Source organism: Candidatus Cloacimonadaceae bacterium (genome assembly GCA_030693415.1).
Lineage (GTDB): Bacteria > Cloacimonadota > Cloacimonadia > Cloacimonadales > Cloacimonadaceae > JAUYAR01.
On the sequence record JAUYAR010000037.1, the window covers coordinates 1 to 55,681 of the forward strand.

Genomic DNA, 55,681 nt, shown 5'->3' on the forward strand with positions numbered 1-55,681 from the left:
CTTTAACAGTGGCATCAACTACCAAAGGTAATCTCTTTCTTCTCGGGTCCATGTGTATCTCCTCTTGATAAGTATTCTCAAGAGATAAGATAATCCGAAACCAAGACTATGCAACATTAAATATGGGACGCTCTACTAGATTACAAATATTTGAAATCCAGCCCCAAAGCAATGTTCAGTCTGTGAGTCGAATAATGCTTAAAATAGTACGAAAATCACTGTTATATAAAACAGGCGTTGAATACGGAGACTTCACAATAAACCATGTTTTAGGCTGCTCTCATGGTTGTTTGTACCCTTGTTATGCTTTTATGATGGCAAGAAGATTCGGAAGAGTGAAGGATTATGAAGAGTGGATTCACCCCAGGTTGGTAGAAAATGCTATTGATTTGTTAAAGAAGGAGTTACCTAAGTACAGAAATAAGATCAAATCAGTCCATCTCTGCTTCACAACTGATCCATTTATGGTCGGGTATCATGAAGTTCAAGAAATGAGCTTGGAGATTATTAAACTGCTAGATTTTCATGGTGTAAAATGTATCGCTCTTACAAAAGGTACCTTGCCTATCGAATTAGCTGGTTTTCAAAGAATACATGAATGGGGGATTTCATTAGTTTCTCATGATGAAAACTTCAGAGCATCGTTCGAACCATTTTCATCTTCCTATGAAGATAGAATCCTCAGTATGAACTGTTTGCATGATCAAGGATGTAAAACTTGGGTTAGTATTGAACCTTATCCAACTCCTAACATATTAGAACAAGACATTATTAAACTTCTTGAAAGTGTAGAATTTGTAGATAGGGTAATATTCGGCAGACTCCATTACAACTATTTAGTCGGTCAGTATAAGCATTATCAGGATTTTTATAATAATTCTGTTATCCAAGTTGTTGACTATTGTGTTTATCATCAGATGTTTTATCATATTAAAGCAAAGACCATAACCGAAAACAATAAGGAGAATGCATGCCTTACGAAAACTCGGCAATCAATCTTGAAACTCGTTTAGCTATAACCATTCAGGAAGAGGCAGTATAATGAATCCGATTAACGCGTTAGTGGATGATTTTTATAAATTTCTACGTCAGAAGACCACGGTCAATTTGGATAATGTTACCAACTGGACACAGATAACGACACCTTTTTTGGGCTTATTCAACGATTCCATTGAGATTTATGTGAAAAAGGAAAAGGAAAAGCTAATCCTATCTGATGATGGCGAGACCATTCACAATCTGGAGTTAAGCGGGGTATCCCTTTCTCGTTCCGCCAAGCGTAAAGATATTCTGGAGAGTATTTTGCTAAACTATGGCGTCACGCTAAACAAGGATTCCGAATTGACGATTGAAGCAAATGAAAAGAGTTTTCCACAAAAGAAATTGAATCTGTTAGCTGCAATTTCGGAAGCCAATGACCTTTACGTCTTGTCCAAGCAAACCGTGGAATCGGTGTTTAAAGAGGAAGTTCAGTCTTATCTGGAAGAACAGAGAATTATCTACACTCCTCATTTCATCTCGAAGGGAAGCACCGGACTGGAATTCACCTTTGATTTTCAAATTGCTTATTATCATACTGAGATTGTAATCAAAGCATTTAATACAGTAAATAAAATGAATTTGCCTCATTTCTTATTTACCTGGAGTGATATCCAACAAGTTCGTGAACGCCAATCAGGGAAAAGAGTAATTGGTTTGGCAATCATCAACGATACTGACCGGGAAGTAAAGTCCGAATACTTGGAAGCTTTAACCAGCAAGGAAGCAGATTATATTCTGTGGGAAAACCGTCATGCTCCAGGAAGTATTTGCAAATTAAAAGCCGTGAATGAATAACTTGTATTAAATTGGAATATGCTAATTTAAGTATCAAAAGCAGTTGTCGTCCTACAGTTCCAATGAAAGGGCGGGAATGGAGTATGTGTTCCAGAGAGTCCTATAGGATTCAGGTCTGAGTCGTATTCGATCTGATCATCTTTGATCCAAGAGGCAAGGGCTTTGATGTAACCTTGCAGCCTTCCAAACTCCCTGATTCTTTTGTGCAGTATATTCTGCAAGTCCCTGCCGGTAACTGTGCTTTTCACAACAAAAAAGAGCCGCCGGCAGGGGGCGCCGACGGCGAATCGGACAAGGATGTCCGTTGTGAGACCTAAGCAGGGAAGCTTAAATTATTTTAGTCCAAGGCTTTCAGGAAGGAGGGCAGATCAGTGCGCGGGGTCAACGGCATTGGGATTACCTCATCCTGATTCCTTTGATCTTTATCATCCTTTTTGGCTGGCTGGTTGATATTGAGACGGGTGAAGATATCTTCGATCTCTTCATCGTCGGATTTTGTTTTCGTGATTTGCGGCCCGGTGCCCGGCTGGCTGATTGGGAGCTTGGGAAAATCCAGCACTCGCTGTCCTTCGTTGCGGTTCAGACCGGTGGCGATGATGGTGACGGATACCTTGCCGACCATGTTGGGATCGATGATGATGCCCATGATGATGTTTGCGGCAGAGCCGGTCTCGTTGACGATAACGGAGGAGACTTCCTCAAATTCATTCATGATGATGTCTGGTCCGGCGGTGACGTTGATGAGCAGGGATTGGCAACCGTGGAGGTTGATATCGCTCAAAAGAGGATTATTGATAGCTGCCTTGGCTGCCATGACGGCACGGTTGTCTCCTTCTGCGGTGCCTGTTCCCATCAAGGCGTGTCCCATGTTTTGCATGATAGTTTTCACGTCCGCGAAGTCCACATTGACCAAGCCGCTCACGTTGATGATGTCCGAGACTGCCTTCGCGGCTTCAAAGAGGATGCCGTCTGCTTTGTGGAAAGCGTTGATCAGGGTCTGGTCGGCATAGATATCGCAGAGCTTGGAATTGGGGATGATGATCAAAGTATCCACATACTCGCTGAGGTTGCGGATGCCTTCCTCCGCGTTGCTGTGGCGTTTTTTGCCTTCAAAAGTGAATGGAGTGGTGACGATTCCGAGAGTGAGGATGCCCAGCTCGCGAGCGATCTTGGCGATCACGGGAGCCGCGCCGGTTCCTGTTCCGCCACCCATACCGGCGGCGATAAACACCATGTCCGCGCCCTCGAGATGAGATTTGATGTCGTCCTTGGATTCATCCGCGCTGCGGGAGCCGGTATCCGGATTGGCACCGGTGCCGAGTCCGCGAGTTAGTTTTCTGCCGATCTGGAGTTTCATCTTGGCTTTGGATTTGTGCAGATCGGTGATGTCCGTGTTGGCAGCGATGAATTCCACGCCGAAAAGATCGTTGGCAATCATGGTGTTGATGGCGTTTCCGCCGGCTCCGCCGACTCCGACGATCTTGATGTTGGTACCGATCTGTGTGGGTTTTTCGTCAAATTCGATCATTATTTCCCCCTTTATGGTTGTGTGAAGTCTTTTAGAACTTTCTTTATTTTATCGAATATCTTTAGTTTTGAGAGTCCGCTCAGCATTGAAGAGCCGCTTTTGAAATCCCTGCCCAAGCTTTCAGCATAATAGAGCATGCCCAGCGCCGTGGCGAAAGCGGGATCGTCCAGCCTGCTGATCATACCGTTGGTGCGGGAAATATCGGGAACGGAGATCTTGACGTGGAGGTTGAAGGCGTTTTCCACCACCTGGGCGATTTCCTGCAGCTTGGCGCTTCCGCCGGTGATCACGATTCCGGCGGTGATCAGTTCCGGAGTGTAGAGGTTTTTGAGCTTGTTGTAGCAAAGCGCGAGCATCTCTTCAACGCGGTGCTGGATCACATGGCTGACCAGTTGTTGAGATTTGCGTTGATTTGCGCGTCCGCTGATGCCTTCCACCTCGATCTCGCTTTTGGGATCTACTCCGGAAGCGAGCGCGATGCCAAACTGGGTCTTGATGTATTCGGCATTGGCGATCGTGGTCTTGAGCCCGATGGCGAGATCTTCGGTGACCGCTTTTCCCGCCATGGGAACGACGATGACCTTTTCCAGGGTGCCGCGGTTAAATAGCGAGATATCGCAAGTGCCGCCGCCGATGTCAATCAGGATCGTGCCGAGGCGTCTTTCATCGTCGGAGAGCACCGATTGACCGATGGCGATGTGGTTGAGGACAAAATTATCCGGATCGACCTCATATCCTGCAAGCTCGATGCATTTGCTTAGGTTTCGCATCGGAGTGACGTCCGCGAAGATCGTATAGACGCGGGCAATGAGATGAAAGCCGTTCATGTTGATCGGATTGTGGATGTCATCCTGACCGTCGATGATAAAGCATTGCGGGATGCCGTGCAGGATTTTTGAGCGTTCGAAGCCTTTTTGGATCTTGACGCTGTTTTTGGCATCGTTGATCACCTGTTCCACGTGCTCGATGCTGATCTCTCCGGGTTCGTTGGGACTCATGGTCGGAATCGAGATGCGTCCGTCACCCACATGCGTTTTGATGTGTTCACCGGTGATGTTGACGTAGATATTATCGGCTTTGATGCCGGCGATCTTTTCCGCTTCCTCAAGGGCTTTGCGGATGGTGTTTGCCACAGCTTGAATATCTTTAACGACGCCTTTTTCGATTCCTTCGGACGGAACTTCGCTGATACCAAGGATTTCCAGACGCGAATCCTTGCCCGGACGGGCTATTATCGTCCTTATAAAGGAGGAGCCAACATCCAGAGCAGTTATCGTATTGTTTTTCATTTACTTACCTTCCTTTACCACCACTTGGTTATCGAAACGCAGATCGACCAACGAATTGCGGTCGATATTGCCGTTGTCTTGAACGAACAGATAGCGTTGTAGTTGTTTGGCAATGTTATTTTCACAGGGAATTATCCGCGTTCCATATTTGGCATCGACAAGATAGATCGTGTCGTCGATAAAATAATACTCGGAGATCAGGGGGGAAAAATCAGGAGACTGGGCGCAGATATCCTGATGGATTTTGATGATGCGTTTCAGATATGGCTTTTGGAGCTTCGTGCCGCTTGTCAGTTGTTTGTTGCTCAGATAGGTAGCCACAATCGGCAGATCCTCGCGATAGATGTTGTCCGGTTTCTCCAGCACGACAGCGTCTTTGTCGATGGGAAAGAGATCACCTTCCACGCTGCGCAGATAGAGCAAGCCGCTGCGTTCTTCGATCTCACAAACGAGCGTGTGCAGCAGGCTCTTTTTGATCTTCACGTCCTTGACCCTCGCAAAGCGGAGAATCTTTTTCTCGATCTCCGAGGAGGGGATGGACAAGAGATTCGTATCCATGTAGGGATTGATGATAGCGATGATGGTGCTGTCCGATATGCTGCTATTGCCGCTGATCTTGATTTCCTGAAGATCGATCCACGGAAGGTTCACGCCAACTAAGTACGCTGCGGCGCCCACGCTGGTGACAATCACGAGCGAAAGCACGAAAAACAGGTAGTACCTGCTGTTGCCACGGCGTTTGCGGGTTTCAGTTTTCAATTCAGCACCTTATTGTTATTTATATAGTTTAGAACGATATTGGCGTAATATGAATAATCCATGCTATGTCTCTAAGTTACTAAGATTTTTATACTTACTGTTTGTGTCAACTGATTTTTGCAGCGAAGCCAATATTTCTTCACCATATTGCCAGACATTGCCAGCGCCCATGGTAACTAAGATGTCATTTGGCATCAAGATAGCCAATGTTTTTGCCACGATATCGGCGTTAGATTCAATGAGATGAACGTTGTGATGTCCGGATTGGATTGCGACATCGGCGATGAGTTTGGAATTGATGCCGGGGATCGGTTCTTCGCGAGCGGGATAGATCGGTGCCAGGACAAGGCAGTCGCAGGAAAAGAAGGCTTTGCCGAATTCCTCGAAGAGATCTCTGGTTCTGGAATAAAGGTGCGGTTGAAAGAGCGCCACGATTCGCCGGTCGGTGCTGTCCTTGAAACCTTCGAGGGTTGCGAGAATCTCGGTGGGGTGATGCGCATAATCGTCATAAATGGTGATATCCGCTTCCGTTCCCTTGAGCTCAAATCTGCGATAGACCCCGCTGTATTTGGCAAGACCGGCTTGGATAAACTCAAAGGGAACATCCAGTTCCAAGCCAATACCCGCAGCTAACAGCGAGTTTTGCACATTGTGTTTTCCGGTGACGTGCATGGAAATCCTCCCCAGTTTTTTGCCCATGTAGCTGAGGTCATATTCCGTAACAAAGTTTTGCATCACAATATTATGCGCCTGGATATCCGCTTGTCTGGAAAGCCCGTAGGTCACGATCTTTTTATTGATCATGGGCAGGATTGCCTGCACTCCGGAATCGTCCAGACAGCAGATGACGCTGCCGAAGAAGGGAACTTTGTTGGCATATTCGATGAAAGCGCCCTTGATGTCGTCCAAATTGTGATAGCAATCCAGGTGATCGGTATCGACGTTGGTGATTCCCGCGATGCAGGGAGTCAAAGAAAGGAATGAATGATCATATTCATCGGCTTCCACGACGATGTATTTGCCGGAGCCCATGACGTTGTTGGAGCCAAAGTTTTTGACCTTGCCGCCCACGATGATGGTGGGATCGAGTCCTGCGGTTTCCAGCACCAAGCCCGCCATCGAGGTTGCGGTGGTCTTGCCATGCGTGCCGGAAATGCCGATGCTAAAGCTCATACGGGTGATTTCCGCCAACATTTCAGCGCGGCGAATGACGGGAATCTTGATCGCTTTGGCGGCAACTATCTCAGGATTGTCGTCTCTGACGGCGGAGGATTTGACTACGACATCGACCTGGCTGATATTGGCGGGATCGTGCCCTTCCACGATTTTGATGCCGATTTCTTCAAGATGTTTGGTCAAATCGGTCTTTTTCAAATCCGACCCGCTGATCTCGAGTCCCTGGTTGTGGAGGAATTCGGCGATGCCGCTCATACCGATGCCGCCGATGCCGATAAAGTGGATCTTTTTAGTTCTGCCTAACATGATCTTTCTCCTTGTCGGACAAATGATTGATGAGATATTGCGCGATGTCCGCGGCATGGGTGTTTGGTTTCAATTGTTTGAAACGGGCATGGAAATCCGCCTGATGGGTGTCTATGTAAGCTATATTTTCGCAGAGGGTTTCGGTGTTCAGATGCTTTTGTTCGAGCAATATTGCCAAACCGCGTTTTTCCTGTTCTTGCGCGTTAAAAAACTGATGATTTTCAGCCGAACTGGGAAGTGGGATCAGGATCGCGGGCAAAGCTTGGTGTTCAAGCTCAGCCAAAGTCAGCGCACCAGCCCGGCAAATCGCTATTTTGGCTTTTGGGAAGAGGGAGGTAAGCTTGGTGGAGAAATCAAACATCAGTAGCCCGGTTTTGGATGAGTGTTTCGCTTTGAAGGTCGCGTAGCCGGTTTTCCCAGTCTGCCAGATGAGCTCAAAACCCATGGACTGGATTCTGTCCAGAGCTTTATCGATGGCGTTGTTGATCGCCAGGGATCCCTGAGAGCCGCCGGTGACGAGGATGATAGGTTTCGTTCCGCTTAGTCCGTATTTAGAAAAGTCAAAATCGCCCTCATCGTTTTCACGCTCCATGATCGGCACTCCGGAATCGATCAGATTTCCCTTTTTAAGGTGTTTTCTGGCTCCGGGGAAGGAAATGAAGGTCGCTTTCAGATACGGCGCAAAAAGCTTGGTCGTGATGCCCGGCAGGCTGTTGCTTTCATGGAAATAGCAGGGTATCCGGCAAAGCAAAGCAGCGAGAGCAACGGGACCGGATACGAAGCCCCCGGTGCAGAGAACGGTTTCCGCCGAGAACATTTTCAAGATCGTAATGCTCCGCAAAGTGCTGCTGAGCAGATAGAATGGAAAAAGCAGATGAGAAAGGCTGAGCTTGCGATAGAGCTTTTGCACATGGATGCCTGCAAAGGAAAATCCCGCTTCGGGTACGAGACGTGATTCCATCGAATCACGATTGCCGATGAAGAGACATTCGTGTCCGAGTTTTTGAATCCGCTTCGCGATCGCGATCGCGGGAACGATGTGTCCGCCGGTGCCGCCGCAGCCAAAGACGAATTTCATACTTGTCTCCGTTTGGCACTGATATTCAGGATCACGCCCACCGAGGCGGAATCAATGATCAAAGCGGTGCCTCCGTAGCTGATGAAAGGAAGCGTATTCCCGGTGGCCGGCAGGATGGACATCGCCACTCCAGTATTGACCAAAGCGTTGTAAAATATATTCATTGCCAACCCGGCACAGAGAAATTTCAGATATCGGCTCTCTTGGGTATTCGCGATACGGAACGCCCTGAAAAACAGCAGGCAATGCAAACCAAAGACGATCATCGCTCCGATGAAACCAAATTCTTCTCCGATAATGGTATAGACATAGTCCGTGCGCGCTTCGGGGAGATAATAGTGCTTGGCGCGTCCGCGTCCAATTCCGGTGCCGAAAATGCCTCCGCTGGTAAGCGCGGTGAGGCTTTCCTTCACCTGATATTCCTCGGCAGCGTTGGTGGGTTCGGGGCGGTTTCTCAAAAACTGGGTATAGATCATGTAGGTGCGGATGCGGTTTCCGCGATATTCTGCACCCATAGTGATGACCACGACACCCAGCAGCATTGCCGCTAAAACAAGAATTCCGACGATGCGTTTTTTTGCTCCTGCATAGGTGAGCAACGTGAGCAACGTCAAGCCTCCGATCACGAGAGTACTGAGGTGGCGTTCCAGGATGATGAGGGTGAAAGTGGCAACAGCGACGGTAAGCATCGGATAGAAGTGTTTCAAAAAGTCAAGCGGATTGGATTCAAGGAGTTGATTATGTTTTTTATCCAGATATCCGGCAAAGAAAAAGACCAAAGCCATTCTGGCAATAAAGCTCGGCTGCAAACCGATGAACCCGAGATCAAGCTGCCGTGTGGCGCCCTTAACGGTATTTCCCTGGATCAGCACGATCACCAAGAGTAGAATGGCGAAACCGACAAATGGATAGTTCAGAACCCTAAGCTTCTCAATATTGAGGTAATGCAAAACCAGGATCGCGGTCAGGACTCCGAGGGCTACGAATACAACGTGGCGGTAGAAAAAGTTCATGGAGCTCTGCATGGAAGTGATATCCAGCATCACCAAAATGCCGATCAGGCACAGCGTCAGATAGGTGAAAAAAATCACCTTATCATAACTGATGATATAGTTTTGAGCTTTATTTCTTTTCATTTTCCATGGCTATTTTGTGCACTATATCCGTGAATGTCTCGCCGCGATGCTCGAAATTGCGGAATTTGTCGAAGCTGGCGCAGGCAGGTGACAAAACGATGATATCTCCGGCGAGGGATTCCTCAAAAGCCGTCTTGATGCACTTTTCAAAATCGTTGATGCAGACCAGCGGAATCTTGCCCAACCAAGCCTGACGCATCTTTGCCTCCGTCTCACCGGTGATATAGACTTTCAGTGCCCAGGTTTTGAGCATCTCCGTGAGCACGCTGAAATCCTCGCCTTTGTCGCTGCCGCCCATCACCACACGGATGGGACGTCCGAAAGACATCAGCGCGGATTTGACCGAATCCGAATTGGTGGCTTTGGAATCGTTGTAAAAGCTTACCCCTGCGATGGTAGCCACATATTCCAGGCGATGCGTGAGCGGTGCGAATCCCACAACGCTGTCCAGGACAAGAGGAACGTTGTCGGTCAGCGCAGTCACACTCAAAAGCGATGCCATTGTATTGGCATGATTGTGGGGACCCTTGATGCTCAGATCATGGATGGAAAGACGCTGTTTTTTATTTAAATAGATAAAGACGCCGTCGATCCAAGCATCGGTATCCGGGGCTTTCTTGTCCATTGAGAAACGGAGAATTTGGGAATTGATCGCATGGATATTGTTCATGATCGGCGGAGAATCGATGTTGATCACCGCAAAATCGTCCTCAGTCTGGTTTTCGAAAATGCGGAATTTGGATTTACGATAGTGTTCAAAAGTCTCATATCGGTTCATGTGGTCTGGCGTAATATTCAGCAGCACAGCCACATCCGGCTTGAAAGTATCGATCAGGTCAAGCTGGAAACTGCTCACTTCGAGGACGATGAAATCATAGCCGGGTTGGTGGATGGGGAATCCGCAAAAGGCGTCTCCGATATTGCCGGCAAGTAGCGTTTTGTATCCCATGCCCTTCAGAATATGGTAGATAAGCGAAGCGGTGGTGCTTTTTCCATTGGAGCCGGTGACCGCGATGATCTTGCTACCCGGATCTTTGATCTGATAGCCGAATTCGAGCTCGCTGATCATGTGTATTCCGCGTTCGCAGCCTTGTTTGATGATCGGTATATTCAGCGGGATTCCAGGGCTCACGATCCATTCGTCGCATTCAAAGAGGCGTTCGCTATGACCACCGAATTCACATTCGAAATCTCCGCACAGTTCTTCCGTTCCCTCGATCTTATCCCTTGGATGCAACTCGCTGAGAAAAGCGTGTCCGCCAAACTCCTTGATCTTATAGGCAGCTGCGATCCCGCTGCGAGCCAAGCCCAAAATACCATAGCGTCGGTTTACGTCAAACATAATGTATCCTTGTCATCTTAATTTTATCGTGCTTAAGCCGAACGCCACCAAAAGGATCGCGATGATCCAAAAGCGGATGACGATCTTGGTTTCGTGCAGACCCTTGAGCTCAAAGTGGTGATGGATCGGTGCGCAGAGAAAGACCCTTCTGCCCGTGCCATATTTCTTTTTTGTGTATTTGAACCAACTGCGTTGCGTGATCACGGAAAGGGTTTCGATCACAAAGATCATGCCGATGATCATGAAAAATATCTGTTCCTGCAAGAGAACGGATATTACCGCCAGGATGCCTCCCAGCGTGAGCGAACCCGTATCTCCCATAAAGACTTGCGCAGGATAGGAATTGAACCACAGGAAACCGATCAAAGTGCCCACCAGAGCGGAGATAAAAACCGTCAACTCGCCGGCGCTGGGCAAAAACTCCAGATTGAGATACCCCGCGGCGATGAAGTTTCCCTTCAGATAAGACATCACGCCCAAACCGACTGCGGAAAAAACCAGAGTGCCGGCTGCCAGACCGTCCAGCCCGTCGGTAAGATTTACTGCATTGGAAGTGCCGACGATCAAAAACACGACGAAGGGGATAAACATCATCCCCAGTTCGATATAGGTGTTTTTGAGAAATGGAATCTGCAGGGCAGAAACGCTATCCGAATTGCCGCTGCCGTAATAGATCGCCAGCGTGAGCAATAACGCCACACTGATCTGTCCCCATAACTTGTATTTGGGCACCAAGCCCTTTTTGGATTTGACGAAATTCTTCAGATAATCGTCCAAAAATCCGAATACCCCCAGCCACACCGTGGTGAGATACATCAACAGGATGGAGCTGTTGCTGAGGTTGTTCCATAAGAGCGAGGACACCATCAAGCTCGTCAGAATGATCAGACCTCCCATCGTCGGAGTGCCGGCTTTGACGAAGTGTTTTTCCGGAACGTTATCGTCGATGATTTCCACAGCGGCATGGCTTTTAAGCATACGGATGAACCAAGGTCCCACCAAAAGAGTAAGCACCAGCGAAGTGATAAATGCCGCGATCGAGCGGAACGTCACATAGCGGAGGACGTTAAACGCGATGCTGTATCTTGCCAGAGGGAACAACAGATGGTATAGCATTTAGCCCAATCCTCTCTTCAGATGGGGGAGGCATTGCTCCAAATGGACTCCGTGCGACCCTTTGACAAGGATCACGCAGCCGGATTTGATCTCATTTATAATTTCGCTCTCGAGCATTTGGGCGACGTCCGAAAAGTGCGCACCGCCTCCCAGTTCCGCGTCAAAGTGGTAGGCACGGGATAGATTCCCGACGGTGATCAAGCGGTCAAATTTGTGCTCTGTCAGCATCGCGCCGATCATGGCATGATAGCTTTCCGAGCCGTTTCCGAGCTCAAGCATGTCCCCCAAGATAGCGAGATGCGGTTTTTCCGGATGCAGAAAGCGCCAAAACTCGATTGCTTTTTGCATGGAAAGCGGATTGGCATTATAGCAATCTGCGATCAGAATGCTCTCCCCGATGTGCTCCACTGCCATGCGTAATCCGAGATTCAGAGGTTGCCCAAGCGCTTTCCTCATCTTCTCTACCGGGATGTGGTGGTGCATGCCCAGAGCGATTGCATAGGCTGCATTTCCGATGAAATGAGGGAAGGGATAGGAAAGGGAAAAATCGCTTCCGTTCAGTTTGAAAGAGATCGATTCCTCAGCGCGCTCGATATCGGTGATCCGAAAATCCGCGTCTTCACAGTATCCAACCCCCTTGCCCTTTGCCTTGTATTCCGCGAATCTGGGATCGTCGGCGTCAAAAAGCCGCAGATCGAGTGGACGCTCAAAGAGAGCGGTTTTTTCACGATAGACCCCGTCTTCATCGATCAAAGTTTCCAGGTGCGAGGGACCGATATTGACGATGATTCCGCAATCAGGCAATATGATGTCTGCCATGACTTTGATTTCGCCGAAGTGATTGGTGCCAATCTCAAATACTGCATAGTTATGCTCGGGTTTGATCCTCCTGATGGTGTTGCAGAGCCCCATCAGGTTGTTTTCGTTTGCCAGATTTTTCAAAGTGGGCTTGTGGCTGCCAAGTATCTGCCCGACAAATTCTTTGCAGCTCGTCTTGCCGGTGCTGCCGGTGATGGCGATCTTGTAGGGATCGAACATCAACAGGTATTTCTGGCAGAGGGCGGCAAGGCAATTCATCGTAGAGTCTGTCCATTTAATTGAGAATTGAGAATCGAGAATTGAGGATTGAGAATTGAGCATTGAGAATTGATGATTCTCCATTCTTTGTTCTCGCACCACGAGGTTTGCCGGGTCTTTGAGCACATTGCCGATATAGTGATGTCCGTCAAAGCGTTCGCCCTTGACAGCGAAGAATACGGATCCGGATCTGATTGTGCGGCTGTCTGTGGATAGATAATGATATAGTTTCGGCTCTTTGTAGCCGCGTGGGTTTTCGATTGACATATTGCCGCATAGGATATCGAGCATCAGTCCGTCGATGGGGATCACGAGCTTGTCGTCATCTTCCATCAGAGTTTCATCGCTTTGAGAAAGGATCGCTCTCACTACCTCGTGGTCATCAAACACTTGCTTGACGCCCTCGATCTCCTGATAGGTCTCGTGTCCTTTTCCGCAGATTAGAACTATGTCCCCCGGTTTTGATAGCCGCAAGATGCTCCTGATCGCTTCCCGCCGGTCTCTCACGATCCACCAGGGCAGGCAGGCATGGGCTCCGCTGGTGATGTCCAGGATAATGGCATCCGGGTTTTCGCCTCTGGGGTTATCGTCACTGATGATCACGGCATCGCTGTTTTTGAGAGCCGTTTGAAGCATCAGCGGGCGTTTGCCTTTGTCTCGATCTCCGCCTGCGCCGATCAAAGTGAGGATTCTACGGTTAGCAAGGTCCCTGCAGGTTTTGAGCACGTTTTCGATCGCGTCCGGAGTGTGGGCATAATCTATGAAGATGCCGATGCCGCGGTCATTTGGTATAAGCTCAAATCTGCCGCGCACGGGCTCGATATCTTTGATGCTTGCGGAAATCTGCTTTGTTTCAAATCCCATGAGACTCAAGGTCGCAGCCGCCAATGCGAGGTTGTTTACATTGAAGTTTCCCAGCAAGCGGGATTCGATATTGATCTCGCCTTCTCGGGTTTGCAGGCTGAAACTACTGCGCTCGAAGCCGGTTTCCACATCCTTTACCACGAAATTGGCGTCGGCATGACCCAGCGAGAACGAATAAGCGCCCGCTTGGATGAGCCGAGTGTGGATGGTTTTACCAAAGGGATCGTCGATATTGATGAGCGAAACAGCTTGTTTCCGCTTCGAAGTATCGAAGAGCTTGAACTTCGCCGCGCCATATTCTTCCATGTTGGCATGAAAATCCAGATGGTCACGGCTAAGATTGCTAAACAAGCAATAATCAAATTCCACGCCGTAAACGCGATCCAGCGCCAGGGCGTGTGAGGAAACCTCCATAATCACATAACTGAGCTCGGCTTTTGCCATGCGGGCAAAAATTGAATTCAACTCGATGCTGTCGGGAGTGGTGTGATCGGTTTTATATATTTCGTCGTTGATCTGATAACCGAGGGTGCCGATCAGTCCGGCTTTAATCCCCATGCTTCTGAGGGCTTTGAAAAGGATGATCGAAGTCGTCGTCTTACCGTTGGTTCCGGTGATTCCCACGAGGCGGAAATTGCTTACCGGATTTCTGTAATATAGCTTTGCGGCAAGCGCGGCGGCTTTGCGGGAGTCACTCACTCGGATGGATGGAAGCTCGTCGTTGGATTCGGTTTCGCGGATGATCAGAGACGCGCCTTTGGCACTGGCGGCTTCGATAAAGTCATGCCCGTCATGGCTGAAACCCTTGATGCAGATAAAGATATCACCCTTTGATAACAGACGGTTGTCCGTAATCGGAGCGCCTTCGATCCGGGTGAGGTCATCAATGCCCTTGCTTTCTATAAAAAGCCCATGTTCTTGCAGGATCTTGATCAAATCCCCGATCTTCATAACGTTGCCTCTACTAAGCAGGTGGCGCGGGGAAGTATTCTTGATCCCGGTTGGATGGATTGTCTGCGCACGATCCCACTGCCTTGGATACTAAGCGCAACATTTTGGCTGCTTGCAAGCTGCAGCGCTTTTCGGAGAGTGAGTCCGCTCAGATCCGGCATGATGTCTTTGTCGATTACCGGATGGGATTTGTTTGCGCTTTTTCCGATCCGGATGGTGATTGGGTGGTTGCGATCGACCGAGACGTTTGCCTTGGGAAATTGATCGACCACGATGGATGAGGAATCCGCTCCCTCGATTTTGTATAGAAATCCATAGCGGTTCAATATCGCCTCTGCCTGGATGAGCGGCTTGCCCTTCAGATCCGGCATTTTAAGGGTCGATTGCATCAATCTTTCATTGAAGGCGAGGATCTTGCAATTTGGCATAAAGAGGATATCCTCCACAATTTTCTTGAAGGTCGGTGCCGCGCTGGTGCTTCCATAGTGAAAACCGATGGCGGGTTCGTCATAGAAGACCACAATCACCATCTGTGGGTTCTCGGCGGGAAACATGCCCACCCACACTGAATTGTATTTGCCACTGGAATAGCCGCGTGTGCCTTCGACGTTTTTCTGCGCCGTGCCGGTCTTGCCGGCGAGGCTGATATAGTCCATCTTGATATGCTTGCCCGTGCCGCGGTCCACCACTGCCTGCATATAGGTCACGATCGTGTCCGCGACCGCTTTTCCGCTAATCTGGCGCAAAACAGTTGGTTCAAACTGTTCCACGACCCTGCCGTTTTCATCCAGATAGGCATCCACGATCATCGGTTTCATAAATTTACCGCCGTTGGAGACGGCGCTGAAGGCTGCTGCGTGTTGCATCGCGGTGACGGACATCCCCTGTCCAAAGCTAACCGAGTGCAAAGTGTAGGAATCCCAATTGTCCAGCTTGCTAAACATCCCGCTGGATTCTCCGTAGAAATTGAGCCCGCTCTTTTGGCCATAGCCCAGGGAAATAAACTTTTCATAGAGCTTGACAGATCCGACGCGTTCCGCCAATCTCGCCACGCCCACGTTGCTGGATTTGGCGATGATGTCCATGCCGTTCAGCGGACCATAATAATGGGTGTCGCTAATGGTTCTGCGCCCCACTTGATAGGTGCCGCAGGGGATCAATTCGGTGGGAGTGATGGCTTTGTTTTCGATCACGGAGAGCATGGTCAGCGGTTTCTGCGTCGAGCCTGGTTCAAACATGAAAGATAGCGGGATGTTTGGTCTCACCCTCACCATGCCGGGATCGATTGTTCTGTCATCTGCCGCGACGCCTGCCAGAGCGAGGATTCTTCCGGTGTGAGGCTCCATCACGACTGCGCCTGCGTTTTTGGCGTTGTATTTGATAACGCCATCATACAGCGCGTTTTCCACGATCTCCTGGATGCTGGAATCGATCGTGAGGCGCACGCTGAGACCGTTCACCGGCTTTTTTTGATGCAGATTGGGGTAGGGAACTCTTTTCTGATTGGCGTCCACGACATATTCGCGCCAGCCGTATTCACCGGCAAGCATTTTGTCATAGGTTGCCTCCACACCGCAGATCCCTTTGAGTTTATAGAGGGATTTGCTCATCGTGGCGGGGTCGAATCCGTCCGATTCCGCTTTGACGGAACCGAGCAACCGAGCTGCCAAAATATCTTTGGAATAGATCCTGCGCATTGAAGAAAAGCTGTGAATCAAGCCCGGGAGTTGGCCTGTTTCGAAACAGCGGATGATCTTTTCCAGCTCCGATTCGCGGATGCGGTTCGTGATTTGAATGGAATTGAGGCGGTTGCCCATCCTGAGGCGTTGCAATACCTCGTCTTTTCCGATCGAAGAATTACCGCCAATTGCAGCTGCGATCTTTTGAAAGCCTTCTTCGAGGGATATACTTCGCCGCCTTGCCCAAAGGTCCACTGCAGTGCGATCGATATCTATCTGATAATGGCTGATCGAACTGACCAGGAGGCTGCCGTTGGCGTCATAAACCGCTCCGCGGGTGGGGATCAGGATTTCTTTGTGCGGAGTGTAGCGGACGCGCCGGTCGCGGGATAGATTGAAGGGATCAAAGACTTGCAGGCTGAACAGATAGACCGTCCAGAGAACCGCCACTGAGGCAAACATGAAAACCAAGAATACATATCTGGATTTCATCTTGTCAGTCCAATATCACTTGCACTTCTTTGGCGATCGCTTTGGAAGCGATCAGATCGACGATGCAATAGTTTCCTACTTCCTGTTGAGCGCCGGGTTCGTGGATATAGATGATTTTTCCCTGTTGCTGCCGGGGCACGAAATTGCCTAACTCGATACGGACGAGGCTGGCGATGTGCTTGCCGCTGCGCAGATCATCATGTTCGACCCACATTTCCGTGTTGATGTTTTTTTCCGCGGCTTGTGTTTTTTCCAGAGTGGAAAGCAGGCGGGTATAGCCTAATACTTTGTTCGCGTTCCAGAAATTGAAAAACACGGCAAATACCAAAACAATAATCAGGATGATCGATCTTCCTCTCATGATTCCCCCATGATCTTTTCCGCTGCCCTCAACTTGGCGCTGCGGGAGCGTTTGTTGGTTAAAACTTCGTTTTCGTCCGCGCAGAGCGGGTTCTTGGTCAATATTTTTAGGCTGCGTTTGTGTCCGCAGATGCATTTGAGTGCCTGCGGAGGGCATTTACAATCCAGCGCGGCATCGCGAAAAATGTTCTTTACGATTCTGTCCTCAAGGGAGTGATAGCTCATGACCACGATCCTGCCTCCGGGCGAGAGCAGATGGATCGCGTCCGTCAATGCGGGGCTGAGGACTTCCAATTCACGGTTCACATGGATGCGTAGGCTTTGAAAGATGCGCGCCTTGGTCTTGAGCGATTCCTTGCTCCCTATTCCAGCGACGGATTCGATCACGCGGGCAAGCTCTGTGGTGCTTTTGATCTCTTTTGCGGAGCGATAGGTCTCTATCGCTCTGGCGATTCTGCCGGAGTGCTTTTCTTCACTATAGTTCCAGAAAATGTGGGTCAATTCGCGCACCGGAAGTTTGTTCACTGCGTCGAAGGCGCTGGTCTCCTGTTCGCGGTTCATGCGCATATCCAATTCCGCGTCGGTGTCAAAGCTGAAACCCCGTCTGCCATTGTCCAATTGATGGGAGGAAACTCCCAGGTCAAAGAGTATTCCGTCGATGGAGGGGATCTTTCTCAGTGCCAGTTCGCTGCGTAGGTTTTGGAAATTGGCATGGATAAATTCCACCCTAGCCCGATGGGCTTGTAGTGTGGTATGGGCATGCTCGATGGCTTCGATATCCTGATCAAAAGCAAAGAGCCGGATCGAAGGCTCGTGATCAAACATCGCCGAGCTGTGTCCACCACCGCCCAGAGTGGCATCAACATAGATCCCGGCAGGCACGAGCCTGAGATACTCCACGCACTTGTCTGCCATCACGGGTTGGTGGTATTTGCTCATAATTACTGATAGTGTTTGGTGCTAAATTTCTTGCGGTGAATGTCTTTCTTGTCTCTGAGGACTTCCTGGAATTCCTCAGGATTCCACAAGGTGATATAGTGCAGCTCGCCTTTGATGATCACTTTGTCCGTGATATTGGCATCGATAAGGAGTTGCTCGTAGATGCGAATCCTACCTGGTCCCTCAAGTTCCTGCTCTGTCATCGCAAAATCTATCATCTGGGTGCGCAATTCCTGGTCTTCCTCACCTCCAGTGGCGAGACGCTCCAACCTACTGTACCAGCAATCCAGCGGATAGATCGCGATAGTGTTATTTGGTCCCAAAGTCACCACCACGGTCCGGTTTGCTTCCGCGGCAAATTTCTTCTTGAAAGCCGCGGGAATGATCACGCGCTGTTTGTGGACGGAGTTTTCAAAGTATCCGGTAAACTGACCTGACATACTGACGACCTTTAATTTTCATTTAGTCCCTTTTTTCTATAACTTCAATACTATCGATAACATAATCAACGCTATAACTGAGTTTTTTTGACTTTTTTTGACATATTCTGAGATACTGTGGTGCTTATATGACATACCATGTTTTATGTCAAGCACAAAATGATTTTTTTTCATTTTTTTTGAGATTTCTTGAATTTTCTCGGTTCTGAATCGCCGGTATCCCCGTCTACGAAGGCTTTTTCGCCAACGCCAAGTTTGACAAATAATGATGACATATCTGGTAAAATCCCAGATTCCACACCCTCATTCATACACAATAGTTTTGCAAAGTGCAAAATCACATGAAACGCTACCTCATGGAACGCCGACGTCCCCGTCGGCGACAGCAGCAATGAACCTGACACATCCACCAATTTCGTAAACCGATCCACAAATCTGTTGCTGATCCACAATCTGTAACTGATCCTGCGGACCCGAACCGACGGGGACGTCGGTAGTTCCATAATCATGGAGCGCCGACGTCCCCGTCGGCGACAGCAGCGATGAACCTGCCAGATATGCTCAAATTGAGTACTTTTTCATCATGCTCCAACATCTAAAAGATATAAATCCGCGTAGAGCTGGATTTTGCCTATATAAAAAAAAAGAGCCGCGGACGCGGCTCTTGCGGGTAGTGACCGGACAGGTTATCCTGCTTCCTCGATCGTTCCCATCCTTCTCAGTGGGCAGGCACTCAGGATGGTTCACGTTTCACATTAAAATCAGCTTCCCTTTTTTGGCAAGTTCTTTTTCATCTCTTCTATCACCCTATCGGCTAATATGGCAATATAATGAGATACATCTTTGTGAGACGCGATACCTTTACAGTGGAAGGTTTTATTATTGCCGGATATCCTTGCGTTGGAATGGTAGAGTACGATAGTGCAGGCATGAAAAAGGAGCTGCCGAAGCAGCTCCTTTTGATATTATTTGGACAAAAGCATCTTTCGGATGGAGGCATAATCCCCGCTACGGAATCTGTAATAGTAGATGCCGCTGGCAAGAGCTCTGCCGCCAGAGTCTCTACCGTCAAAGTTTATCAGGTAGTGCCCAGGGCTTTCGTGAATTCTTTCATAGGAGCGCAGCTTCTGACCACGGACGTTGAAGATATCAAGGCTGACATATCCAGCTTTGTGGATGCTGTATCCGATCGTTGTATTGGGATTGAAGGGATTGGGATAGGCTTGCCTTACTTCGGTGACCAAAGGGATATTTGGGATGCCGTTATCAGTGGAGGCAGTAGTTATATGGATCGGTCCATGATACTGTGTCCAGCCGTCCATGTCCATGCTTTGCAGCCAATAGTAATAGATTGTTCCCGCTTCGGTTTCGCTGTCCGTGAAGCTATAGCTTTGCTGCTGGGAGGTGTTGGTAGCGAGGATCAGCGGAGAAACCATGATCGCTGAATCGAGTTGATCGCTATCGTGCCTGTGCAGATAATAGCCCAAGGCGCCGCTTTCCGTCTGAGTGACCCAATCCAGCCGCACGTAGTTCTGGTTGCTGAGTACCGCGTTAAAGGAAGATAGCGTCACTGGGAGTGTGCTGTCCTGGTTGTTTGGAAACGCGAGGATCAGGTATTCACCCGCTTTCGCGGTAGGGATGGTGATGGCGAGCGAACTGTTTGTCCACGAACCGGTGTTGGTGATCAGGTTCCAGCCCCCGCCTTCTCCGAGGAGGTAGGCAATCCTGTTCGGCACAAAACCCAGGTTGTGGATCACGTTGATCGTGCTGCCGGCAAAGCTCCCTCCATAGAAACTGAGGCAAAGCCCTGCCTCCGGCAGATTTACTTCCGGTGGCGCGTAGGATGTTTTGACGATGATGAAATCAATATCACCGCTCAGATTTGTTACCGTGATCTGTGGAGATAAAGGATTGGACTGAGGATCATTGACAGGTGGTGGGGAGACAGAGACTGATTGATTGATTACCACTGCCGCGTCGCTCTGAGAGCCAATGATGACCCTGATGTTATCCACGGCAATTGGAGGTTGAGTCCCTGCGCTATTGTCGTTGAACCAGGTAAAAACGAGACGTTTTGTTTGTCCCGAAGGTGCTGTCCCCAGGTCGATGGTGTCTTCCTGCCAGGTGTTGTTCAAATTGTAGAGAGTGCCGATCTGCCCCGATCCAAGCTGAGTTCCGGCTACGGGAGCAATCGAAGGATCGACGAGATAGACCTTCATTCCGTCAAGAGTGGTTTGTCCGTTGCCTTTCCAGGCAAAGCGAAGCTTGAAACCTTCGGTCGAGGAGGGAAAAACGATGCGCTGATATAAATGGGATACCGATGCATTGGTCAAAGAGTATGCATTGGAGGTTCCAGCGTTGTTGCTGATATATGCGGACTTGATGCCGGTGTGAGAAATTGCATTTCCGGTCTCCCATATATTGGTCTGTGTGCCGTTCACGGTTTTCCACCCGTTCCATCCAGCTTCAAAGCCTTCTGCGAAGGGTGCTGTCAGATCCCCTTGATAAAGTGGAAACGTGATATGATCGATCCAGGCACGATCGCTATTTGAAGAAACGGTGCCATCCTTGGAATATGTCCAGCTAAAAGTCCTGGCCCCTGCTGAAACCGCATAGCTTTGCATCGCCCATAGCCCGGCGCCGGACCATTGCCCTTGCTGGATTCCGTCGATAAAGAACCGGAGATAATCATAGCTTGCTTCGGAGGAAACTCTTTGATAGAAAGTAATGTTGCCCGCCTGAGCTACATCAAGCTGGATGGATAAGGATGAGCTCTGATTGTGGGTGATCGCTCCCGAGCCGGCTGCATAGTTTCCATAGTATTTTTCCACGGTTTGGGTTGTCCATGGTAGATTGCCGGAATGTGTCCAGTCCAATGTATTGAAATTGTTTGTTTCAAATCCCTCGTCGGCGGGATATAGCAAATTGACGATGATCTGAGCAGCAGTTATGTTATTGTCATTATCGATCGCCTTTGCCACGATCGTATGATTTCCCAAGCTTGCTCCGCCGCTGTTCCAAAACCATGAATAGGGGGCGGAGTAATCGATAAAAACCGGTGTCGGCGAAGCATCGAGATAGAACTCGACCCTTACGACACTCCCCGGAGCGGGATCCTGTGCATTGACCAAGACATTGATCTGATCACCGATGATGAGCTTTTCGCCGGTGAGCGGTTGGGTGATTACACACGTCGGAGGGTTTAACTCGATCAATGTCAGCGCCGCGTTTGCGTTGATCATGCCATATCCTGTGAAGCGATCCCATCCTGCACCGCCATCGATGGTCATATCCGTGGCGGAACTTGTGAGCACTGAACGAATCTGGGCAGGAGTGAGTGACGGAGACTGAGATTTGAGCAATGCGGCGACTCCGGCAACGTATGGCGTGGCGCAGGATGTGCCATTGAACCACATATAATAATCCGTGGTGGAATATCCCGTCGCACCTGAAATATCGGTGGTGGGGAGAATCGTGGGAGCGGTGATATCCACCGATGCCCGATGATCCTGAGGTTCGGACGTTTTACAGTAGATCGATCCCCACCATGTTTCACCGTCGGATGAAGTATAGCTCTTTCTCTGTGCAGTGGGACTGGCAGCCGCGACACTGATCACGTTGGGGTGATTGGCGGGATAGTTCACAAAATCCTGAGTCGTGTTTGAGGAGCTATAGTTTCCGGTTGCGGCAAAAATACACACACCCTGATTGTAGGCATAGGCGATGGCATTGTCCGTAGCGGAATCGTATCCGTAGGAAACATAGGCGCCCAGACTGAGGCTGACGATGTGGGCACCGTTGTTTGCCGCGTAGGTGATCGCGTTGGCTATCGCGGTAAAAGTCATTGTCCCTGCTGAGTTTGCCACCTTCAAGGGCATGACGCTGCTGCCACCGGCAATTCCAGTAACGCCGAGACTGTTGTTTGCCCTTGCCGCTGCCACTCCGGCACACGCGGTTCCATGTCCCTTTTGGGAACTGTCGTCCATCGGATTATTGTCGTTATCCCCAAAATCGTATCCAGTCACCAGGCGCAAATCGAGATGCGCGGTATCCACACCGGTATCTATAATAGCGATGATGACCGCGGCGCTGCCATATCCCTGTGATTTGTCCCAGGCAAGCTGTGCGCGGCTGTCAAACCCGATCGTTCCCACTCCGGGACCGGAATGGCTGCCGCTTTGATACACGGGAAGCTGCGCGGTGTTGTTGTGTCCCCAGTTATTTGGGTAAAACGTATCGTTTGGAACCGCAGTGCTATAGGCAAGGTATTCCAAAATGGCGTCCTCGACATAGCGGTTGGCTTTGAAGGACGCAATTGCAGCTGCGACATCTGCTTTTCCATCCAACAGGATGACGAACCAGCGGTCAAAACCGGTGTTCGATTCCCAAGTTTGGTCATCTACTCTGCGATGGGCACGAATGATCCTTCTGCCGCTATAGCGGGCGAAAAGCTGATCCAGTTCGTTGATTCCAAAGCTGCCGGCTTCAGCGTAGAGCCCTTGCGGAAGCGAAGTTCTTAGGATGGCATCGGAGCTGAGTTTGATCTTGATTCTGTCTTGGGCAAAAAGCGGTTTCTCTATATTTTCACCCGGTAGCGCGTCTGCGCAGAGTAAACCAAAGGTGAAGAATATAGTCACAAGTAATAATAGTGTCGTTTTCATGGCAGATCCTTCATGGGTATCAATTATTCTTTAAATGGGAGGAAATTAGGGAGGGGGATATTTGTCAACCACAAAGTTCAAACAATGTTGTTTTTGTGGGTAAAAGATGTAGCGCAGCATGCCGATGCTGCGAAGGTGGAAAGGTGGAACGCCGAATCTCATCTCTCTCCTCTTCCACCTTTCCATCCTCACATTCAAGATAAATCCTTGACAATAATCATGGATGAGAGAGTTGTGTTTCAGAGAGCAAAATGATTTCGAGAGGAAGTGGAATGAACATGTATCCCAAACCCCGCAAAAAATCCGTCCTGCCGGTAGATTACAGGAATAAGATACTGGTTGCGGCGATTAAGGTCTTTGCCCAGAAGGGCTTTGTAGCCAGCACGATGTCCGATGTCTCGATTCACGCCAAGGTCGGCATCGGAACGCCTTACAACTATTTCCGCAACAAGGACGACCTCCTTCTTCAATGTATGAAAAAAACCATAGAGGACGAGATTCATCAGATCAAAGACCTTAGCAGCAATGTTCCGGACCCCGTGGATAAGCTGCAAACCTTTTTCCAAAAACACACCGAACTGATGATGAGCAAGCCCTATATCGCCAGGTTTCTTGTGGTGGAGCTGCGCCAAAGCGAAGGTTTTTACAAACGCAACCCAAGCTACAATCCGATGAACTATTACCTGGACTATGTGCGCGGAATCTGCAAAGAAGCAATGGAAACCGGACGTATCCGCACCGTCGATCCCGACGCCTTGTCCTATATGATCATCGGTGCGATGGATATGATCCTCACCCAGTGGTTGATCAGCGGCAAGACCATGGACATGATGCCTTTGACCGGTAAGATCCGTAATATCATCGAAAACGGGCTCTTGCAATAGGATGCATAATCCTCGCTCGCTTGAGTCTTTCACGATTTCGACATTAGGGCTGAGCACCTCTGTTCTCCTACTGATGTGCATAGCCGCGAGTGTGTTAGGGGCGGTGGACATCCCTGTCTTCGTCTCTTTTGATTCTGATAACCGGGTGGATTGGTTCTATGAACGCGAGGAAAAGCAAGTAAGCTGGGACGAAAAGTATCTGCTCCGTTTCGGCATCGACGATCTGAAGCACAAACAGCTCGGTTTTGATCTCGGCATGATAACCAGCGCCAATTTCATCGAACAGCAGGTTCTCCTCGATCACATCCGTTTGTCCTACATGGAGGGCAAACACAAACTGGAAGCGGCAAGCGAGGTTATCGGTTTCGGCGAGGATTACATCCTGCAGGATCTGCTCTTGACCGACCCCCGCTTTGACGGATTTCTCTTTCGGGAAATGCGGTGGAATGGACTGTGCTATTCATTTTCCCGCAATTATCTGGAAACGGGAATCGGCATCGGGGGTAACATCCACAACCAGGCAAGCGCCAAAGCGCAGCTAATCTTGAGCTTGCATAGATTGCAACTACGCCTTGCCGCGCGCACTGAAACATTTGATTCCCATCACTACGAACCAGCTTTCACGTTATCCTTGGGAGCCGATATCGATATTAAGCGGATTCGATACAAGACGGATACGGTATATAGCGGCATCTGGTTCTTCAAATCCGGCGAACCAAAGGAATTGTATCACATCAGCCAGATTGATCTGCCATTGAAGGAAAACAACTGCCTCTACAGCGGAATCGTTTATGAAGACATAGACATCTATTCAAGCCAAAACGTGGAGCTGTTTTTGGGGGGAAAGGCATACTTTGGCAGACTCGGCATCATTCCCTGGTTTGATCTCAGACAACTCACGGACGACCAAATCCTCAGCGCCAATCTCAGATGCGACTGGCAATTTTATCCCTCCGGCAGGATCGGTATCTATCTGAAACATCTGGACGTATCCAATGGAACAAAGCATGCGACGATCGGTCTGCAAAGCTCGCTGCGCTTTGATTTTTAGCCTGCTGCTGTGCTTGGCAGGTTGCAGATTCATTTCCGAGGAAAGAGCAAAAAGTCCGATTATCGTCTTCACTTTTGATGACGCGCATGTCAGCATTATTCGGCATGGGTTTCCGATCCTGAGCGAATATGGCTTCCGCGGCACGAACTTTGTGAATTCCGGCAGGATCGGCAATCCCAACCGCATGACCTGGGATGATTTGCGGACTCTCGAACACATCTATGGATGGGAAACAGGCGGGCACACCATGAACCACGAAGATCTGCCGGAAATCAGCTTTGCCGAAGCGGAGACCACCATCAGGGACGACTATCGCAACCTCGTTCAAAATGAATTGAATCCGCGTTCCTTCGCACTTCCCAAGGGAGCATGCCCACAGGAATACTATCAGATCATTCTGCGCTACTACAAAAATATCCGCAATAGCAGCGACTTTGCCATGCAGGCTCCGGTGAACCGTCTGGCATTGGGATATCTGCCTTTCCTGGGCGAGTGGACGGCGGCGCAAATCAAAGATCGGATTATGCGCGGTATCGCCAACCGCGAAAGCATCATCATCATCGGATTTCATCACATCGAAACTCCGGATGCGCCCACCTATGATAATTGTCCCACGAGCGAATTGCGGGAAATCATGCGTTTTGTGAGTGAAAGAGGCTTGCGCGTGCTGCCTCTGGCGGAAGCGATCGAAGAATTGTGAAGATTTTACTTGTCAAATGACCTTCATCTAAAAAAGCTGGAATAATCAGAATAATACTATAGAGGATACAATGAAGCTATCGCAGCGCGCAATCGAGATACAGGCATCACCGATCCGCAAGCTGATGCCCTATGCCAACAACGCAAAGAAAAGAGGGATAACGGTTTATCATCTCAATATCGGCCAGCCGGACATCCCTACTCCCCCGGAAATGATCCGCGTCTATCACGAGTTTTCCGAAAAAGTGCTCGCCTACGGTCCTTCACAGGGCTTGGACGTCTATCGCAAAGGCTTGGTGGAATATTACGGGAAAAACAGCATCCCGCTTGAGGAAAACGACATCCTAGTCACCACCGCGGGCAGCGAAGCGGTCACTTTTGCCATGCTTGTCGTCTGTGGCGTGGGCGATGAGATCATTGTTCCCGAACCTTTCTATACGAACTACAACGGCTTTGCATCGATGACGGGCATCACCATCAAACCGCTCACCACCTATGCCGAGACCGGTTTCCAACTTCCAGATAACGACGCCATCGAAGCTGTTATCGGCACAAAGACCAAAGCAATCATGATCTGCAACCCCGGCAATCCCACCGGCACGGTCTATTCCAAAGAGGATATCTTCCGTCTGGCTAGTCTGGCGAAAAAGCACGGACTCTATCTGATCTCGGACGAGGTCTATCGCGAATTTGTCTATGACGGAATGACCCATACCAGCATCTTGCAAATACCCGGCATCGAGGAACATGCGATCATGGTGGACAGCGTTTCCAAACGCTACAGCGCCTGTGGAGCGCGCATCGGTTGCATCGTTTCGCGCAACAAAGCTTTGATGGACGCAACGCTCAAATTTGCCCAGGCAAGGCTGTGTCCGCCAACGGTGGATCAGCTTGCCGCCAATGCCTGCGTGGCGCTTGGTGATGAATTCTTTGTTCCTCTGATCGGCGAATATCAAAGACGCAGAGACTTGGTTTACAATGAACTCATCAAGATTCCCGGCATCGTCTGCGTGAAACCGGAAGGCGCATTTTACATCGTCGCCAAGCTGCCGATCGAGGATGCCGAGGACTTTGTTATCTGGCTTTTGGACAAGTTTCAGATCAACAACGAAACTGTGATGACGGCGCCCGCAGAGGGTTTCTATGCCACTCCCGGCTTGGGCAGAAACGAGCTGCGCATCGCGTATGTATTGAACGAAAACGACCTGATGGCGGCGATGAATATCTTCCGCCTGGGCTTTGAAACCTACTGCAAAGAAAAACAATCGTGAATAAATCCTAAACTCATGCACGAGAGGTGAGCAATGAAAACCAGATGGAAGATATCTCCCTATCTTTATATTCTACCGGCTTTCGGGCTGCTGTTTCTGTTTCGACTGATTCCGATTCTCATGTCTTTTTTGATCAGTTTCTACGATTGGGGAATCACCGGCACCGGCAAGTTCATCGCCTTTGACAACTATGGCACGATGTTCAAGGACCCGGTGTTTTGGAAATCGCTCATGAACACGTTTTGGGTAGTGATTTTCATGGTTCCCGCCAGCATCGTCTTTTCCCTGATTTTTGCCGTGCTGCTCAATCAGATCAAACGCCTCAAAGGGCTTTTTCGAACGATCTACTTCCTGCCCTTCGTGACCTCGCTCGTAGCGGTCTCCATCGTGTGGAAGATCATCTATTCGGAGCAGTCCGGACTGGCAAACAGCTTTCTGGGTCTCGTCGGAATCGCTCCACAGAAATGGCTCTCCGAGGCGCGCGGCATCTTCGATATCTTCTTTTCCGGCATAGGCATATCGCTGCCGGCTTGGATGCACGGTCCGTCCCAGGCACTTTTTGCGATCATCATCATGACAATTTGGAAAGGTTTGGGCTACAACACGATCATCTATCTTGCCGGACTTCAAAACATCCCCAAGGACTATTATGAAGCTGCGGAGATCGATGGCGCCGGCAAGCTCAAACAGTTCTTCCGCATCACTTTGCCATTGGTCTCCCCCACCACCTTTTATGTGCTGCTGATGACCACGATTGTCTCATTTCAGACTTTTGCCCAGATCTATCTGATGACGGACAAGGGTGGACCATTGAATTCGACCAAGCTGATCGTCTATTACATCTATGAAAAGGGGTTTGACACTCTGGATATGGGCTATGCCAGCGCGGTGGCGCTATTCCTCTTCGTCCTGGTATTGGGGCTTACGCTATTCCAGAGACGCCTTGAGAAAAAGGTCAACTACTAGGAGGAGGGCACCATGAACAAAATGATAAGAATGACGATCATCTACACCTTCCTCACGATCTTTGGGCTCTTTATGATCGTGCCCTTCATCTGGATGATCTCTACTTCGCTGATGACGCAATCCGAATTTAACAAACACGATTCCATCTTCATTCCCAAGGAAGAATATCACGTCTGGCACAATCAGAATAAGGATCAGCGCATCATCTTCGTGACCACAAAGGGAGACAGCGCGATTGTGCACATCCTGAACAAAGATCATCAGATCGAGCGGGAATATGTATCCGTGCTTGCCAAAGATGTGGAACTGATCAAAAAGGTGCCTTCCCTCAATTGGGGAAACTTTATCAAGGCATTTAAGAAAGTGCCTTTCGCCACCTATTTTGCCAATACCTTGTTTGTCTCCTTTCTATCGCTGATCGGCGTGCTCATCACATCGCTTTTGGCGGCATACGCTTTGGCGAGGATGGAGTTTCGAGGCAGGGAATTTATCTTCGTGCTTTTCCTGAGCATGTTGATGGTGCCGGAACCGATCTATCTGATATCTTCCTACGTGCTGCTGGATAAAATCAATTGGCTGGATACCTATAAAGCGTTGATCGTTCCCTGGTGCGTGAATATCTTCACCATTTTCCTCTTCCGCCAGCACTTCAAATCCCTGCCCAAGGAGCTTTTCGATGCCGCCGCCATCGATGGTTGCAGCACCTTCGGCATGCTTCGCCGGATTATTTTGCCGCTTTCCAAACCCATAATCGCCACCGCGTCGATCTTTTCGTTGATTGGATCCTGGAATAGCTTCATGTGGCCATTAGTGATGACCAACCGTCCCGAACTGCGCGTTTTGCAGGTGGGCTTGAGCTATTTCAATCAGGAAGCTTCCACCCAGACGACTCTTTTGATGGCGGCTTCCACTTTCAGCATCCTGCCCATCCTCATCCTCTTTATCATCGCGCAAAAACAGATCATCGCCAGCAGTGCCAAAGCGGGCATGAAAGATTAGAGCTTTTGGAGTATAAATGAATAAACAAAAACTGGATCTGAAAAAGATCAAGGAACTCGCCCAAATGGGCAAGATACCAGCTACCACGGGAAAAGAATACCAGAAACCCCGGCCCCGCGTCCCGATTGACGATGCGGATCTCAGACCCTGCGAATTGGTGAAACCCAAGATAAACTGGATCGCCGCGGGCATTGTCTTCTCCCTCACGTTGATCGTCTATATGCTCACTCAGGCACGCACATTGTCCTTTTGGGATTCTGGAGAATATGCCACCTGCATCAGCATCCTCGGTGTGCCCCATCCCCCCGGAAATCCTTTCTACATCCTCTTTGGCAGAGCCGTCGTAGCATTGTTTGGAAGGGGTTTTTCCCATGCCGTGATCGCGGCATTTATTTCCGGAATCACTTCCGCGTTAGCGGTGATGTTTACCTATCTGATGACGGTGCAGCTCGTCAGCATGTTTCGCATCAAAGCCTGGGAAGCGATGTATGCCGGGATCGTGGCGGCGTTTTTCACCGCTTTTTCCTTCACTTTCTGGATGAACGCGATCGAGGCGGAGGTCTATGCCGGGCTTGTTTTCTTCGTCAATCTGATTATCTGGCTCATTCTTTACTGGGTGCAAAAATCACGTGATATGAACCGGCAAAACATCCTGCTCCTAATCCTCTACCTCTTTTTCCTGGGTTTCTGCGTGCACCAAACAGCTTTGCAGATCGCTCCGGCGGTGCTTTTTATCGTCATCTATCCTCTCTTGCGCGGCGGCACCACCAAAAGTAGTTTCTGGCCCAAAGTCATTGGCTACACGATCGCCCTCCTCTTTGGTTATATCATCTTCGGACGGATCGGAAAAGGGTTTGGCATTGATGACTTTGACAAATGGGGCTTTGCCTTGGTTGCCTTTTTACTGCTCTATATCGAGCTCAGGGACGTCATCGACCGCCGCGTTTGGTGGATCGGCATCGGGCTTGTGCTTGTCGGTTTGTCCTCACATCTGTATCTGATGGTGCGCGCCAGCGATAGACCCTTCATCAACGAAGGACACCCCAGCACCATGTCGATGTTCAAAGACTACGTGTTGCGCAAGCAATACGGAGAGACCTCGTTTTTTGTCCGCCGCGGACATTTCATCAAAGACCAGCTCGGCTACCATTTTCTCCGCTATTTCAATATGCAGTGGTTCAACGCGGAAATGCTCTCCAAGTGGCTGAGCGTTCCGGCAAACCTGATCAACTCGATCGGAACCGCTATCGTCGCTCTGCTGGGTCTATTTGGAGCTATCTTTCATCAGCGCCGCAACCGCCATAGCTTCTACTATTTCTTGTCGATCATGATCGTCACCACCATCGTGATGGTCTTCGTGATGAATCTATCGGATGGCGAAGTGCGCGACCGGGACTATTTCTTTGTCGTAGCCTATAACATGTGGGCTGTCTGGCTGGGCATCGGCGCCCTCGGCATACTCTATCTCTTCAAGACCGAGATGCCGAAATACATCCTCGCGGGCTTGATTCTGATCCTGCCTCTCATCAATTTCGTATCCCAATATCACGTGCATGACCGATCCAAAGAGTTCATCGCGCTCGACTATGGCGTCAATTTCCTGAACTCAATGGAGGAAAACGCCATCATCTTTACCAATGGAGACAACGACACCTTCCCCATCTGGTATGCCCAGGCGGTACATGATCCTTATGCCAAAGAGCATGTCTATCCGGCAAAAGATGTCTATCCATATCCCGCGGCACTGGAATCGATCAAGAGCGCCATGGACTTCAAGACCAAAAACCTCCGCGGCATCCGCAAGGACGTTTCCGTGGCGAATCTGTCGTTGCTGAACACTCCCTGGTACATCAAACAACTGCGGGACAAGGAAGGCATCCTTTTCAACTGGACGGATGAGCAGATTGACGAGCTCAGACCACGCGAGATCACTCAACCGTTGACGATTTCCGCAGGAGCCGCGGCACCCGATATGCGTTTCAGGGTCGATTATGAAAAAAGCCCCCCCTGGCGACAAAACGAACCAGTCTATCGGATCTCGGACCTCGCCGTCATGCAGATCATCAAAGCTAACTTCGGCAAGCGCCCCATCTATTTTGCCGTCACCTGCGAAAGCTACATCGGTTTTGACGATTATCTGCGCAACGAAGGCATGGTCAGCCGCCTCACTCACGTCAAAACGGACGAAGACGTCGCCGTCGAAATCAACCGTCTGCTGAACAATATCGACAAGGTCTATGAATATCGCTCCATCCTCGATGACAAGGTATATAAAGACGACAACATGCGCCGCCTGGTCATGAACTATGGATCCGGCTACGTTCGCGCTTCCACCTGGTTCATTAAAAAACGGGAATTTGAGAAAGCGAAACATTATATCGACAAAGCCCGCAAATTTGTCACCGACGAGATCCGCCTGATCGATTTCCACGTTCGCTACAATGCCGGCACCGGAAATTGGACGGCGCTGGACAAGTTCATCGAGGACAACGTTTTCAGACACAGCGACGGCTGGCGCATCTACCTCTCCTACGTGATGAGCTATCTGATGGACACCTATCCGGAAAAAGCTATGTCCTATTTCCGCAAAGGAATGCTCCAATATCCCGACCAGGATTACATGGCGGCCTTCACCTCCCATTTTGCCAAAAACACCGGCAAACAAGCAGAGGCGATCGCAATGTTTGATTCCATCCAACCCCTGATCAGATATGACCTGAGCAAACACAAAGCGTTCCTGATGCAGCGTCAATTACCCAGCACAAATGATTCGGATATGTTTGAATGATCCGGTGATGGGAAGCATCTTCGGCAAGCAAGCCATGTGCAATCCGCCTCTTGCATATAACAAGAGCCTTCCACAAGAAGGTTCTTGCCTGAGTTTAACCGGCTTTACGCCACCGGGGCACGTCCACATCCTTCATTCACGGGCGCTCGCTAAAGATGCTTCACATCGCAAATTATATTCAGTTTCCAGCCTTCTGCCAAACTCTTTTTCTCTTACCCTATGTATATACCGTCCTGCGGAAAAGAACCGACGGGGACGTCGGTGATTCCATAATCACATGAAACGCTACATCATGAAACGCTACATCATGGAACGCCGACGTCCCCGTCGGCGACAGTCGCGAGGAACCTGTCACATCCACCAATTTTGTAAACCATCTACAAATCGGTAACCGATCCTGCGGAAAAGAACCGACGGGGACGTCGGTAATTCCATAACATAAACCGCTACGACAAAAACATTGTGCTGATTGCCGAACTTGCCAAAGATAACCAAATTGAATACTTTAACATCATGCTCCAACATCTAAAAGAAATAAATCAGCTTAGAGCTGGATTTTGCCTATATAAAATAAGAAAGAGCCGCTTTAGCGGCTCTTTCCGGATGATCAACGACCTTCCTTCTGTCTGACCAGTTCCCATCCATCGCAGTGTGAAGGCACTCAGGATGGTTCACGCTATACAATATAATCTGCATGTCCACTTTGTCAAGCTTTGATTTTCTTTTTCGGTTTCTTAAGGCGTCGACACAATATTCAACATAACCATAATAAAACTGAAAAACGCTGCTCAGCTTTGACTTAAAACTCAGCCTGTCAAGAATTTAGTGCTTTTGCCAAGGTCTGCGCCGGAGTTTTGGGTTAAAGTGAAGTCTCAGCTAAATTGAGGCGTGAAATTCATAGATTGGCAGACTGATAATTAAGGGGTTGAAGCTTGAATCTCAGCATCTTCCAGATCCGTAATTCTGGTTTTAACTCAAAATAAGCCCTTTATCATCAGCGGGTTATGTCAATTCTTTTTAGGGCTTATTTTGAGTCAAAACTGAACGCGAGCTAAATCTTATCCTTTTGTGATCCTTTTTGTGGGGATTTTTTCGTATCCGCAGCATCGGCATGCTGCGCTACTACTTGACAGCGTTAATCAAGCCTTAATCAAGCGTTAATCAAGCGTAATAAAACTAACGCTTGATTAACGCTTGATTAAGGCTTGATTGACGCTGTGGGACGGTGAGGGATAGTGCAGCATGAACTGATCTGTTAACTGGTGATCTGTGCACTGGTGATCAATGAACGGGTGAACGGGTGAACTCGCTAAAAGCGCAGAAAGCTGATTTTGCCTATTTGATCAAATCATTCGCGGTCTTAAGTATCCCGTGCGTTAGTCACGCATTCATCGCAGAGGCGATAGCGGCAAAAGCGATAGTAGATCTCGATCAAGCCTTGCTGGTGGATGGATTTGCCGAGGGCGAGCTTGATCAGATTGGGGTTGGTGTGATTTGCCATGAAGCGGGTGATGTGGTTGTCCTGCAAGGCGGGGAAACTCTGATATTCATCGAGGATGCGGCTCAGGTTCTTGGTATCCGAGATCTTTTCGTGATAGAGATGGACGACGGGGAGGAAAATATTCAGATAGATGTTTCCGATCACGCCTTTTCCGGGTTTGGGAAATTTCTCCGCGCCGGGAAGGACGTTTTTGGCAAAGATGGCATTGAAGCCGCGATACCAATCTCCCTCCTTCAGCGAAAAATCCCGGACATGGCTGATGAAATAGTTGATCAAGCCGGAATCCGTGGTCTTGAGGATCAGGCTGCACAAGGCGATGATGCGGTAGATGGGATGGCTTGTGGGTCGGATGCGAAAGAGCTGCCAGGGGATGTCCAACCTTTGGGCAAAGAAACCCTGCGCTTCAAAGCGCTGTCTGAGCAACGCGGCAAAGCCTTCGTCCACAAGCTTTTGGCTCTTTTCCAACAGTCCGCTGCTCACGCAGATGATGGAGATCAGATCGAGGGCGTCCATGCCTTGCTGATGCCATTCGCGGATGAGCCGATAGGGGATGAGCTGGGCTATTTTCAGTAGGTTAAGCTTGTTTTTGTCATAGCCGACCGCTTCCATCATGCCTTCATAGAGCACCTGATCAAAATCGCTGAGAATGAGCGAGGCGTTGAAACGTTTGACCTTGCTCCGAAAGCGTCGCATACCATAGTAGCCGAGAATTGATGAAAGGGTATCCGCGTCCACTGCGGAGAGCAGGTCGCAATAGGAGATGGAGGCAGGTTTTTCACCTGGTCTCTGGCGTGCCAGGAGCTTGTCGATATCCTCACTGAGCTGGTTTTTAAGCTCCAGAATCTCGATCGTTTCGCCGTTTTCCTTGATCGTGAGATGGGAGTTTTGCCTGTGTTCCAGCACCACGTGCAGGACGGTGTTGTTGAAGAAATGATCCTCGTGGTGGGAATGGGCGATCCAGTCATAGGTGTTGAGGTGGATTTCGATGTCTCCACCAATGGCATTGCCATCGATGGAGATGATCGCGTTGCAAAAGTCGGGGCCGCGATTGGTGTTATATTGACCGGGATAGATGATGCGCAGGGATTTTCCGCCGGCGGTTTTCAGCTCCGGATTGAGGTGTCCTTCATCCCAGATGTGATAGAGAAACTTCTCTTCCACCCCGTATGTCTCAAGGTGCTCTTGCTCAATACCAGCGTGCCAGCATTGTATAGCGCTGGCGGGCTGAATGAGACCGGTGAAAGGTTTGGAGGCTATAGTCGATGGGGTTGGTGAGGATGGAGATGAGCTTCATGGATTGACTGCGGTCGATGCGGTTGCAGCTTTTGCCATAGTAGTGGCGGCTGGCGCTTTCGATGCCATAGACGCCTTTGCCCCATTCCACATAGTTGAAATATAGCTCCAGCATGCGGCGCTTGCTCATGACCGCTTCCATGATCACGGTGATCTGGATTTCCAGATACTTGCGAAAATAGTTGCGGTGCGTGGTGAGAAAGAGCGTGCGTGCGAGTTGGTTGCTGATCGTGCTGGCGCCAAATCTGATCTTTCCGGCTTTCTGATTGCGTTGCCAGGCTTCTTTGACCATGCTCCACTCAAAGCCGAAATGATTGTAATAATTACCGTCCTCGAGGGACAGGGTCATATTTACCGTGCGCTTGGGAATGCGTTCCAACTCAATGAAGTCCCGCTTTTGCCAATCATAGCCGCGCACCAGATAGCGATGCAGCATCAGCGGCGTGACTGGTGGATTGATGAAACTGTAGAGCAGACAAAAGAAGGCGACGACCCCCCAAAACCACAAATGGGCAAAAAGGAGAAACCGGAGGATCCGGACAAGGATGGATCTGCGTTTCATAAGCAACTGAGGAAGCCGCTGCTTCCCGGGCTTTATTACATGTCAGATATGCTTATTCGGTTTTGTCTTTGAGTTCTTTATTCAGGTAGTTGGCGATGCGGGCTTTTCTGCGTGAGGCGGTGCGCTTGTGGATGACGCCTTTCTTGGCGGCTTTGTCCAATTGGGCATAGAGCTTGTTTAGCATGTCCTGCTTTTCCTCGGTTTTTTCAGCGACGAGCAGTTGCTTGGAGAGAGTTTTCAGAGTGCGTTTGACATAGTTGTTGCGCGCCTGTCTCTTCTTGTCTGTCTTCATTCTTTTCATGGGTGATTTGTGTTGTGGCATTGTTTCCTCTCAAGTGTTTAATTATTTGGTGTCAAACTAAATGGTAGCATATTCTGTCAATGACTATTTTTCGTATTAAGCTCCATGATCAGCCTAAGTGATTGCTGTTTCGAGCTTAATGCGGATAGATCGCTGGCGTTTCTGAGATCGGATCTCTTATGCCAAGCTTGCTTGACGATCGAGGCAAAGTCCAGGGCTAACCTGAGCTCGCTCTTGTCAAAATATGCACCGGCATGATGCTCCAGGAGGCACTTTTCCGCTTCGCCGCCATGAGGTCCCAAAGCGAGGATCGGAGTGCGCGAGCCGATGTATTCAAAGAGTTTTGTGGTCAGCATCCCTTGTGAACCTTCATAATAATTGATCATGAGTATGAGCAGCTCGGAATTGATCATTTCGCAAAGCGCATCGGTTTGCTTTTGATGGGGTAGCAGCCTTGCCCGGTCTCCGAGCGCGTCTTTGAGCTGACGGCTTTGCATGGGGCTGAGCTTGGTGCCGATGAAAGATATCTCAGCATCGTCCCTGAGCCCGCTGATGATGCTGAGCAAACCTTCCCAGTCCTGTCCTGCGGTAATCTGTCCGATGTATTTGACCCGAAAGTTGCTATTGGGGATATAGGCGATCTTGTCCATTTTATCCGCGTCAAAACCGTTGTAGATAACCGTTTTGTTGCCTTCGGGAAGTCTGGCGCTGATGTTGTGGGAAACGACGAGGCATTTATCAGCGGATGAAACGACCTTTCTTTCCATGCGTTTATGGAAATAAAGGCTGAGCTTGGAGGGAGGGTTCAGCTTCAGATAGTGGATTTCTGACCAGGGATCGCGGAAATCGGCGATCCAGCGCAGGTGAAAGCGTTTTTTAAGTTTCAAACCGATCAGATGGCTTGAATGGGGCGGGCCGGTGGTGACGATGAGGTCAAAAGGGGTTTCGCGGATCAGCTTTCGCGCCAGTCGATATGCCCATGGGTTCCAAAAGACGCGCAGGTCCGGAATGACGAGATTGAGCCGCAGCCACAAAAGTATGCGTTTGAGCATTCCCCGATGCTCGTGATATTCCAATGAACCATGGGGCATCCGGCTGTCTTTGCCAAAAAGCTTTAGCCAGATACTTCCCAGCCTGGGAGCCGGACTGCGCCAGATCTTTACAGATGGCGGAACCTCCTGGAGGAGGCTGTCATCCAGAATGGGATAATCACCGCCCTCGGATGTGAGAACCTGAACCTCGATCCCGGATTTGACCAGATGCGGCAGCCAGCGATGCCATCTTTGCACTGCCGCGCCACCGCAGGGTGGGAAGTAGTAGCTGATCAAGAGGATACGCATAATCTCAGGGCTCCAAAACCAATGTTGCCAGGCTTTTCCAGGAATATCTATGTTTGTGACCGCAAACGGCTTTGCTCATGCGCTCACACAGGTTTTCTTCATAACAGCGGATGATCCCCGCTGCGAGGGCTTCGGGATCGTTTGCAAGCACCACGAGACCGGTTTCTCCCTCTTCCACGTATTCGTTCAAACCTCCGGCATCGGTCACAATCACCGGCAGGTCAAAATTGTAGGACATAGCGATGATCCCGCTCTGGGTGGCGCTTTTATAGGGTAGGACACATAAAGATGCGGAGCGGAAAAATGAGGCAACTTCGTCCTCTGGGATGTATCTGAAATGCGTCTGCACGACGTCTTCAAGCCCCAGCGAGCGGATCAGTTTGGCATAGACCTCCGCTTTGCCATAGACTTCTCCCGCGACGGTCAATCTCAAGTCCGGCAGACGTTTGTGCACCTGTTGCATGGCTTTGATCAGGACATCCAATCCTTTGTAGGGTTTGATCAGACCGAAGAAAAGCAGGGTTTTGTCTCTATCAGGATATCCTTGCCGACCTATTTGAGTTTCCGGATATGAATCATAGACGGGATGGAAGCCGAGCACGCCTTGATTCGCGATTTCCTTTGGCATGATGCGTTTCAGGTCACTGTGGCAGGCTTGAGAGAGCACCATGATCTTTTCGCAGTGTCTGAGCAATTTCTTGGTCATAAGATTTGCTCCCATCCAGCGTTCGTGAAACTCGATATTATGAGCAAGGACAACGCGCTTTGTATTGCTTAAGCGCTTACAAAGATATGTATATGCGGGAGCGAAGAAAGGCAGGAAGTAGGAGACGATGACCATGTCCGGCTGCCAGTCCCGGATCGCGGATAGGGCTCTGTTCCAGGTGCGCGGATCGTAAGGAGTGAGGACGTTCTCTATCTCAAGTCCTTCGCCATCAGAACTTTGGGCGGTCTGGCTTTTGCCCGGAAAGATGAGCGCGGGGTATTGCCGGATAAAACTGAACATCCGAACCTGATGCCCTTCGCTCTGCAGTTCAAGAGCCAGTCTCACGGCAAATCTGGAGATGCCGCCTCTAAAGGGAGGTGCGGGACCGATGAATCCGATGCGCATAGCCTAAGTCTCTCCCTGCATGATCAATCCGTGTTTTGAAGGAAGAACCGGCGCACGCTGTCCGCGTCCTCATATTTGCCAAAGAGAGCCATCAGTTTGAGCCGGACTTTGACTCCTTTGAGATCTCCGGCGAGGATGGCGCCCCGGCTTTGCAGATCCATGCCTCCGCCCTCATAACCATATTCGGGAAGCACGCGCCCGGTCGAAGTGCGGGAGCAGACGACAATGAGGACATTATTGGCAATGGCGGTTTCGAGCTCGACGAGGATATCCTTAGGCAGATTTCCTCTGCCAAATGCTTCAATGACAATAGCTTTGGCTCCATGTTCGATGGAGCATCGGATATGGCGTGCGTCCATTCCCGCAACAGCTTTGATCAGGTCAATGTTGGTATCAATCTCGTCTGTCCAAACGCTTTCCCGATAAAGGGAGGTGCGGTGATATACGATCATGTCCGGATCGACGTTTCCAAGCGGTCCATAACCAGGAGAGACGAAGGAATCGACCTTGCCGGTGTCGGACTTTGTCACATCCCGAGCGGTGTGGATCTCATCGTTCATCACCACTAACACGCCTTTGTCCATCGAATCGTGATGGCAAACGACTCTCACGGCTCCAATGATATTGCGCGGTCCGTCAAGCCCAAGATCACTGCCGCTTCGCATTGCCGCAGTGAAAACCACCGGTTTGCGGGTCGTCAAAACCAGATCGCATAAAAATGCCGTTTCCTCAAGCGTGTCCGTCCCGTGGGTGATCACTACGCCGTCATAATCGATGATTTTCAGATCAATCATCTTTGCCAGCTCCAGCATCATTTTGGGTGTCATATAGGGGCTGGGAACGTTTAGATAGTCTATCACCCGGATGTTTGCCACGTTGTTGAGCTGGGGAAATTGGGCTAAAAAGCCGGCGAATTGGGTGGTGGGAATCACTCCCAGGGTGCCGGAAATCTTCATCGAGATCGTTCCGCCGGTGAGGATGATCAGTATATTCTTCTTGCTCAAGGTTTATATCCCCCAGATGCGGTAAGGGATCGGATCGCAGGAGCCCGCTGCTGCAAAGGCTTTGAGCCTCAGGCGGCAACTGTCGCAGATTCCGCAGGCTGTTTCGTTATCCTGATAGCAGCTCCAGGAATAGACAAATGGAGCACTCAGTTCGATGCCCAGTTTCACGATCTCCGCCTTGCTTTTGTGCAAGATTGGAGTGATGATCCGGATGAGGATTTCGGTGGTGGTGCCCAGTTCGATCGTCCTTTGCATGGCATCCAGAAATACTTCGCGGCAATCAGGATAGCCGGAGCTGTCTTCTTCCACAGCACCAAGCCAGATGGAATCAGCACCAATCACTTCCGCCCAGGAAACCGCAGCGCAAATGAGATTGGCATTACGAAAGGGAACATAGCTAACAGGGATGCCATTGCCTTTGCCCGAAAGCTCCAGAGCGATTGACTGATCAGTCAAAGCCGAGCCCCCGATCTCCCCAAGCCAATGCATGTCAAATACTTGAGCACGTTTGGGATGATAGTGGTTGCATAGCAGTTCAAAACACTCGCGTTCCTTGCTTTCAGTTCGCTGACCATAAGAGACGTGAAGGAAATTGACTTCGGCACAAGAGCTTACGGCAATGGCGGCAGTCACAAGACTGTCCATTCCTCCGCTGAGCAGGACGATTGCAGATTTCATTGACATCACCTTTCCCCTAATTTTGCACCCTGATATCATGCCGCCAAAAGCTGTCAAGCAAAGCTCAATCCATGCCGATGACACTGCGTAGAAATATGATCTTGGCGGATGCCAGTTCGCGGGCTTGGTTTGATCCTTTGATCAAGGTTTGCAGGATGTAATCCTTGTTGTTCATCAAGTCCAAATACCTATCGCGCAGGGGTTTGAGATGTTCGTTCATTATATCGAAAAGTTCTTGTTTGGCATGTCCCCAACCCATGCCGCCGGCAAGATAGCGTCTGCGCAGAGTTTCGATCTGATCAGTAGTCGCAAAATTGCGGTAGATGGAAAAGATGCTGCAGGTTTCAGGATCCTTGGGATCTTCGACACCCTGGGAATTGGTGACAATCCGCATCACCAGCTTGCGCAATTCCTTCTCGGGAGAGAACATAGGGATGGTGTTGTTGTAGCTTTTGGACATCTTTCTGCCGTCCAGACCCACGAGCGTTTTGCTGTGTTCGGTCGCCAGTGCCTGAGGCAGACGAAAACACTCGCAGCCATAGGTGAAATTGAAAGTTTGGGCGATATCCACAGCCATTTCAACGTGTTGAAACTGGTCATTGCCCACCGGAACAAAGTCCGTGTCAAAGAGCAGGATGTCCGCCGCCATCAACACCGGATAGGAAAACAAACCCATGTTGACTCCGTCATCGGGATCGCGTCCTGATTCGCTATTTGATTGCAGTATTGCCTTATAGGCGTGGGCGCGGTTCATCAGACCCTTGGGAGTGAAAGCGAGCAGCATGGTGAGCAGCTCAAAGGTCTCCGGTACCAGCGATTGCTTGTAAAACAGAACCGTATCGGGATTGAGCCCGCTTGCAAGCCAGGCGGCGGCAATCTCGATAGTCATTTGACGGATTTCATCGGGGTTCTTGCAAGAATTGAGCGCGTGGTAATCCGCGATAAAATAACGTGCCTGACAGGTCTCTGAGAGTTTCAGCGCCGGTTTGATGGCGCCCAGATAGTTTCCGATGTGCGGAATGCCGGTGGGTTTGATCCCTGTGAGCGATACTTTTTTCATGATCTATAAATCCTTGTCTTTCATTTGGATGGGAGCACATTGCCAAAGAGATCGAGATCGATGACGTCGTTGATCTCCACTTTCACAATGCTGCCGGAACGCAGTTTTCTCCCATTTACAAAGGTTCTGCCATCGATATCCATTGCCTGAAACCACGCTCTGCCGACGAATAGGTTCTTGTCGTCTGGATCGCTATCCTCGATCAAGACTTCGACAGTGCTACCGATATAACTTTCCAGAAGCTTTTGAGACTCTGCGCGATGCATGGTCAACAACCTCATTCGACGGCGCTCCGCAGTGGTGAAAACAATCTGATCGGGCAGATCAAAAGCGTGGGTTCCAGGCTCGGGCGAATAGCAAAAAGCGCCCAGATGGTGGAAGCCGGTTTCGCGCACAAACTTATGCAGGGCAAGAGCCTCGCCTTTGCTTTCTCCGGGAAAGCCGCTGATCAGGGTAGTGCGCAACGCCGCTTCCGGCAGCTCTTTCTTGATCACAGCAAAGAGCTCGCGCAGTTCATTTCCGCGTCGATTCCGATTCATCGCTTTAAGGATTCTATCTTCGCTGTGTTGAACAGGTATCTCAAAGTAGGGCAACAGCTTGGGATATTCCTGCCAGAGTTTGAGCCAATGGGTTTCAAAGTGATCGGGATGCATATACATCACCCTGATCCACTTGATCCCGTCGATCTTCAGGAGTTCGGTTAACAGCTCAGGCAGCATCTTTTTACCATAAATATCCATACCATAGCTGCAAGTATCCTGCGCAATGACAATGAGTTCGGTGCATGGGGAAGCTTTGTCTTCCGCTAACGCTTTGGCTTCATCGATCAGCTTTTCCATCGGAACGCTGCACAGCGAGCCGCGGATCGAGGGAATCGTGCAATACGAACAGCGGTTTGAGCAGCCGTCGCTGATCCGCAGGTAGGCATGACTGCCATGTTCCAACCGCACTCTTCCCAATGTGTTATGTTCTCGGACGTTGATCAGCTCTTCCAAGCGGGCAAAGTCTTTTAGTGGAATCCAGGCATCCACTTCGGGAAAAAGGGGCTGGAAATCCTCAAGCGCGCGGTTCATCACGCAACCGGAGACAAAGAGACGCCCGATCAATCCCTGGTTTTTGAGCTCCGCTAATTGGCATAAAACGTCGTCCAGCTCTGCCAAGGCGCTTTGCAGAAAGGCGCAGGTGTTTAACATGACGATGTCCGCACCTTCGGCAGATTCCCATGATTGATAGCCCCGCCGCTCCAAGATATAGGCAAATGTTTCGCTATCCACGAGGTTTTTTGCGCAGCCGAGGCTCTCGATATAGTACGATTTCATTGCAGCGGATGGATGAAGAGTCCGGAGCGAAGCTTCGGCTCAAACCAAGTGGATTTTGGCGGCATGATCTCACCGGCATCGGCAATGGCGATCAGCTCATCCATGGAAGTGGGATACATGGCAAAGGCAACCGCTTCGCGACCGCTATCCACCCTGCGCACCAATTCTTCAAGACCGCGGATACCGCCAACGAAGTCGATGCGTTTGTCCCTGCGGGGATCACCGATGCCGAGGATCGGCTCCAAGAGGTTGTTTTGCAGGATGGAAACATCCAGCGAATCCACCAAATTTGCTTCATTCCAGGAGCCCGTTTTAGCGGTGAGACAATACCATGCTTTGTCCAGATACATACAGAATTTATGCGGCTTTTCCGGATGACATATTCTTTCGGGATTGACCGCTTCAATATGGAATTTCTCTGCCACTTTGCCGAGGAAATCTTCTTTGCTATTGCCGTTCAGGTCTTTCACGACGCGGTTGTAATCAAATATCCTGAGGTGGTTATCCGGAAAGATCACCGCCATGAAAAAATTGAATTCCTCCTCCCCGGTGTAGTCCGGGAATTGTTCCCGACGCAAAAGACCCACCTTGGCGGCGCTGGCAGTTCGGTGATGTCCATCCGCCACATAAAGAAAGTCCATCTGCGCGAAGGCGTTTTGGATGGTCTCGAGATCTTGCGGATCGTCCATCAGCCAGAGGGAATGAACGATGCCATCATCCGAAACGAAATCATAGACCGGATTTGATGATTCCATCACCTTATCCACGGTGGTATCAATGACATCCTGATGGCGATAGGTGAAAAAGACCGGCGAGGCATGAGCATCGCAAGCATCGACGTGTTTGATGCGGTCGGCTTCTTTATCGGCGCGGGTGAGCTCATGTTTTTTGATGATGCCGTCCATGTATTCGTCCACGGAAGTCAACCCGACAAGTCCGATTTGAGCTCGTCCATTCATCTGTAGGCGATAGATGTAGTACATCGGTAGGACGTCCTGTTTCATCAATCCTTGATTGCTGTAATTGTCCAGATTTTCCTTTGCCTTGGCATAGACGTCGGGATCATAGAGATCGGTTCCCGGAGGCATATCCACCTCAGGTTTTTCCACGTGCAGATACGAAAGCGGGTTCTTTTCCACTTCGATCCGGGCTTCATCCGAATCCATCACATCGTATGGAAGGGATGCGATCGCCGCGGCTTTTTCCGGGATAGGTCGCAACGCTTTGAAGGGTTTGAAAACTGCCATTGTTTTTATTCTCCTCAGTGTATCATAGTTTGGATGTTTTTCGTAATTCTATGGGGATTGGTTGCCGGGTGTGGCGCAACCTTGATTGCAAAAGCAGGATGCCGATCCTGCTAAGGAAATTATCGTTCAAACTAACCACTGCGTTCAAAGCGCGTTCCAATAGCTCTTCAACACTTTGATCAGATCCTCGTGATCGCGGACGCCGCAGGTCTCGCGGACTGAGTGCATCGCCCACATCGGATTGCCGATATCGACGGTCTGGATGCCAAGATCGGCAGCAACGATGGGTCCGACAGTGCTGCCGCAGGGCAGATCCGAACGGACGGCAAATTTCTGATAATTCACTCCCGCTTTCTCGCAATGTGTGATAAAGCGCGTGCTACTTTCGGCGGTAGAGGCATAGCGGATATTGGCATTGAGCTTGATCACGGGACCTTTGTTCATCACCGGAGCGTAGGCAGGATCGTATTTTTCCGGATATCCGGGATGAAAGGCGTGCGCCATATCGGCAGAGATGAGAAAAGATTTGCGCAAAGCTCTGAAATAGCTGTCCCGATCACATTTATGCGCTAACGTGATGCGTTCCATGATCTCCGAAAGCAGCGATGAAAAAGCTCCCTGAGGTGTCTGACTGCCGATCTCTTCATGATCAAAAAACACCGCCACGGATGTGCTTGAGGGCTTATCTACAGCGATCAAAGCGGAGAGAATGGCATGCGTCATCGCCAGGTTGTCCAATCGCCCTGAAAGAATCATGCTTGCATCGATTCCCGTCAGACTTGCCTTCGCATAGTCATAAAGAAATAGTTCCATATCGACGATTTGTTCCGGACTCGTGGAAATAGCTTCGGCGATTGCCGAGAGGAGTGGATTTTCAGCATCGGTATTTGTGGTCAAAAAAGCTTGCAGATGGATCTGCTTATTATATTCAAAGCCTTTGTTGATATCACGGTTGAGGTGGATGGCGGCATTGGGGATCACCGCGACGGGCTTTTTCAGATCCACAAGATGGGTGGTAAAAGTGCCGTTTTCCATGACCACGACCTTGCCGGCGATGCCGAGTTCGCGATCGATCCAAGTGCCGATGATTGGTCCGCCATAGACCTCCACTCCGATGCGTGAAACGGAGTTTTCCGTCTTTAACGTGTTTGCCTTGATCTTGAGGCTTGGGCTGTCGATGTGCGAAGCCGCAAGCAGAAATCCGCTTTCGCAAGGTGTTTGACTGCCCACGCAGAAAGCGATCACGGCAGTTTCGCCTCTGCAGATATAGTATTTGCCACCGGGCTTGAGGTTCAGCGCTTCGCCTTCATCGATACTCATGTATCCTGCCGTTTCCAGACGCGCACGTATTTCCCGCGAAGCCTGAAAGCTGGTGGGCGAAGCGTCCAAAAAGGACAAAAAGTCGCTAATATAGCTATTCATGTATTTCTCCAAACTGATCAATTGAGGACTATCTTTTTAAGCCGCGCGATCCTGTCAAAGAGATTATCTATCAGCTATGTATATAGCGCTTTATCTACTGCTTAGTTGGCTTCTGGGAGGGCTGCTGTGCGAAATGTCTCATCAATCATGCCCTAGTCCACAAGCCCTTTTGTATTGTATATTTCATTCTCCCCAAGGTGTGCAATGATGCCGAGAAGTTTAGAATTGCCTAAGAAACCGGTCAAGCTGGATGATGACTCGGGTAGTCAGATTACATGAAACAATGCTGAAAGATCCAGTAATGTTGAGTCCCAAATGTTGGTATAAATTACAACTCATTATTTCTCATATTATTTGAAGACCTGTCAGCAACTCTTCCCAAGGCTTGGCAGCCAGGTACTTGATGACAGCAGAGTTTCATTCCCAATCAAGATTCCGGAATCACTTCCCGTCGCCTGGATCAGTAGTGGAAGCGGGTCTATCTTTGGTTAAGCGTGAGCTCTGGCTTAGCGATTTCCGGCGATGGAGGGGGGCTGAAAGGCTTCCGCCAAAGAGATGATGCGCACTCCCTTTGCGGTGATCTGGTCGATGAACTTCTTGAGGGCGTTGAGTTTGGAGAAGTTGTGGCAATGGGTGAGGATGATTACCGGTTCTTTTCTGCCTTTGAAGGAGCCGAGTTGTGAGATCCGGGCGGCGATGGTGGTGTCGCTATTATCCGGAACGTCCAGAAAGAGGTCGCGTTTTATGCCTCGGTAGCCGAGGGTGCGGGCAAGTTTATAAGCGATGGTATTTGAGGTGGTGGCGCTGTCGATGAAATATAAGTTCTTGGAATTGAGGTGGTTGAGCACGACGGACATGAGATACTTGTTGTCTGTGGCGCTGCTGCCCATGTGGTTATTGGCAGCGATCGCCATGGGAAGTTGGAGGTGAAAATCATCGAGCATTTTGGTGATTGATTCCTGGCTGTCCGTGGTTTTGAGGTATCTTTCCCCAGGTTTGATCTTGGCGGCTTTGGCTTCCATCGGGATGTGGATGATGACTTCGTGCCCATATTGGATAGCGATCTCGGCGCTCTTTTTGGTCATACGGAGGTCCGGCAACACTGCAAAAACGACTTGGGGAGGAAGCTCTGCAAAGCCTTTGAGCAAATCACCACCGGCATAGCCAAAGTCATCGACGATGATCACCACTGGAGGGATGTCCTTGGAATCCGTCCAAGTGTATTTATAGGAAGCGAGATTGACGCTGTCATATTTTGTGCTGATATACTTTTCGATGCCGTTTGCCTCGACGTGATCCGATTCCTCGGAATAAACCGGGATGGAATCGTTTACCACCGATGCAGCGGATGATTCTCCGGTTTCCATGTCTTGTTTTTGGACTGATTCTTTCCGGCAGCCAAAGCTGACCATCAATGCCGCGATCAATACCGCAGCCCCGATCACACTGATCTTCAATCTATTCGTTTCCATGCTATTCTGTCACCTTTGCGGATGTTATATTTTTTAGTTAAGCCGGCATTTATCTCTAATGTATATTTATTCAAGCCTTCGGCACTGATGTTGTCTTCGCTGAAGGGAACCGTATTTTCCACAATCTGGAAGATGTTTCCATCGGAATCGATGAAAAGCATGTCCAGAGGGATGTAGGTATCCTGCATCCAAAACCCGTGAGATTGGTTTCCGTCAAAGATAAACAGCATGCCTTGGCTCTCTTCCATGCTTTCACGAAATTTGAGCCCGCGCTTCAGTTCCTCTTCGCCAATAACGATTTCGATGTCAAAGCCGGCTTTCTCCTCTCCGGAAGGGCTCAGAATCTTCAGCTCTCCATCCTTGCGGAAACGGTAGCCGGTTTTGTCCGGCTCGCTCTCGCTTTTTGGCGCGCATTTCATCCCGGAAACTACGAGCACAAGGAAGAGCGCTATCATCAGGATAGGCGTTCTCTTCACTTGGCAGCCTATTTAAGCAGGATCATTTTGCGGACTTGGTGTGCACTACCGCTTTGCAGGACATAAAGATAGACGCCGGAGCCGACTTCGCGCATTGCATTGTCCCTGCCATCCCAGACGCGTTGATGATGACCGGCGGGGAGCTGTTCGTCCATGAGGTTTCTGACGATCTGCCCGCGAGTGTTGTAGATCAGCAGTTTGACGGCTTGGTTATTTCCGCCGACGCTAAATCTGATCGTCGTGCTCGGATTGAAGGGATTGGGATGATTCTGCAAGAGTTGGAAAGCAGCGGGAATCGTGGCTGGGTCTTCGTTTGAGCTTGTGACGGAGACGACTGCGCTGCCCGGATTGCCGTTGATATTGTATGCACAGGTTACTTCGGTAAGCTGGGTCAGCAGATCGAGGTCCACTGTGCCGATGGCGCTACCTTTTCTTGCCCAAGCGATGAAGTTGGCAGCGGGATTGATCGCAGTGATGCCGTTTTGATCAGCGTTTTGCCAATCGATGACGCCGATATCAACATTTTCCGTGGGTAAGATCTGCAAAGAAAAGCCCTTGAGGTTTGCGGCGGGATTGAAGCTCATCGAGATGCCTCCATTGGAAGCTATGACCGGATCGCAGGCACCGGGTTGAAATGCAGCAGCGCCTTGTGCCGCAAAACGATAGCTTGGATCAACGAGGTAGTTCAGGATCAAAAAGGCGTCCATCGCGGTGATCAATCCATCGTTATCCACATCCGCGGCATCGTATCTGTGAGCTTCCCAAGGCAAGGCATCGATGGCAGGAATAGGATCAAGCAGCGTGGCATATTCAAGCACTGCCTGGGCGTCCGCACGGTTGATCACCCAGTTGGCATCGATATCGCCAAAAACGGTTTGCGCGTTGTTGAAACCTAGGATGCGCACGTTGTCGATATAGATCCCGTCCGCGATAACGCTGTTGTCCGTTTGCAGGCGAAAACGCACATAACAATTGCCGCCGCTAAATGCCGCCAGCGAAACTGAAACGTCGATCCAGTCGTTCTGCGTTCCCGTGAAACTGGTCAGTTCCGTCCAAGTATTGTTGTTTGCGGACGCCTCCACAAACACGTTATCATAGCCTGTTTCGAGAAAATACTTGGTTTTGAAGCTGAGGATGGTGTTCTGAACGGATTGCAGATTGATGGGGTTTGTAAGACGCACGGCGCGGTTGATGTTGTTGGCATAATTTCCTGCTGGAGAATCGGTCAAAACGTTGTTTCCGTTCTGCAACACAATGCCCCAGGGACTGGTGGCAGTCCAATTTGCGATGCCGTTTTCAAAGTCATCGACAAACTGAGGGCTTGGAAGCACCATGACGCAGGGACCTGTGTCTCCACGCACTGAAACCGTCTTTTGGAAATATGTCCAATTGGCGTCCGAGACCGACACCTGATAATCGCCTTCGTAAATGCCGGGAATTGTGAAAGTTCCGTTCGCGGCGGTGGTTACGCTGATCGGAGGAATTGTATTGAGCCGCACATTCAGAGCGCCGATGCCGTTTCCGGTTTGGTTGCGGATAATACCTTGCAATGAAGTAATTTGTGCAGGTTCGAGGACAAAGTTTTGCACGATTGCATTAAAAGCTGATACAGTAACACCCACGCTCTGTGGCAGATAACCGGTCGCTGCCGCGGTGACGGTATAAGTTCCCGGCAGCAACAGACGATGATAATCTCCCAAAGCAGGATCGGTATTGATCCGTTTCGCGTTTCCAGAAACTGAAATATTTGCCGCCAGAGGAGCTCCACCGGAGTTTGTCACCAATCCCCGGACGCCGCGAGAAGCAAACTCCAAATAGGAGAGCATGGATTCCTGGTTTTGTGCCCAGAAAGTGGGTAAGGTCGATGGGACAGGCCAGTATTCATTGCTGACCTCGGCGGTGATGTCGATCGCGTTTGTGTAATAATAGAACCAATCCTGCATCGACCCGGTGATGACATACCACGCGGCGCCGTTGGTGATTCCTTGGGGAAATTCGGGGTTGTTATACATTGGAAGGTTGTGTTGCGAATAGACGAGCGAGGCTTGGATGAGAAGGGCATCGTCCGTTGCCAGAGTATAAGTGTAGTCCCAAGGATAGTTCATGACCAGCGCTCCGCCATGGAAGTTTGCGGAAAGGACGATGTTTCTATCGGCAAAAAAACCCATGATGGCGGTGTTTTCCGGTGCCCACGCGTTTCCATCCGGGTTCTGAACCCCCGTGGGCATGGGGAAATTGCGGTTGAGATCGATCCCTGCGGCATTGTATCTTTGTCCTGCCACATATCCGTCCGGATTCATCATCGGGCAGATCCAGATCTCGGTATTATTGACCAGATTTGCGATGCGATTGTTGGTGGCATATCCGCTTGTGATCAGTTGGATCAAACGGATGAGCAGGTCAAAGCCGAGCACTTCGTTTCCGTGCATGCTGCTGATGTATCTGACCTCGGGCTCGGCTTCGTTGATCGCCACATTGTCCGAAATCTTCAAAAAATAGAGCGGTCTGTTTTGCACGGAGCTTCCAGCCTGCACGAGCTGGCAGATTTGAGGATACTGCGCAGCGGTTTGGATCATGAATTGATGGTATTGATCGATAGTATAATACTGGTTCTGCGGAGGCGGATAAACAGGAAGGCTTGCTCGCATCAAACGGGCGTTTTCTTTGGCGGGGTCGGGTAGCTTGACAGCGTCCAAACCACTGGAAAGCAAGCGGTTAAACTCTATATCATCACGCAAATAGACGATGATGGAACCAGTGGAACGGTTCACATGATCGATACTGACACTCATCAAATTGAGGGTCTTGAGATCGTCGTCCAGGTTCCATGAATCGATTTTCACCGGAAAAGCGGCGAGCAGAGCCAGCGACAAAGCCAGCAGCGCAGATAGGAAAAAGCGTTTCATTTTATATCCTTGTTGCATATTAATATTTGTATCTGAGGCAACCGCATGCTGTTCGGTTGCCGATATTATTTGTTTGATGCACATTTCATACCGATTGTGGATAAAACAATGCCAGGCGAACAGTGGCACATGAATAGCCTTGCTTAATGCTGCTTCATTCCTGATCTGACATGGTTCACACGCATCCATTGCACTGTGCCTGGCGCGGTCAAAGTTATCCGGCAGTGGTATTTGTCAATCGAAATCGTGGGGATATAGTCTCAAGGTATCGAGCCAAGGCATTGAAACAATTGGGTTAAATAACCTAAATAAACATAAATCCTTGTGTGGCAATAGGATACTTGTTAGTGCCTCTATCCTCTCTCCTTAGCATTACGGAGTCAATACGGACTTAGTCCGTAATGAGTCCGTATTGATTCCGTATTGCTAAGGGGGAAGAAATGATTATACTGTAATCGTGAACGCAGTGGTTGAGGCGGTCTAATAAGCGGCTAACACATGCGCAATGCGTTGCAGATAAATGATTTGAACACAAGAAACGATATAAAAAGAACTGAAATAAGGAGAACTGAAACCATGAAAGTCAGATCGAAAGTCAACTTCGGTGAATTCACCGGACGCACGGAAGACCTCATCTATTACCGCAGCCGCATCACGGGAAAGATTTATGCGCGGAAGCGGTGGACCTTCAAAGACCACCCTGGTCAGGCGCCTTTCGCCGCCGCTCAGAAAGCGATCTATGCCCTCAACCCATCCAAGGAATATCGTCAGAATCTTTCCGATTATCTGATCGCCTACAACAAATTGCCGGAAAACGCGGAACGCCGCGTGCTGTCTTGGGGGAATCTCTATAACAAACTGATGTTCGCCATGCAAAAAATGATGCCTGTTGAGCTCAAAAACATCACCCGCGAGCAGATCTTCCAGCTCCGGCTTCCCTGCATCAGCGTCAAAGACGCGGTCGAGAACGACTTACTGCCCGTAGTGAAAGACTTTGAGAAATTGAACAAAGAGCTCTGAAGCATCCGGTTTATTTGCCGGATCATCTACCAATAATAGCGGATATCTGTGACAGGAGGGATTGGCTACTGAAGGTGATAAGTACATGGTGGAGCGGCAATAACTATGGGCAGTTTAGCGGTGTAGTGTACAAATAGTTTAGATGATTTGTTTGCAGCTATGTATAAATACTCTGGATAATTTGTCTGGCACTATGTAATTTTTATCTTGATAATTTGTACCCTGTTAAAAAAATCGGCACCGGCAATCACAGCCAATATCTGTATGCCACTACCGGGATGTTTTCCTCGCAGATGATCATAATCCTGCGATCGACCAATTCTCCGCCCATCCATTGATAGAAATGCGTGGCGGGGTTTTTCTCCGCGCACCAGGAAACCATCGATTTGTAGCCGAGCGAACGCATCTTGGCAGAAAAAGCCTCGAACAAAGCTCTGCCGATTCCATGTCCCTGGCATTCCTCCAACAGATACATGGCGGTCAATTCAGATTCGCAGGCATTGCCGATACCTGTTTCGCAATCGCTGTTTTCACGATTCTTGCCTCCGGAGACGAAACCGACAACGCGCTCTTCCACAAGTGCCACAAAGACGGCTTCGGAAGTTTCGATGGCGTTTTGCCAGTGGAGGACGCCGCGTTCGATGTTCAGGGACGCGATCTTCTTTTGGGGCATGATTCCCGGATAGGTTTCCCTCCAGCTTTGGATATGCACTTTGGCGATGGCGTTCGCGTCTTCCGGCTTTGCCAGGCGAATGCTGTGGTTCATACCATACTGCCTTTGCTTAGTTCTGCTTCAGCAGTTCCTTCATGAAGTCATCGCCTTTGAACATGCCATAGTATCCCGCTTTCGCGGCTTCTTCGTCATAGCGGGTTACGGAATCTGGGGTTTTTCCCGGTTTATAGATGATGAAGGGGATGGGGACATGGGTGTGGGTTCTGAGCTTGCAGGGCGTGGGATGATCGGGCAAAAAAGCGATGCACACTTCCTCGCCTTGGTCGATTGTTGCTTGCATGATCGGTTTGACGACTCTGGAATCAAGAGCTTCGATGCACTTGGTTTTCAGCACAAAATCGCCTTCGTGTCCCGCTTCGTCTGCCGCTTCGATATGTAGATAGACCAGGTCCACTTCTTTGAGAGCATTCAAAGCCGCTGCCACTTTGCCTTCGTAATTGGTGTTGTAAAGCCCGGTGGCGCCTTCCACGTAGATGACTTGGAATCCGGCATAGATTCCGATGCCATGCAAGAGATCGACGGCTGAGATCACTGCTCCGGTCTTGCCATAAAGCTCCATGAAGGTCTTCATATCAGGTTTCATACCGGCAGACCAAAACCAGACGCAATTTGCCGGGTCTTTGCCTGCTGCGCTGCGTTTGATATTTACCGGATGCTGTGCCAGAAAGGTTTGGGAACGCCTGATCAGATCGGTGAGCAGCTCTGCCGTCTCGATACCTTCAGGCTTGATGGATTGGGGCAGAACATCCATCCATGCAGTACCCGGAACATCATGCGGCGGAGTGAGTTTGATCTCGTTGCTGCCGTTTTTGAGCACTAACAGATGACGATAGCTCACACCGGCATGGAAGCTGATCTTATCATTGGCAAATTCATCGTTCAGGGCGGCGATCAATTCTCTGCCTTCAGGGGTTGAGATATGTCCCGCGGAGTGGTTTTTGATCTTATCTCCTTCCAGACAAATCAGGTTGCAGCGCATTGCCAGATCGCCGGGAAGGATATCCACTCCCATCGCCGCGCCTTCCAAAACTCCGCGTCCCTGATAGACGGCACGCACGTCATAGCCAAGGACGGCGAGATTTGCCACTTCGGAACCGGGGGGCATGTCGTCCGGAACGGTTTTATACATACCGGAACAGCCGATTTGCGCCAAACGATCTATGTTTGGGGTGTTTGCCGCCATCAAAGGAGTCCGGTTGCCGAGTTCCGGGATCGGTAAATCCGCCATGCCGTCGCCGAGAATGATGATCGTCTTCATGGCTGATAGTTCTCCAACAAGTGTTTGGCAAAGGCATCGTAGTCATGATGCATGGTCAGAATATACTCCGGTTTATCTTCCAGGTTTTGCAGTGATGGAGGCAAAGCGGGATCAAAGCCAAGCAGTTCCTTGATCTTTTCCGGAAACTTTGCGGGATGTGCGGTTTCCAATGATACGCAAAGGCGATCTGCTGCTTCGGGATGATTTATCAGATAATCCGAAAGCCCTGCCCAACCAACCGCTCCGTGGGGTTCGAGCAGGAGTTTATGCTCTTTCCAGGCGGAACTGATGGTCGCTGCTGTTTCGCTCTCGCCGATGCTGACGGCATACATGTCTTTGTGGATGGCTTCCATGTCCGCAGGTTTGTGAATGACTCCTTTTTCGTCCATCCTGCCTCCATAAAGAGCGATCAAACGGGCTACGTTGCTGGGGTGTCCAACGTTCATGGCGCTGGAGATGCAATTTCGCGAGGGCGCGATCGCTTTGTAGATGCCGGTATTGTAATAGACAGGGTATTCGTCGTTGGAATTGGTCGCCACCACGAATTTGTGCACCGGCAAACCCATGCGCTTGGCGATCAATCCACCCATCAGATCTCCGAAATTGCCGGAGGGAACGCTGAACACAATCTTCTCGCCTAGTTTGTCATAGAGCCTGGCATAGGCATAGAAATAATACATGGTCTGGGGAATGAGGCGTCCGATGTTGATCGAATTTGCGCTTGATAGTTTCAGATGCTCCATCGCGGGATCGGTGAAGGCGCGCTTGACCAAAGCCTGACAATCGTCAAACTTGCCGTCGATGGAGATCAATTCGATGTTTTTGCCCAGCGTGCTCATCTGTTTGCGTTGTCTGGCGGTCACTTCCAATTCGGGATAGAGCACCACGACCTTGATGTTTTCCAGTCCGTAGAAGGCGTTGGCAATGGCGCTGCCCGTGTCTCCGGAAGTGGCGGTCAGGATCAGCAGTTTGCGGTTTTCCTGATGCAGATAGTATTGCATCAAACGTCCCATAAGTCTGGCGGCAAAATCCTTGAAAGAAGCGGTTGGTCCCTGATCCAGACGCATCACATAGCGACGCTCGCATACGTGTTCCAAGGGTATGGCATGGTCATAGGCGTCATCGATCAGAGATTTCAGATCAAAAGCGGAAATCTCATCCGCGAGGAATCTGTGCGCGACTTGAAAGGCGATTTCGGGATAGCTAAGCCCTTTCATTGCCATGATTTCATCGAGTCCGATGGTCGGAATCGTTTCCGGCATATAGAGCCCGCCATCATCCGCCAAGCCTTTGATCAAGGCTTCGCGAAATGACACCCGGGCGGATTTGAGATTGGTGGAATAATACCTCATCTGGTCTTTGAACTCCCTTATCCCTTTCTCAGACGAGCGGATGAAGCTCCGCCGGCGGAATAGTTTGGCGCGCTGTGCATGATCGCTCTTCCGTCCAGAACCAGCAGTGCCTGATCAAGATCGTTGATCACGTCACTGGGATGTTCGGCACCGACGCTGAGGCGGATCAGGTTTCCGGGAATGGCTGCCAGCTTTCTGCCTTCCTCGCCTTGTTGGGCGTGAGTGGAAATTGCGGGAATCGTGGCGACGGATTTGATCCTTCCGAGATCGGTGGCTCTCCAGATGCGGGTCAGTCCGTCAAAGACGTCGCGTGTCTTTTCGGCTCCGCCCTTCACTTCAAAGCTCATCAGATGCCCATAACGGTTGGTGGGTTTCATATAGTTGGGATCGTCCTCGGCATCCACGAGGAACATAAATTGTTTCGCAAGCGGATGCAGGTCATGGCTTTCAAGCCCCAGGTAATTGACCTTGGCGATGTGCTTGTGCCCCGAGAGGAATTCCGCCACTATCATTGTGTTTTGGGACATGACATCCATCTTCATGCGCAGGGTGCGGATGTCGTTGATGATCAGGATGCACTGTAGTGGAGAGATGTTGGGTCCATAATCACGCGCGGGCAGGAGCTTCAGATAGGTGCAGAAATCCGCCTTGAGGGCTTCATTATCGACCTTGGCGATGATATTCTTGCGGGAAATGATCGCTCCCGCGGTGCCAAAACCGCTGGTGGAAAGGGATTTGGTGACGGATTGGACGACAATGTCCGCGCCCAAAGCAAGGGGACGCATCAAAGCGGGCGTGGCGACCGTGGAATCGACAATCAACGGAATGCCGTATTTGTGAGCCAGATCGGCGACCTTGCGCACGTCAAAGAATCCGAGCGTGGGATTGGAGGGTAATTCTCCATAGAGGAAACGCGTGTTTTCATCGATCAAAGATTCCCATTCTTCGATATTTGCGGAATCGATCACCTTGCGCCACCGGCAAAGAGATTCACCGTCCTCGCGGACTGAAAAAAGCTGGTAGGTGCCGCCATAGACTTGGGAAGTCGCCACAAAATTGCGGGGACGGGAAGGATCTTTGGGATCGGGATGCAAAAACTCCTCCACTGCGGTGCGGATGGCGCTCATGCCTGATGAAGTGGCAAGACAGGAAGCTTCCACGCCGCTGCGGTATTCCTCCAAAAGAGCTAACAATCCCTCAAGATAATACATGCTGGGATTGGCAATGCGCGAATAGCACCAGGTGGGAATCTGATAGCCCAATGCCAGTTCCATTTCATCCGAATCCCTAAAGGTCTGCGAAGTGGATAGATATGCCGGTTCGATGATCGAACCCTGATTAAAATCCAATGCTTCCTGCATGGAATAAAGTCCGTGCACGGCGATCGTGTCGAATCTGCACTTCCGCATTTGCTTGCGATATTCACCATGCCATTGCATAGCTTGCTGTGCAGCATCAAGATAGCGTTGTTTTCCGTCCATGTTTGGTCTCCTTGTTTTCAATGTTTTCCAACAAAGACAATGGCATTTGAAGTGTCAATGTTTTTTTGCTTTTATTCTGCGGGACGCTTCCGAAATGTGGAAAATATGGAAGATGAGAGATGGGTTAAGGTGCAACCCTTCCACCTTTCCACCGCTCCAAACAAAAAACCCGGCGATCGCTCACCGGGTTTTCTGAATTATATTGTTTTTCGTTTACTTCATCAACACGGCTTTGCGCACGAAGCTGTCCTTTCCGGCTTGCATTTGGAAGTAATAGATTCCAGTGCCGCGGAGAAACATGCATGAGTTGATTTTTGACTAGTAGAGCGTCCCATAATTAACGTTCTATAATTGAACTTCATTCATTTTATACTTCCATCTAAACACGACCGGTGTTTTATTGATTTCATCCAACCCTTGGTAGATGCGTTCGACCAGTTCTTGCTTTGATCCAACTC

General features: G+C 49.8%; 43 protein-coding genes and 1 other RNA gene. 10 read left to right on the plus strand and 34 right to left on the minus strand.

All coding sequences use genetic code 11. The features are described 5' to 3' along the window. Positions 1 to 194 precede the first annotated feature (194 nt). Together Q8M98_02440 and Q8M98_02445 are read left to right on the plus strand one after the other, a co-directional pair. Positions 195 to 1,013 carry a hypothetical protein gene (locus Q8M98_02440; protein ID MDP3113613.1) on the plus strand — a complete coding sequence of 273 codons (819 nt, stop codon included), beginning with the start codon at positions 195 to 197 and terminating at the stop codon, positions 1,011 to 1,013. 28 nt (positions 1,014 to 1,041) lie between these two features. After that, entirely contained in the window at positions 1,042 to 1,836 is a 795-nt protein-coding gene (locus Q8M98_02445) for a DUF1828 domain-containing protein (GenBank protein ID MDP3113614.1), read from the plus strand. A gap of 337 nt (positions 1,837 to 2,173) precedes the next feature. On the opposite strand, the gene ftsZ is transcribed toward Q8M98_02445, so the two are convergent. From ftsZ to Q8M98_02520, 15 genes are all read right to left on the minus strand, one after another. Next, positions 2,174 to 3,364: a cell division protein FtsZ gene (gene ftsZ / locus Q8M98_02450; GenBank protein MDP3113615.1), complete on the minus strand. Its 1,191-nt coding sequence runs from the start codon at positions 3,362 to 3,364 to the stop codon at positions 2,174 to 2,176. Positions 3,365 to 3,375: 11 nt separating this feature from the next. Next, positions 3,376 to 4,653: a cell division protein FtsA gene (gene ftsA / locus Q8M98_02455; GenBank protein MDP3113616.1), complete on the minus strand. Its 1,278-nt coding sequence runs from the start codon at positions 4,651 to 4,653 to the stop codon at positions 3,376 to 3,378. Next, the gene (locus Q8M98_02460) at positions 4,654 to 5,412 is read right to left on the minus strand and encodes an FtsQ-type POTRA domain-containing protein (GenBank protein MDP3113617.1); all 759 of its coding nucleotides are present in this window, start codon (positions 5,410 to 5,412) and stop codon (positions 4,654 to 4,656) included. 63 nt (positions 5,413 to 5,475) lie between these two features. Further along, positions 5,476 to 6,894 carry a UDP-N-acetylmuramate--L-alanine ligase gene (murC, locus tag Q8M98_02465; protein MDP3113618.1) on the minus strand — a complete coding sequence of 473 codons (1,419 nt, stop codon included), beginning with the start codon at positions 6,892 to 6,894 and terminating at the stop codon, positions 5,476 to 5,478. Continuing rightward, positions 6,878 to 7,972: a UDP-N-acetylglucosamine--N-acetylmuramyl-(pentapeptide) pyrophosphoryl-undecaprenol N-acetylglucosamine transferase gene (locus Q8M98_02470; GenBank protein ID MDP3113619.1), complete on the minus strand. Its 1,095-nt coding sequence runs from the start codon at positions 7,970 to 7,972 to the stop codon at positions 6,878 to 6,880. Before Q8M98_02470 ends, murC begins: the two co-directional genes overlap by 17 nt. Continuing rightward, the gene (locus tag Q8M98_02475) at positions 7,969 to 9,108 is read right to left on the minus strand and encodes an FtsW/RodA/SpoVE family cell cycle protein (GenBank protein MDP3113620.1); all 1,140 of its coding nucleotides are present in this window, start codon (positions 9,106 to 9,108) and stop codon (positions 7,969 to 7,971) included. Before Q8M98_02475 ends, Q8M98_02470 begins: the two co-directional genes overlap by 4 nt. After that, positions 9,095 to 10,450 carry a UDP-N-acetylmuramoyl-L-alanine--D-glutamate ligase gene (gene murD, locus Q8M98_02480; protein ID MDP3113621.1) on the minus strand — a complete coding sequence of 452 codons (1,356 nt, stop codon included), beginning with the start codon at positions 10,448 to 10,450 and terminating at the stop codon, positions 9,095 to 9,097. Before murD ends, Q8M98_02475 begins: the two co-directional genes overlap by 14 nt. Before the next feature lie 12 nt (positions 10,451 to 10,462). After that, complete coding sequence (gene mraY / locus Q8M98_02485; protein MDP3113622.1) at positions 10,463 to 11,566, minus strand: phospho-N-acetylmuramoyl-pentapeptide-transferase; 1,104 nt, start codon at positions 11,564 to 11,566, stop codon at positions 10,463 to 10,465. Beyond that, positions 11,567 to 14,458, minus strand: coding sequence for a UDP-N-acetylmuramoyl-L-alanyl-D-glutamate--2,6-diaminopimelate ligase (locus tag Q8M98_02490; GenBank protein MDP3113623.1), 2,892 nt, complete (start codon positions 14,456 to 14,458; stop codon positions 11,567 to 11,569). After that, positions 14,455 to 16,629 (minus strand): penicillin-binding transpeptidase domain-containing protein, encoded by a 2,175-nt coding sequence (locus Q8M98_02495; protein ID MDP3113624.1) that lies wholly within the window; start codon positions 16,627 to 16,629, stop codon positions 14,455 to 14,457. Before Q8M98_02495 ends, Q8M98_02490 begins: the two co-directional genes overlap by 4 nt. A 4-nt stretch (positions 16,630 to 16,633) precedes the next feature. Continuing rightward, positions 16,634 to 16,990 (minus strand): hypothetical protein, encoded by a 357-nt coding sequence (locus Q8M98_02500; protein ID MDP3113625.1) that lies wholly within the window; start codon positions 16,988 to 16,990, stop codon positions 16,634 to 16,636. Then, positions 16,987 to 17,928 (minus strand): 16S rRNA (cytosine(1402)-N(4))-methyltransferase RsmH, encoded by a 942-nt coding sequence (gene rsmH / locus Q8M98_02505; GenBank protein MDP3113626.1) that lies wholly within the window; start codon positions 17,926 to 17,928, stop codon positions 16,987 to 16,989. The genes Q8M98_02500 and rsmH overlap by 4 nt, the downstream gene beginning before the upstream one ends. Before the next feature lie 2 nt (positions 17,929 to 17,930). Continuing rightward, positions 17,931 to 18,368, minus strand: a complete 438-nt coding sequence (locus tag Q8M98_02510; protein ID MDP3113627.1) for a protein MraZ — start codon at positions 18,366 to 18,368, stop codon at positions 17,931 to 17,933. Between the two features lie 170 nt (positions 18,369 to 18,538). Then, on the minus strand, positions 18,539 to 18,799 hold the full coding sequence (locus Q8M98_02515; GenBank protein ID MDP3113628.1) for a hypothetical protein: 261 nt from the start codon (positions 18,797 to 18,799) through the stop codon (positions 18,539 to 18,541). Between the two features lie 534 nt (positions 18,800 to 19,333). Beyond that, the gene (locus tag Q8M98_02520; protein MDP3113629.1) at positions 19,334 to 23,029 is read right to left on the minus strand and encodes a S8 family serine peptidase; all 3,696 of its coding nucleotides are present in this window, start codon (positions 23,027 to 23,029) and stop codon (positions 19,334 to 19,336) included. Positions 23,030 to 23,301: 272 nt separating this feature from the next. Between Q8M98_02520 and Q8M98_02525 the strand changes: the two genes are divergently transcribed. The 7 genes from Q8M98_02525 to Q8M98_02555 all read left to right on the plus strand — a co-directional run bounded on the left by Q8M98_02525 (position 23,302) and on the right by Q8M98_02555 (position 31,687). After that, on the plus strand, positions 23,302 to 23,913 hold the full coding sequence (locus Q8M98_02525) for a TetR/AcrR family transcriptional regulator (protein ID MDP3113630.1): 612 nt from the start codon (positions 23,302 to 23,304) through the stop codon (positions 23,911 to 23,913). Between the two features lie 73 nt (positions 23,914 to 23,986). Beyond that, a complete protein-coding gene (locus Q8M98_02530; protein MDP3113631.1) occupies positions 23,987 to 24,964 on the plus strand; it encodes a hypothetical protein in 978 nt (325 codons plus the stop codon). Continuing rightward, entirely contained in the window at positions 24,921 to 25,664 is a 744-nt protein-coding gene (locus Q8M98_02535) for a polysaccharide deacetylase family protein (protein MDP3113632.1), read from the plus strand. Before Q8M98_02530 ends, Q8M98_02535 begins: the two co-directional genes overlap by 44 nt. 70 nt (positions 25,665 to 25,734) lie before the next feature. Further along, on the plus strand, positions 25,735 to 26,934 hold the full coding sequence (locus Q8M98_02540; GenBank protein MDP3113633.1) for a pyridoxal phosphate-dependent aminotransferase: 1,200 nt from the start codon (positions 25,735 to 25,737) through the stop codon (positions 26,932 to 26,934). A 33-nt stretch (positions 26,935 to 26,967) separates the two neighbouring features. After that, the gene (locus Q8M98_02545) at positions 26,968 to 27,900 is read left to right on the plus strand and encodes a sugar ABC transporter permease (GenBank protein ID MDP3113634.1); all 933 of its coding nucleotides are present in this window, start codon (positions 26,968 to 26,970) and stop codon (positions 27,898 to 27,900) included. 12 nt (positions 27,901 to 27,912) lie between these two features. After that, positions 27,913 to 28,899, plus strand: coding sequence for a carbohydrate ABC transporter permease (locus Q8M98_02550; GenBank protein MDP3113635.1), 987 nt, complete (start codon positions 27,913 to 27,915; stop codon positions 28,897 to 28,899). A 16-nt stretch (positions 28,900 to 28,915) separates the two neighbouring features. After that, positions 28,916 to 31,687 carry a DUF2723 domain-containing protein gene (locus tag Q8M98_02555; protein ID MDP3113636.1) on the plus strand — a complete coding sequence of 924 codons (2,772 nt, stop codon included), beginning with the start codon at positions 28,916 to 28,918 and terminating at the stop codon, positions 31,685 to 31,687. A 1,360-nt stretch (positions 31,688 to 33,047) separates the two neighbouring features. Here Q8M98_02555 and Q8M98_02560 read toward each other — a convergent pair. From Q8M98_02560 to ffs, 15 genes are all read right to left on the minus strand, one after another. Next, the gene (locus Q8M98_02560; GenBank protein MDP3113637.1) at positions 33,048 to 34,349 is read right to left on the minus strand and encodes a DUF2851 family protein; all 1,302 of its coding nucleotides are present in this window, start codon (positions 34,347 to 34,349) and stop codon (positions 33,048 to 33,050) included. Between the two features lie 25 nt (positions 34,350 to 34,374). Then, positions 34,375 to 35,043 carry a transglycosylase domain-containing protein gene (locus tag Q8M98_02565; GenBank protein MDP3113638.1) on the minus strand — a complete coding sequence of 223 codons (669 nt, stop codon included), beginning with the start codon at positions 35,041 to 35,043 and terminating at the stop codon, positions 34,375 to 34,377. 52 nt (positions 35,044 to 35,095) lie between these two features. Continuing rightward, positions 35,096 to 35,365, minus strand: coding sequence for a 30S ribosomal protein S20 (gene rpsT, locus Q8M98_02570; protein MDP3113639.1), 270 nt, complete (start codon positions 35,363 to 35,365; stop codon positions 35,096 to 35,098). Between the two features lie 56 nt (positions 35,366 to 35,421). Then, positions 35,422 to 36,684 (minus strand): glycosyltransferase, encoded by a 1,263-nt coding sequence (locus Q8M98_02575; protein MDP3113640.1) that lies wholly within the window; start codon positions 36,682 to 36,684, stop codon positions 35,422 to 35,424. A 4-nt stretch (positions 36,685 to 36,688) separates the two neighbouring features. Continuing rightward, the gene (locus Q8M98_02580; protein ID MDP3113641.1) at positions 36,689 to 37,795 is read right to left on the minus strand and encodes a glycosyltransferase family 4 protein; all 1,107 of its coding nucleotides are present in this window, start codon (positions 37,793 to 37,795) and stop codon (positions 36,689 to 36,691) included. 23 nt (positions 37,796 to 37,818) lie between these two features. Continuing rightward, positions 37,819 to 38,799, minus strand: coding sequence for an asparaginase (locus Q8M98_02585; GenBank protein MDP3113642.1), 981 nt, complete (start codon positions 38,797 to 38,799; stop codon positions 37,819 to 37,821). A gap of 3 nt (positions 38,800 to 38,802) precedes the next feature. Beyond that, entirely contained in the window at positions 38,803 to 39,477 is a 675-nt protein-coding gene (gene queC / locus Q8M98_02590) for a 7-cyano-7-deazaguanine synthase QueC (GenBank protein ID MDP3113643.1), read from the minus strand. Positions 39,478 to 39,541: 64 nt separating this feature from the next. Further along, a complete protein-coding gene (gene trpS / locus Q8M98_02595; GenBank protein ID MDP3113644.1) occupies positions 39,542 to 40,537 on the minus strand; it encodes a tryptophan--tRNA ligase in 996 nt (331 codons plus the stop codon). Between the two features lie 20 nt (positions 40,538 to 40,557). Then, the gene (gene rimO / locus Q8M98_02600) at positions 40,558 to 41,856 is read right to left on the minus strand and encodes a 30S ribosomal protein S12 methylthiotransferase RimO (GenBank protein MDP3113645.1); all 1,299 of its coding nucleotides are present in this window, start codon (positions 41,854 to 41,856) and stop codon (positions 40,558 to 40,560) included. After that, the gene (locus tag Q8M98_02605) at positions 41,853 to 43,103 is read right to left on the minus strand and encodes a DUF1015 family protein (GenBank protein MDP3113646.1); all 1,251 of its coding nucleotides are present in this window, start codon (positions 43,101 to 43,103) and stop codon (positions 41,853 to 41,855) included. The genes rimO and Q8M98_02605 overlap by 4 nt, the downstream gene beginning before the upstream one ends. 144 nt (positions 43,104 to 43,247) lie before the next feature. Continuing rightward, positions 43,248 to 44,525 carry a M18 family aminopeptidase gene (locus Q8M98_02610; protein ID MDP3113647.1) on the minus strand — a complete coding sequence of 426 codons (1,278 nt, stop codon included), beginning with the start codon at positions 44,523 to 44,525 and terminating at the stop codon, positions 43,248 to 43,250. Positions 44,526 to 45,031: 506 nt separating this feature from the next. Continuing rightward, a complete protein-coding gene (locus Q8M98_02615; GenBank protein ID MDP3113648.1) occupies positions 45,032 to 45,997 on the minus strand; it encodes a divergent polysaccharide deacetylase family protein in 966 nt (321 codons plus the stop codon). Next, positions 45,979 to 46,473, minus strand: a complete 495-nt coding sequence (locus Q8M98_02620; protein MDP3113649.1) for a DUF192 domain-containing protein — start codon at positions 46,471 to 46,473, stop codon at positions 45,979 to 45,981. Before Q8M98_02620 ends, Q8M98_02615 begins: the two co-directional genes overlap by 19 nt. Positions 46,474 to 46,481: 8 nt before the next feature. Next, positions 46,482 to 49,379 carry a M14 family zinc carboxypeptidase gene (locus Q8M98_02625; protein ID MDP3113650.1) on the minus strand — a complete coding sequence of 966 codons (2,898 nt, stop codon included), beginning with the start codon at positions 49,377 to 49,379 and terminating at the stop codon, positions 46,482 to 46,484. Between the two features lie 106 nt (positions 49,380 to 49,485). Further along, an RNA gene (gene ffs, locus Q8M98_02630) (signal recognition particle sRNA small type) lies at positions 49,486 to 49,584 on the minus strand. Positions 49,585 to 49,955: 371 nt separating this feature from the next. Here ffs and Q8M98_02635 point away from each other — a divergent pair. Beyond that, positions 49,956 to 50,399, plus strand: a complete 444-nt coding sequence (locus Q8M98_02635) for a hypothetical protein (protein MDP3113651.1) — start codon at positions 49,956 to 49,958, stop codon at positions 50,397 to 50,399. A gap of 247 nt (positions 50,400 to 50,646) precedes the next feature. Here Q8M98_02635 and Q8M98_02640 read toward each other — a convergent pair whose 3' ends face one another. From Q8M98_02640 to Q8M98_02655, 4 genes are read right to left on the minus strand one after another with little or no spacing between them, the layout of a single operon-like run. Beyond that, positions 50,647 to 51,165 carry a GNAT family N-acetyltransferase gene (locus tag Q8M98_02640; GenBank protein MDP3113652.1) on the minus strand — a complete coding sequence of 173 codons (519 nt, stop codon included), beginning with the start codon at positions 51,163 to 51,165 and terminating at the stop codon, positions 50,647 to 50,649. A gap of 16 nt (positions 51,166 to 51,181) precedes the next feature. Next, positions 51,182 to 52,390: a cofactor-independent phosphoglycerate mutase gene (locus Q8M98_02645; GenBank protein ID MDP3113653.1), complete on the minus strand. Its 1,209-nt coding sequence runs from the start codon at positions 52,388 to 52,390 to the stop codon at positions 51,182 to 51,184. Then, complete coding sequence (gene thrC, locus Q8M98_02650; protein MDP3113654.1) at positions 52,387 to 53,742, minus strand: threonine synthase; 1,356 nt, start codon at positions 53,740 to 53,742, stop codon at positions 52,387 to 52,389. The genes Q8M98_02645 and thrC overlap by 4 nt, the downstream gene beginning before the upstream one ends. 17 nt (positions 53,743 to 53,759) lie before the next feature. Then, on the minus strand, positions 53,760 to 55,223 hold the full coding sequence (locus tag Q8M98_02655; GenBank protein ID MDP3113655.1) for a PLP-dependent transferase: 1,464 nt from the start codon (positions 55,221 to 55,223) through the stop codon (positions 53,760 to 53,762). Positions 55,224 to 55,681: the final 458 nt, after the last annotated feature.

Excerpts from the sequence above, each read along its gene's own strand:
- Q8M98_02635 (MDP3113651.1), top strand. The coding sequence starts at position 49,956 with ATGAAAGTCAGATCGAAAGTCAACTTCGGTGAATTCACCGGACGCACG.
- Q8M98_02625 (MDP3113650.1), bottom strand. The coding sequence starts at position 49,379 with ATGAAACGCTTTTTCCTATCTGCGCTGCTGGCTTTGTCGCTGGCTCTG.
- Q8M98_02545 (MDP3113634.1), top strand. The coding sequence starts at position 26,968 with ATGAAAACCAGATGGAAGATATCTCCCTATCTTTATATTCTACCGGCT.
- queC (MDP3113643.1), bottom strand. The coding sequence starts at position 39,477 with ATGAAATCTGCAATCGTCCTGCTCAGCGGAGGAATGGACAGTCTTGTG.
- Q8M98_02440 (MDP3113613.1), top strand. The coding sequence starts at position 195 with ATGCTTAAAATAGTACGAAAATCACTGTTATATAAAACAGGCGTTGAA.
- Q8M98_02445 (MDP3113614.1), top strand. The coding sequence starts at position 1,042 with ATGAATCCGATTAACGCGTTAGTGGATGATTTTTATAAATTTCTACGT.
- thrC (MDP3113654.1), bottom strand. The coding sequence starts at position 53,742 with ATGAGGTATTATTCCACCAATCTCAAATCCGCCCGGGTGTCATTTCGC.
- ftsZ (MDP3113615.1), bottom strand. The coding sequence starts at position 3,364 with ATGATCGAATTTGACGAAAAACCCACACAGATCGGTACCAACATCAAG.
- rpsT (MDP3113639.1), bottom strand. The coding sequence starts at position 35,365 with ATGCCACAACACAAATCACCCATGAAAAGAATGAAGACAGACAAGAAG.
- murD (MDP3113621.1), bottom strand. The coding sequence starts at position 10,450 with ATGTTTGACGTAAACCGACGCTATGGTATTTTGGGCTTGGCTCGCAGC.
- Q8M98_02565 (MDP3113638.1), bottom strand. The coding sequence starts at position 35,043 with ATGAAACGCAGATCCATCCTTGTCCGGATCCTCCGGTTTCTCCTTTTT.
- Q8M98_02580 (MDP3113641.1), bottom strand. The coding sequence starts at position 37,795 with ATGCGCATCGGATTCATCGGTCCCGCACCTCCCTTTAGAGGCGGCATC.
- Q8M98_02615 (MDP3113648.1), bottom strand. The coding sequence starts at position 45,997 with ATGGAAACGAATAGATTGAAGATCAGTGTGATCGGGGCTGCGGTATTG.
- Q8M98_02610 (MDP3113647.1), bottom strand. The coding sequence starts at position 44,525 with ATGAATAGCTATATTAGCGACTTTTTGTCCTTTTTGGACGCTTCGCCC.
- Q8M98_02540 (MDP3113633.1), top strand. The coding sequence starts at position 25,735 with ATGAAGCTATCGCAGCGCGCAATCGAGATACAGGCATCACCGATCCGC.
- ftsA (MDP3113616.1), bottom strand. The coding sequence starts at position 4,653 with ATGAAAAACAATACGATAACTGCTCTGGATGTTGGCTCCTCCTTTATA.
- Q8M98_02645 (MDP3113653.1), bottom strand. The coding sequence starts at position 52,390 with ATGAAGACGATCATCATTCTCGGCGACGGCATGGCGGATTTACCGATC.
- Q8M98_02655 (MDP3113655.1), bottom strand. The coding sequence starts at position 55,223 with ATGGACGGAAAACAACGCTATCTTGATGCTGCACAGCAAGCTATGCAA.
- Q8M98_02510 (MDP3113627.1), bottom strand. The coding sequence starts at position 18,368 with ATGTCAGGTCAGTTTACCGGATACTTTGAAAACTCCGTCCACAAACAG.
- Q8M98_02555 (MDP3113636.1), top strand. The coding sequence starts at position 28,916 with ATGAATAAACAAAAACTGGATCTGAAAAAGATCAAGGAACTCGCCCAA.
- Q8M98_02520 (MDP3113629.1), bottom strand. The coding sequence starts at position 23,029 with ATGAAAACGACACTATTATTACTTGTGACTATATTCTTCACCTTTGGT.
- Q8M98_02530 (MDP3113631.1), top strand. The coding sequence starts at position 23,987 with ATGTGCATAGCCGCGAGTGTGTTAGGGGCGGTGGACATCCCTGTCTTC.
- Q8M98_02550 (MDP3113635.1), top strand. The coding sequence starts at position 27,913 with ATGAACAAAATGATAAGAATGACGATCATCTACACCTTCCTCACGATC.
- Q8M98_02575 (MDP3113640.1), bottom strand. The coding sequence starts at position 36,684 with ATGCGTATCCTCTTGATCAGCTACTACTTCCCACCCTGCGGTGGCGCG.
- rimO (MDP3113645.1), bottom strand. The coding sequence starts at position 41,856 with ATGAAATCGTACTATATCGAGAGCCTCGGCTGCGCAAAAAACCTCGTG.
- Q8M98_02535 (MDP3113632.1), top strand. The coding sequence starts at position 24,921 with ATGCGACGATCGGTCTGCAAAGCTCGCTGCGCTTTGATTTTTAGCCTG.
- Q8M98_02490 (MDP3113623.1), bottom strand. The coding sequence starts at position 14,458 with ATGAAGATCGGGGATTTGATCAAGATCCTGCAAGAACATGGGCTTTTT.
- Q8M98_02495 (MDP3113624.1), bottom strand. The coding sequence starts at position 16,629 with ATGAAATCCAGATATGTATTCTTGGTTTTCATGTTTGCCTCAGTGGCG.
- Q8M98_02525 (MDP3113630.1), top strand. The coding sequence starts at position 23,302 with ATGAACATGTATCCCAAACCCCGCAAAAAATCCGTCCTGCCGGTAGAT.
- Q8M98_02640 (MDP3113652.1), bottom strand. The coding sequence starts at position 51,165 with ATGAACCACAGCATTCGCCTGGCAAAGCCGGAAGACGCGAACGCCATC.
- rsmH (MDP3113626.1), bottom strand. The coding sequence starts at position 17,928 with ATGAGCAAATACCACCAACCCGTGATGGCAGACAAGTGCGTGGAGTAT.
- murC (MDP3113618.1), bottom strand. The coding sequence starts at position 6,894 with ATGTTAGGCAGAACTAAAAAGATCCACTTTATCGGCATCGGCGGCATC.
- Q8M98_02470 (MDP3113619.1), bottom strand. The coding sequence starts at position 7,972 with ATGAAATTCGTCTTTGGCTGCGGCGGCACCGGCGGACACATCGTTCCC.
- Q8M98_02475 (MDP3113620.1), bottom strand. The coding sequence starts at position 9,108 with ATGAAAAGAAATAAAGCTCAAAACTATATCATCAGTTATGATAAGGTG.
- Q8M98_02605 (MDP3113646.1), bottom strand. The coding sequence starts at position 43,103 with ATGGCAGTTTTCAAACCCTTCAAAGCGTTGCGACCTATCCCGGAAAAA.
- mraY (MDP3113622.1), bottom strand. The coding sequence starts at position 11,566 with ATGCTATACCATCTGTTGTTCCCTCTGGCAAGATACAGCATCGCGTTT.
- trpS (MDP3113644.1), bottom strand. The coding sequence starts at position 40,537 with ATGAAAAAAGTATCGCTCACAGGGATCAAACCCACCGGCATTCCGCAC.
- Q8M98_02500 (MDP3113625.1), bottom strand. The coding sequence starts at position 16,990 with ATGAGAGGAAGATCGATCATCCTGATTATTGTTTTGGTATTTGCCGTG.